This is a genomic window from Psychrobacter sp. CX14 (assembly GCF_057396205.2).
The window spans coordinates 1384115-1441785 of record NZ_CM183187.1 but is presented as its reverse complement, the minus strand read 5'-3'; the positions used below and the strand labels follow the sequence as shown (position 1 = coordinate 1441785).

General features: G+C 43.0%; 48 protein-coding genes and 1 pseudogene (2 of these 49 running past the window's edge). 17 read left to right on the top strand and 32 right to left on the bottom strand.

Annotation, left to right across the window (positions count from 1 at the left end):
- Positions 1-483: the final stretch of an efflux RND transporter permease subunit gene (locus AC2SLO_RS05965; protein ID WP_486540795.1), read on the top strand. Its footprint begins 2742 nt before the window's first position; only the last 483 of its 3225 coding nucleotides appear in the window; its start codon lies beyond the left edge, outside the window; the stop codon is at positions 481-483.
- Between the two features lie 56 nt (positions 484-539).
- A complete protein-coding gene (locus tag AC2SLO_RS05960; protein ID WP_486540797.1) occupies positions 540-2279 on the top strand; it encodes an efflux transporter outer membrane subunit in 1740 nt (579 codons plus the stop codon).
- A gap of 161 nt (positions 2280-2440) precedes the next feature.
- On the opposite strand, the gene AC2SLO_RS05955 is transcribed toward AC2SLO_RS05960, so the two are convergent.
- Together AC2SLO_RS05955 and AC2SLO_RS05950 are read right to left on the bottom strand one after the other, a co-directional pair.
- Positions 2441-2746: a hypothetical protein gene (locus AC2SLO_RS05955; protein WP_486540799.1), complete on the bottom strand. Its 306-nt coding sequence runs from the start codon at positions 2744-2746 to the stop codon at positions 2441-2443.
- Between the two features lie 52 nt (positions 2747-2798).
- On the bottom strand, positions 2799-3368 hold the full coding sequence (locus AC2SLO_RS05950; protein WP_486540801.1) for a hypothetical protein: 570 nt from the start codon (positions 3366-3368) through the stop codon (positions 2799-2801).
- A gap of 175 nt (positions 3369-3543) precedes the next feature.
- Here AC2SLO_RS05950 and dnaQ point away from each other — a divergent pair.
- The 7 genes and pseudogenes from dnaQ to AC2SLO_RS05915 all read left to right on the top strand — a co-directional run bounded on the left by dnaQ (position 3544) and on the right by AC2SLO_RS05915 (position 11152).
- A pseudogene (gene dnaQ, locus AC2SLO_RS05945) lies at positions 3544-5198 on the top strand (DNA polymerase III subunit epsilon).
- Positions 5199-5366: 168 nt separating this feature from the next.
- Positions 5367-7094, top strand: coding sequence for a hypothetical protein (locus AC2SLO_RS05940; RefSeq protein WP_486540803.1), 1728 nt, complete (start codon positions 5367-5369; stop codon positions 7092-7094).
- Between the two features lie 198 nt (positions 7095-7292).
- Entirely contained in the window at positions 7293-8120 is an 828-nt protein-coding gene (locus tag AC2SLO_RS05935; RefSeq protein WP_486540805.1) for an RnfABCDGE type electron transport complex subunit B, read from the top strand.
- A 47-nt stretch (positions 8121-8167) separates the two neighbouring features.
- Entirely contained in the window at positions 8168-8863 is a 696-nt protein-coding gene (gene nth, locus AC2SLO_RS05930; protein ID WP_486540807.1) for an endonuclease III, read from the top strand.
- Positions 8864-9088: 225 nt separating this feature from the next.
- Positions 9089-10255, top strand: a complete 1167-nt coding sequence (gene metK / locus AC2SLO_RS05925) for a methionine adenosyltransferase (protein WP_486540809.1) — start codon at positions 9089-9091, stop codon at positions 10253-10255.
- Between the two features lie 98 nt (positions 10256-10353).
- Positions 10354-10689, top strand: a complete 336-nt coding sequence (locus tag AC2SLO_RS05920) for a DUF3144 domain-containing protein (RefSeq protein WP_486540811.1) — start codon at positions 10354-10356, stop codon at positions 10687-10689.
- 97 nt (positions 10690-10786) lie between these two features.
- Positions 10787-11152, top strand: coding sequence for a hypothetical protein (locus AC2SLO_RS05915; RefSeq protein ID WP_486540813.1), 366 nt, complete (start codon positions 10787-10789; stop codon positions 11150-11152).
- 114 nt (positions 11153-11266) lie between these two features.
- On the opposite strand, the gene AC2SLO_RS05910 is transcribed toward AC2SLO_RS05915, so the two are convergent.
- The 4 genes from AC2SLO_RS05910 to gyrA form a co-directional block, all read right to left on the bottom strand.
- Complete coding sequence (locus AC2SLO_RS05910) at positions 11267-12895, bottom strand: BCCT family transporter (protein WP_486540815.1); 1629 nt, start codon at positions 12893-12895, stop codon at positions 11267-11269.
- Between the two features lie 247 nt (positions 12896-13142).
- Positions 13143-15728: an ATP-dependent chaperone ClpB gene (gene clpB / locus AC2SLO_RS05905; RefSeq protein ID WP_486540817.1), complete on the bottom strand. Its 2586-nt coding sequence runs from the start codon at positions 15726-15728 to the stop codon at positions 13143-13145.
- An 834-nt stretch (positions 15729-16562) separates the two neighbouring features.
- Positions 16563-17267, bottom strand: coding sequence for a glutathione S-transferase (locus AC2SLO_RS05900; protein WP_486540819.1), 705 nt, complete (start codon positions 17265-17267; stop codon positions 16563-16565).
- 104 nt (positions 17268-17371) lie between these two features.
- Positions 17372-20149, bottom strand: coding sequence for a DNA gyrase subunit A (gene gyrA / locus AC2SLO_RS05895; RefSeq protein WP_486540821.1), 2778 nt, complete (start codon positions 20147-20149; stop codon positions 17372-17374).
- Positions 20150-20499: 350 nt separating this feature from the next.
- Here gyrA and AC2SLO_RS05890 point away from each other — a divergent pair, with 350 nt between their 5' ends.
- Complete coding sequence (locus AC2SLO_RS05890; RefSeq protein ID WP_486540823.1) at positions 20500-21330, top strand: methyltransferase domain-containing protein; 831 nt, start codon at positions 20500-20502, stop codon at positions 21328-21330.
- Between the two features lie 16 nt (positions 21331-21346).
- Here the strand turns inward: AC2SLO_RS05890 and AC2SLO_RS05885 are convergent, their stop codons facing one another.
- From AC2SLO_RS05885 to ppnP, 10 genes are all read right to left on the bottom strand, one after another.
- On the bottom strand, positions 21347-22576 hold the full coding sequence (locus AC2SLO_RS05885) for an ABC transporter ATP-binding protein (protein ID WP_486540825.1): 1230 nt from the start codon (positions 22574-22576) through the stop codon (positions 21347-21349).
- Positions 22577-22677: 101 nt separating this feature from the next.
- The gene (locus AC2SLO_RS05880) at positions 22678-24276 is read right to left on the bottom strand and encodes an ABC transporter permease (RefSeq protein WP_486540827.1); all 1599 of its coding nucleotides are present in this window, start codon (positions 24274-24276) and stop codon (positions 22678-22680) included.
- Between the two features lie 109 nt (positions 24277-24385).
- A complete protein-coding gene (locus tag AC2SLO_RS05875) occupies positions 24386-25498 on the bottom strand; it encodes an extracellular solute-binding protein (RefSeq protein WP_486540829.1) in 1113 nt (370 codons plus the stop codon).
- A 267-nt stretch (positions 25499-25765) separates the two neighbouring features.
- Positions 25766-26911 (bottom strand): substrate-binding domain-containing protein, encoded by a 1146-nt coding sequence (locus tag AC2SLO_RS05870; RefSeq protein ID WP_486540831.1) that lies wholly within the window; start codon positions 26909-26911, stop codon positions 25766-25768.
- Between the two features lie 109 nt (positions 26912-27020).
- Positions 27021-27749 (bottom strand): 16S rRNA (uracil(1498)-N(3))-methyltransferase, encoded by a 729-nt coding sequence (locus tag AC2SLO_RS05865; protein WP_486540833.1) that lies wholly within the window; start codon positions 27747-27749, stop codon positions 27021-27023.
- Between the two features lie 42 nt (positions 27750-27791).
- Entirely contained in the window at positions 27792-29372 is a 1581-nt protein-coding gene (locus AC2SLO_RS05860; protein ID WP_486540835.1) for a 3-deoxy-D-manno-octulosonic acid transferase, read from the bottom strand.
- 157 nt (positions 29373-29529) lie between these two features.
- Positions 29530-31281: a phospholipase D-like domain-containing protein gene (locus AC2SLO_RS05855; protein ID WP_486540947.1), complete on the bottom strand. Its 1752-nt coding sequence runs from the start codon at positions 31279-31281 to the stop codon at positions 29530-29532.
- Between the two features lie 95 nt (positions 31282-31376).
- Positions 31377-32480, bottom strand: coding sequence for a DNA topoisomerase IB (locus tag AC2SLO_RS05850; protein ID WP_486540837.1), 1104 nt, complete (start codon positions 32478-32480; stop codon positions 31377-31379).
- Positions 32481-32739: 259 nt separating this feature from the next.
- A complete protein-coding gene (locus AC2SLO_RS05845) occupies positions 32740-33516 on the bottom strand; it encodes an SDR family NAD(P)-dependent oxidoreductase (protein ID WP_486540839.1) in 777 nt (258 codons plus the stop codon).
- A 186-nt stretch (positions 33517-33702) separates the two neighbouring features.
- Positions 33703-33987, bottom strand: a complete 285-nt coding sequence (gene ppnP, locus AC2SLO_RS05840) for a pyrimidine/purine nucleoside phosphorylase (RefSeq protein WP_486540841.1) — start codon at positions 33985-33987, stop codon at positions 33703-33705.
- 121 nt (positions 33988-34108) lie between these two features.
- On the opposite strand from ppnP, the gene AC2SLO_RS05835 reads away from it, so the two are divergent.
- Positions 34109-34603 carry an arsenate reductase ArsC gene (locus AC2SLO_RS05835; protein WP_486540843.1) on the top strand — a complete coding sequence of 165 codons (495 nt, stop codon included), beginning with the start codon at positions 34109-34111 and terminating at the stop codon, positions 34601-34603.
- Positions 34604-34625: 22 nt separating this feature from the next.
- On the opposite strand, the gene AC2SLO_RS05830 is transcribed toward AC2SLO_RS05835, so the two are convergent.
- The 8 genes from AC2SLO_RS05830 to AC2SLO_RS05795 all read right to left on the bottom strand — a co-directional run bounded on the left by AC2SLO_RS05830 (position 34626) and on the right by AC2SLO_RS05795 (position 42206).
- Complete coding sequence (locus tag AC2SLO_RS05830; RefSeq protein WP_486540845.1) at positions 34626-36491, bottom strand: ABC transporter ATP-binding protein; 1866 nt, start codon at positions 36489-36491, stop codon at positions 34626-34628.
- A 177-nt stretch (positions 36492-36668) separates the two neighbouring features.
- Positions 36669-36839: a hypothetical protein gene (locus tag AC2SLO_RS05825; protein ID WP_486540847.1), complete on the bottom strand. Its 171-nt coding sequence runs from the start codon at positions 36837-36839 to the stop codon at positions 36669-36671.
- Complete coding sequence (locus AC2SLO_RS05820; RefSeq protein WP_486540849.1) at positions 36811-38070, bottom strand: YARHG domain-containing protein; 1260 nt, start codon at positions 38068-38070, stop codon at positions 36811-36813. The genes AC2SLO_RS05825 and AC2SLO_RS05820 overlap by 29 nt, the downstream gene beginning before the upstream one ends.
- A 197-nt stretch (positions 38071-38267) precedes the next feature.
- Positions 38268-38522 (bottom strand): hypothetical protein, encoded by a 255-nt coding sequence (locus tag AC2SLO_RS05815; RefSeq protein ID WP_486540851.1) that lies wholly within the window; start codon positions 38520-38522, stop codon positions 38268-38270.
- Between the two features lie 208 nt (positions 38523-38730).
- Positions 38731-39945: an RtcB family protein gene (locus AC2SLO_RS05810; RefSeq protein WP_486540853.1), complete on the bottom strand. Its 1215-nt coding sequence runs from the start codon at positions 39943-39945 to the stop codon at positions 38731-38733.
- 617 nt (positions 39946-40562) lie between these two features.
- Complete coding sequence (locus tag AC2SLO_RS05805; protein WP_486540855.1) at positions 40563-40706, bottom strand: DUF6691 family protein; 144 nt, start codon at positions 40704-40706, stop codon at positions 40563-40565.
- Between the two features lie 99 nt (positions 40707-40805).
- Positions 40806-41132 (bottom strand): metalloregulator ArsR/SmtB family transcription factor, encoded by a 327-nt coding sequence (locus AC2SLO_RS05800; RefSeq protein ID WP_486540857.1) that lies wholly within the window; start codon positions 41130-41132, stop codon positions 40806-40808.
- 255 nt (positions 41133-41387) lie between these two features.
- Positions 41388-42206 (bottom strand): UTRA domain-containing protein, encoded by an 819-nt coding sequence (locus AC2SLO_RS05795; RefSeq protein WP_486540859.1) that lies wholly within the window; start codon positions 42204-42206, stop codon positions 41388-41390.
- Between the two features lie 451 nt (positions 42207-42657).
- Between AC2SLO_RS05795 and hutU the strand changes: the two genes are divergently transcribed.
- The 5 genes from hutU to AC2SLO_RS05770 all read left to right on the top strand — a co-directional run bounded on the left by hutU (position 42658) and on the right by AC2SLO_RS05770 (position 50873).
- Complete coding sequence (gene hutU, locus AC2SLO_RS05790; RefSeq protein ID WP_486540861.1) at positions 42658-44379, top strand: urocanate hydratase; 1722 nt, start codon at positions 42658-42660, stop codon at positions 44377-44379.
- Between the two features lie 114 nt (positions 44380-44493).
- Positions 44494-46053, top strand: coding sequence for a histidine ammonia-lyase (hutH, locus tag AC2SLO_RS05785; protein WP_486540863.1), 1560 nt, complete (start codon positions 44494-44496; stop codon positions 46051-46053).
- Positions 46054-46109: 56 nt separating this feature from the next.
- Positions 46110-47234 (top strand): formimidoylglutamase, encoded by a 1125-nt coding sequence (hutG, locus tag AC2SLO_RS05780; protein WP_486540865.1) that lies wholly within the window; start codon positions 46110-46112, stop codon positions 47232-47234.
- Between the two features lie 83 nt (positions 47235-47317).
- On the top strand, positions 47318-48658 hold the full coding sequence (gene hutI, locus AC2SLO_RS05775) for an imidazolonepropionase (RefSeq protein ID WP_486540867.1): 1341 nt from the start codon (positions 47318-47320) through the stop codon (positions 48656-48658).
- A 583-nt stretch (positions 48659-49241) separates the two neighbouring features.
- Entirely contained in the window at positions 49242-50873 is a 1632-nt protein-coding gene (locus AC2SLO_RS05770; RefSeq protein WP_486540869.1) for a YfaP family protein, read from the top strand.
- 283 nt (positions 50874-51156) lie between these two features.
- Here the strand turns inward: AC2SLO_RS05770 and AC2SLO_RS05765 are convergent, their stop codons facing one another.
- From AC2SLO_RS05765 to AC2SLO_RS05740, 6 genes are all read right to left on the bottom strand, one after another.
- Positions 51157-51747 (bottom strand): YhgN family NAAT transporter, encoded by a 591-nt coding sequence (locus AC2SLO_RS05765; RefSeq protein ID WP_486540871.1) that lies wholly within the window; start codon positions 51745-51747, stop codon positions 51157-51159.
- Between the two features lie 90 nt (positions 51748-51837).
- Positions 51838-52383: a histidine phosphatase family protein gene (locus AC2SLO_RS05760; RefSeq protein WP_486540873.1), complete on the bottom strand. Its 546-nt coding sequence runs from the start codon at positions 52381-52383 to the stop codon at positions 51838-51840.
- Positions 52384-52405: 22 nt separating this feature from the next.
- The gene (cobS, locus tag AC2SLO_RS05755) at positions 52406-53230 is read right to left on the bottom strand and encodes an adenosylcobinamide-GDP ribazoletransferase (RefSeq protein WP_486540875.1); all 825 of its coding nucleotides are present in this window, start codon (positions 53228-53230) and stop codon (positions 52406-52408) included.
- On the bottom strand, positions 53230-54306 hold the full coding sequence (cobT, locus tag AC2SLO_RS05750; RefSeq protein WP_486540877.1) for a nicotinate-nucleotide--dimethylbenzimidazole phosphoribosyltransferase: 1077 nt from the start codon (positions 54304-54306) through the stop codon (positions 53230-53232). The genes cobS and cobT overlap by 1 nt, the downstream gene beginning before the upstream one ends.
- Positions 54307-54723: 417 nt before the next feature.
- Positions 54724-55005: a hypothetical protein gene (locus AC2SLO_RS05745; RefSeq protein ID WP_486540879.1), complete on the bottom strand. Its 282-nt coding sequence runs from the start codon at positions 55003-55005 to the stop codon at positions 54724-54726.
- 230 nt (positions 55006-55235) lie between these two features.
- On the bottom strand, positions 55236-55664 hold the full coding sequence (locus tag AC2SLO_RS05740; RefSeq protein WP_486540881.1) for a tetratricopeptide repeat protein: 429 nt from the start codon (positions 55662-55664) through the stop codon (positions 55236-55238).
- Between the two features lie 268 nt (positions 55665-55932).
- Here AC2SLO_RS05740 and AC2SLO_RS05735 point away from each other — a divergent pair, with 268 nt between their 5' ends.
- Positions 55933-56733: a Cof-type HAD-IIB family hydrolase gene (locus AC2SLO_RS05735; RefSeq protein WP_486540883.1), complete on the top strand. Its 801-nt coding sequence runs from the start codon at positions 55933-55935 to the stop codon at positions 56731-56733.
- 72 nt (positions 56734-56805) lie between these two features.
- Here AC2SLO_RS05735 and AC2SLO_RS05730 read toward each other — a convergent pair whose 3' ends face one another.
- Both AC2SLO_RS05730 and AC2SLO_RS05725 read right to left on the bottom strand, forming a co-directional pair.
- Positions 56806-57447 carry an FMN-binding negative transcriptional regulator gene (locus AC2SLO_RS05730; protein WP_486540885.1) on the bottom strand — a complete coding sequence of 214 codons (642 nt, stop codon included), beginning with the start codon at positions 57445-57447 and terminating at the stop codon, positions 56806-56808.
- A gap of 93 nt (positions 57448-57540) precedes the next feature.
- Positions 57541-57671: the 3' end of a DoxX family protein gene (locus AC2SLO_RS05725; protein ID WP_486540887.1), read on the bottom strand. It continues 304 nt past the right edge of the window; the window shows 131 of its 435 coding nt (coding positions 305-435); the start codon falls outside the window, past its right edge; the stop codon is at positions 57541-57543.

The window sequence follows — 57671 nt, the reverse complement described above, 5'->3', positions numbered from 1 at the left end:
TTTACTTGGTTTAGAGACTTTGCCAATGATATTTACCTGCAAGTTGGTCTTCTCACCGTCGTTGGTTTGTCTGCTAAAAACGCGATTTTGATTATCGAGTTCGCTAAAGAACACCAAGAGGAAGGAAACTCGCTACGAGATGCGGTTATGCTTGCGGCGCGTCAACGTCTGCGTCCAATTATCATGACCTCATTGGCATTTGGTCTGGGTGTGGTTCCTTTATATCTTGCTAACGGTCCTGGCGCAGGAAGTCAGAACGCCATTGGTACCAGTGTATTAGGCGGTGTTGTTACAGCGACCTTCTTAGGTATCTTCTTTATCCCTATGTTCTATGTATGGGTTCGTAGTATCTTTAAAGGCAAAAATAACAACGGTTCAGGCACCGGTTCAACAGGTTCATCATCACATTCAGATGCGGCCACCTCACCGAATGCTGGCGCGGCACCGGTTACCCCAGCTAATTTTGGAGACAACACTCAATGACGACATCTGTAACATTAACGAGTACTAAAACAAGTCGAAGCGTGAGTGCAATTGCTATGAATACCAATAAAAAATGGTCACGTTTGTTTGGGTTATCTGCTTTGGCAGTGGCATTAAGTGCCTGTCAAAGCATCCCCTCTGCTGAGACCAATCCACCCGTTGCGCGCCCAAATATCCCACTGGGTGCTAATTCGGGCTATGATTATGTTGATCCAAACCAAGCGCCTTCAAGCTTAGCGGCGCTTCGTTGGCAGAGCTTTTATACCGACCCCAAGCTAAAATCGTTGATTCAAATGGGTCTTGAAAACAACAAAGACGTGAAACAAGCGGTTCTTGCCATTCAGCGTGCAGAAGCGCAGTATCGCATTAGTGATAAACAAGACTTGCCTCGTGTTAATGCTAATAGTGAGTACTCTCGGAGCAGTCGTGGTGGCTATGACAATGGCGACGATAATTTTGAAGTCGGTCTAGGCATGGCAAGCTATGAGCTTGACTTTTGGGGTAGAATCTCAAGCTTAAAAGAACAAGCGTTGCAAGACTATCTAGCCACTACTGCGGCTAAAGACACAGCACAAGTCAGCCTGATTGCAAACATTGCTCGCAGCTATGTGGATTTAAGCTATCAGTTAAAGCAGTTAGAATTGGCATTGAGCACTTTACAGACGCGTGAAGAATCGCTAAGAATTACCCGTGCTCGTCTTGAAGCAGGTATTGACTCTAAAGCACCATCGCTTCAAGCGGCGGCGGCAGTAGAGCAAGCCCGTATTGCAGCGTTAGAAGCTCAAAGCAATGTGTTGACTGCTAGAAACGCATTGAAATTCTTAATTGGTACGCCGATTACCGATGATATGCTACCTGAACCTGCAGTTAGCTCAATTGTGACAGAAGATGTGTTGAATGCAGGTCTGCCAAGTGACCTACTTCGCTATCGTCCCGATGTGCTGCAAGCAGAGTATAGACTTAAAGCAGCTGGTGCGAATATCGAAGTCGCACGTACTGCTTATTATCCGACCATTAGCTTAACGGGTAACTTGGGCTATTCTAGTACCGATTTATCAGACCTGTTCAAGAGTAGTTCGGCAGGATGGTCATTTGGCCCATCGGTTAGCTTGCCTATCTTTGATGCTGGTCGACGTGATGCCGACTATGAAGTGGCACAAATAGAGCGCGAGCAAGCTTTGGCCAGCTACGAGAATGCGATCGAATCTGCATTTAGAGAAGTTAACGACGTATTAGCGACTCGTGCGACTCTAGATGAAAGACGTGCCGCTGAATACCGCCTGCAAGAGAACTATCAGGGTATTTATGAAGTGTCTGATGCCCGTTATAAAGCGCAGGTTGATGATTATCTAGCAGTATTGGATGCGCAGCGTTCATTATTCTCAACACAGCAATCTATTCTACGACTTGAGCAAGAACGTCTGAACAATCAGATTGAGCTGTATCAAGCCTTAGGCGGCGGTGCAAACCTAGTTGAGCCAAAATCAATTCCAACGCCTCAGTATCGTAACTTGAGTAACATTCTTCAAGTATCGACCAATGAGCAAAAAGCGGAAGATGCGATTAAAGCGGCCAGTGCGCCTACAATTGCGACAGCCAGACAAGCGGCTGCTATCGAGGCCGGTGAGCCATTACGAGTCACGGAGCAAACCGTTACGGATACGGTTGATTTTAATAATGACAGCAATCCTGATGCGTATATCTCACAAATTGAGACCACAACACATCCGGCTGGTTCAACCATTAATAAAACCGAAAAGGGTTATGAAGTGGTTGCTCCTGACAACGGTCAATAGCTTGGCTTAGAATTTGGGTCATTACTCTAGGTAATAGACAAATCACACAGCTTAAAAAAGAGGCGTTATCAATAGATAGCGCCTCTTTTATGTTTAATACTCTTTATTATAAACTCTGTACTCTTTATTATAAACTCTGTTCACTAACCCTATATTAAAACCTAATCAGGTAAATCGTGTCTCACATGATCTGGGCTTAGACCAAACGAGAATACAAAGGTCGCAACCACACTATTGACGATAATAAAAGGGATGTCCAGACCTTGATGACCCAAAGCAAACCGTCCCAATAAAGCAGATATTACCAGCATAATCACAAAGAACAATCCCAGAAAGTTAATCACTTTAGGATGTTTTAAACCATAAGGCTGCTCAGGCTTTGGCCCCTGCTCCAACACATAAAGACGTACCGCCCAGCCTGCCCCGTAAGCCAGCGTACCCATCAATAAATAACTTAGAAATCCCATCGCTACCCCTTCCTATACATAATGGACCATTACTATTGTTTATTATGACCGGTTACTGAATCTGCACTTGACCCGCTGGTTTAACAGAGATATTACTCATATCTTCTGGCAGCTCTTCACTGTGCACCTCATCACATTCAACTTTAAAAATAGTATTCGCCCCTTGCACGATATAACCCAAATACTGACTGTCTAATAGCGGATCAATATTGGCATAAGCTTGTTTGACATGCGCCACAACAAACATCTTATCAGGACGGCCAATCAACGCATCGGTGTTCTTTTTATCAATTGAGAAATAATTAGGTATCTCATCAAGTGATAGCACATTTAATGGCTCCGGATCATCCCAGACTCTATTGGCCGATGCCGGCTCTTTCATTTGCATCACTAGCCCTTGCTGCTGCAGACTGACTTTAATCTGTGCCGGCTCGTCATGACTGACTGTATAACAGCCTGCAAATATATCAGCGTGCTGCTGCAATTTACTCTTGGTATCGATTGGTTCTACCGCTTGAGTGTTTGCTTGTTTGTCTTTGCTATTATCACAAGCGGTCAGGCCTAGTGCGGTGCTAGCAACAAAAAAGGCCAATGTCAGTTTTGGTAAATGTAAGAGCGTCAAAATAGTATTCCAGTCTGGTCAATGTAAAGAGTCCTATTTTACCAAACTTGCCCTAATAAGGGGGAAGCTTATGACATATTAGCGACTTGAACCTCAATAGGTAGGCTATTTTTTGTTATACTACCCCTATTGTTTATCTGCTCGTTTTATCTTATTTGTTTACATGTGAGTCTTTATGTCTGTACTAAATCCAAAACCCAATACCACCATTGCCTTTACTGATGGTGCTTGTAAAGGCAACCCTGGTCCTGGCGGTTGGGGTGCTTTTTTGGTCTTAAGTGATGGTCAGCAGCTTGAATATTATGGCGGAGACACGCACACCACTAATAATAAGATGGAGCTGATGGGCGCAATTATGGCACTTGAGAAAAGCCCGCACGACCAGACTTTAGAGATTTGGACGGACTCAAGCTATGTCAAAAATGGCATTACCTCTTGGATTCAAGGCTGGAAGAAAAAGGGCTGGAAAACATCGGGCAATAAACCAGTTAAAAACCAAGAGTTATGGCAACGCTTAGATGAATTACAAAGTCAACGTGATGTTAGTTGGCACTGGGTAAAAGGCCATGCAGGGCATGAAGGTAATGAGAAGGCGGATGAGCTTGCCAACAAAGGTATTTTATCTTCATCAGAACAAGATGCCGCCTTAGCTAACACTGGCATCGATACAGCAACTGACGTAAAAAAAAACTGAGTAATTCGCCCATGTCTACCCCAGCTCCCGACAAGGACCAACAACCTGAAAACGATTGGTTGCTAGACGACCCTCTTGGCTTTGATGAGCCGATGCTTGAAGACGATGCTCCCACCAATTTCTATACTGAAAACGATAACGATATGACTCAGCAGCAAGACAGCACATTTGAAGACCCTACGCTCGCTTATAGTAATGATGGCTTAGACAATACTCAGCCAACTTCTGAACCTGAGATTGAGTTCGACGGTGATACCAGCCGTGCTAATCCTCATTTCAAGCCATTACTACCTGAGCCAATTAACCGCGGGCTGCCCGGTCGTCAGCTTATTATGGATACCGAGACCACCGGTCTTGATGCGCTAAAAGGTGACCGTATTGTTGAGGTCGGTATTATTGAGCTGGTTGATCGTAAATTTACTGGCGAGAAACTGCATGTTTATATCAATCCTGAGCGCAGTATGGATGACGAGGTTATCCGCGTTCACGGTATCACCGAAGCCTTTTTAGCAGATAAACCGACCTTTGATAAAGTAGCCAAGCCATTATATGAATTTATGCTTGGCGCTGAAGTCATCGCTCATAATGCCTCGTTTGATATCAGTTTCTTATCGATGGAGTTCGATAAAGTTGGTTTAACCGATTTTGCCGACCAAATCAAAGTAACTGACTCTTTAGCGATGGCCAAGCAGCAGTATCCAGGTCAAAAGAATACTTTGGATGCGCTCGTTCGCCGTTTAAACGTCGGTAAAATGGACCGTACCTTCCACGGCGCCTTACTTGACTCGGAGATTTTAGCCGAAGTCTATCTGGCGATGACCGGTGGTCAGGTTGCCTTAGCCATTGATGAAGATACTCAAACTGAAGGGGAAAACACCCACGCTGACTTTAGCGAATTGGCAGCGCAAATCCTTAGCGCTAACAGCTACTTTAGCGATCATGTTAGTTGGGTTGCTAAGCAAGCCAAAAAGCATCCGAACCTATTACAAACTCAAGGGGTGACTGCTTTTCATCAGATTAATAGCGACGATGAGAAAAAGCCTGCGTTGGCATATGGTTCACTAACTCAATCTTCGGCCTATTCTTCAAATCAGCAGTCTTTAAAATTGTCAGACACCTTATTTGTCGCCTCGTAATATAGAGTATCCAAAGACATTCTCTGATTGATTGCCACTGCTAGTTGTATTAAAGTGAAACACAACGAGCAAGGATTGCTGCAAGCGGTCTTTGTTTCACCTTATTTTAGTGTGATTAATTAACATCAATTAATCGCCGCTTAATTCTGCTTTTAACTGGGTAATAACATGATGACGTCAGCTGTTGCATCTTCCGCCTCAAATCCGGCCATTAGTGTCACCAACTTTGATTTATCGTCGTTATATCTACTAAGACCTGAGATATCGGTGACCCTAAAAAATGCGGAACGTCATCTAAGTGAATTTAATGACGACGAAGAACAGGCGCCGCTATTACTTGATTCGGTAGTGATGCTAAAGCAGTTGGCGGCGGTATTAAAGCTAATCTCTTTAACTGGCAGTAGCGATTTAGCCAAAGCATTGTCAGATGGTATGCAGCGTCTATATGACAGCGGTGATAATAATGATGAATCACTGATTTTAGGTCTCTCACAAGGTATCATGACCTTAAGTCGTTATATTGAGTTTGTGCTATTGCAAGAGACGCTTGAGCCCTCTTTATTATTGCCGGTTATCAATCAATTGCATCAACTGCTTGGACATCAGACACTTGATGACAAGGCACTGCAGAATGAGGATTACACGCATATTACTCTTGCTAATCCTACGAAGAATTTTAAATCTTTAACCAGTCTCGGGCTTAATGCCGCTTTGTTATCTACCGCTTATCGAGCTGGTCTACAGGTGCTACTAGCAAACACCGATGGTACGCTTAACGAGTCAGAACAGCAAAAGCTAGAAGCCATGCACCAAGCCTGCGCCGTGCCTGCTGATAAATCAAATGTCCTATTTTGGCAAGCGGCAGCAGCAGCGACCAAAGATATCGCTAAGCGATTGCCTCTAGATGCACAGCCGAAAAGACTGTTTATATTCCTAGACCAGCAATTTCATAGCTACTTATCTGCCGATGACAGTCGATTTGCAGAATTGGTGAGCTTTGCCTGCCTGCGTGAGCATAGGCTTGCTTTGGTGTTAAGGCAGCAGCTTAAAGATAACCAGTTAGAAGTAGAGCAATTATCTCAGCTACGCCAGTTTATGTTCGGCCCGGACCAAGAAATTACCAGTATTGTTAATACTCTTATGCAGCAAGACATCGATGACATAAAAACTCAAGTCAGTCATGCGGTTTATGATGCCAGTCATGACAGCAGCGTAATACTTAGCCAAGAGGATATCTCGCTTATCACTGATAAGCTAAATGCCCTAGCCTCAACCATGCATATGCTTAAATTAGAGCAAGCCTCAGCAACATTACGTCAATGTGTGGTAATGATTCAAAAATGGCGCACCCCAACTGCTGAGAACTTAGATGCGCTGCTTAATAACTTAATGATTGCTGAAAATGCTGCTATTACTTTGGCGAAGTCTCACACACCGGGCGCTCAGACACAAACGGTCAGTAATACGATGATTTCTATTCATCAGCTTGATACCGCTTATGGCGTGTTAGTGAGTGAAAGCCGTCAGCTGATTTCTCAGGTTGAGCAAGCACTAAGTTATTATCTTGATGATATAAATAAGGTTGATAAGGATATCGAGACCATTAAGGATGTGCCTAACCAATTAAAACAAGTGGCCGGTGCTTTACGCTTTTTAGAGCTGACCGATGCAGCCAATATGATCAATCAGCTGTCGCATTACCTAGCAGACACCTTGTACATTGATGAAAATATTATCGAAGGTAATAATCATGCGACCTATAACAAATATGCCAAGGTAGCCGATGTGTTATTGGCTGTTGATCATCAATTAAGCGCATTACAAAAGACGCATCCTATTGGCAAACATGCCATGAGTATTGCCAATAGCAGCCTATCTAAATTATTGGCCGCTTAGATTACAACACCCTAGATATGGTAAAATACAGCGCCATAAATACAAAAGCTCCCTATTGGGTGCTTTTGCGTATTTATAAGCTAAACTTATTACCCTACAGACCTTTTCAATAGTTTAATAGGCAGTCCGTAGTATATTTATCACCAAACAGATTGGTTATAAAGTACATTGACGACAACCCAAAAGCATAAGGTGATTATGAGTACTAATCGATTAGACAGCTTACCTATTTTATTTAATCGCTTAGGTCTTGAAAGCCTTACTGATTCTCAGCGTCAACAGGTAGCAGATATTGATACCACACTACCGCAAACTCAGTGCGGCCTGTGTGACCATGCCGATGGCTGTCTGCCTTATGCCACTGCTATTGTGGTCGACAATGAGCCGCACAATAAATGCGTGCCCGGTGGTCAGCCAGTTAGTGACCGTATCTCTGAGATTTTGGGTCGTCCACATCTTGAGGCTCGCGAATCACAGTGGGCGGTTGATACCAATACAGGTCGACCTACCGAAGTTCGCGCTATTATCCGTGAAGACGATTGCATCGGCTGCACTAAATGTATTCCTGCTTGCCCTGTCGACGCCATTGTCGGTACCGGCAAGCATATGCATACTATCTTCACCGATCTATGCACCGGCTGTGAGCTGTGTTTGGCGCCCTGCCCCGTCGACTGTATTGACTTAGTAGAAGTACCACGTGCGCCACAATGTGAAACACCCGAGCATCGCGAGCAAGAGCAAGCCCATTTACGTCAGCGTTATCACACTCATTTAAACCGTGTTGCTGCTCAGATGGCGGACCGCTCACATGCTAAGCCGGTGACCAGTATGGTTGAAACAAAGCTTGGCAATGCGGCGCATCAAAGTCTAGATATTGACGAAGCCAAGGCCAAAAACACCATTGCTGCTGCCAAATTACGTACCAAAATTAAGAAGCTCGAAAAACAGCTTAGTGTTCGTGCTAATGATAAAAAACAGGCAGAGCTTGATGCGCTAAAACTGCAATTGGCTCAATTAGCGGTTTAATCCCACTTATTTTATATTTATAACTGCACTGCAAGGCATTATCTGATATGAGTAAAACAGTTAAACATAAAACGGCACAAACACCGCCCTCTCGCCGCTTGCCCAATCGCAATGTGCGTCCGTTTTTTGAGAAGCTTGCTGCCGCTATTGATGAGCCAGTGACTGAGCTTGAATATGACAGTAATTTTGAGCTGCTTATCGCAGTAATATTGTCCGCCCAAGCCACCGATGTCAGCGTCAATATTGCCACTCGTAAGCTGTTTGCTGTTGCCAATACGCCTGAGGCTATTTATGCATTGGGTGAAGATGGCTTAAAAGAATATATCAAAACCATTGGCCTGTTTAACTCAAAAGCCAAAAACGTTATTAAAGCGTGTAAAGACTTAATCGAAAAGCACAATAGTATTGTGCCTGATAATCGCAAAGATTTAGAGGCGCTTGCCGGTGTGGGCCGTAAAACAGCGAACGTGGTGTTAAATACCGCATTTGGTCAGCCGACAATGGCAGTAGACACCCATATTTTTCGAGTCAGTAATCGCACTGGACTTGCCACAGGCAAAACCGTGCTTGCCGTTGAACAAAAGCTAATCGAGCGTGTTCCTGATGACTTTATTCTTGATGCGCATCATTATTTGATTTTACATGGACGTTATACTTGCCAAGCGCGTACGCCAAAATGTGGGGCCTGCCCTGTCTATGAAGAGTGTATGTTCAAAGACAAACAGGCCTTTGCAGAGCTCTAAACACACAGCGCCTTATTCCAAAAGCAACTATCTTATTTTTGTCTGGCTAATCTTACCCCTATCACTAGAGTTTTCACCGACTTAAGGGTAAAATAGCCTATTTTACATTCTATGTTTGTCTTGTCAGATTTTATCTATAATGGCATAGGCCCTTTTTAAAGTGCTGTGGTATTAAAATCGCAAGTTTTTGAATACAAGCTCCTGACTATAAGTGACTCTCTCATTATGCATGACTATCAACTTTTTACCTCAGAATCTGTAAGTGAAGGCCATCCTGATAAAATGGCAGATCAAATATCAGATGCGTTGCTTGATGCTATTATGCGTGAAGATTTGCACGCCCGTGTGGCCTGTGAAACCTTAGTTAAAACAGGGGCAGTCGTTTTAGCAGGCGAAATCTCGACCACAGCCAATATTGACATCGAACGCATTGTACGTGATACCGTAAACAGCATCGGTTATAACCATTCTGATTTAGGCTTTGACGGCGAAACTTGTGCCGTTATCAACATGATTGGCAAACAGTCTCCTGAAATCGCTCAGGGCGTTGACCGCATGAACCCAGAAGACCAAGGCGCAGGCGACCAAGGCTTAATGTTTGGTTATGCCAGTAACGAAACCGATGTATTAATGCCTGCTCCTATTGAGTTTGCACATCGTTTGATGGAGCGTCAATCAGAGCTACGCCGTTCAGGTGAGCTTAAATGGTTACGCCCTGATGCCAAAGCTCAAGTGACTTTACAATATGCGAACGGCATCCCTTCTGCGATTGACGCGGTTGTTTTATCTACTCAGCATGACCCTGACATCTCGCAAGCTGACTTACAAGAAGCGGTGATGGAAAGCATCATTAAACAAGTTATTCCAGCCAACCTACTTCACAAAGATACCCGTTATCATATCAATCCAACCGGTAAATTTGTGATTGGTGGTCCTGTTGGTGATGCAGGCCTAACCGGTCGTAAAATCATTGTAGATACTTACGGCGGTATGGCACGTCACGGCGGCGGTGCATTCAGTGGTAAAGACCCCTCGAAAGTAGACCGTAGTGCCGCTTATGCCGGTCGTTATGTGGCCAAAAACATTGTAGCTGCTGGCCTTGCTGAGCGTTGTGAAGTTCAAATCAGTTATGCCATTGGTGTGGCGGAGCCGACCTCTATTGCGGTGAATACATTTGGTACAGCCAAAGTGAGCCGTGAAGTGATTATTGAGCTGATTCGTAGTCACTTTGACTTACGTCCTTATGGTATTACCCATATGCTAAACCTATTACAGCCTATGTATCAGCAGACAGCCACCTACGGTCATTTCGGTCGTCCTGGTTCTGAAACCGCCTTTACATGGGAAAAAACAGACAAAGCAGAACTACTGCGTGCTGATGCCAATATCTAACTTCTCTTATAATTTACGAAAGATAACCATCATTAGCAGTAGATAAATTCCAGTATTCTAAAAATTAATAAGCTAACCGATTTAAAGAGTGAAACACTATGGCAGATAATAATGCAACCAACGAAAGCCCTGAGCTATCTAAAGACATCGAAGCATTTTACAAACGCGCTGATGCCATTATTGAACTTGCAAATAGCCAACTAGGTCCAGAGGCTCATTCTGGTCAAGTTGGTGCATCCCTACTGTATGCTGCAGCACGTTATAGCTCGTCTGTAGCGTCAATTGGCTTTGTTAAAGGTAGCGACTTGGCTAAAGAGAAAGAAGAGATTATCGAGTTCTATGCTAAGCAATATCGTCAAATGTTGAGTGACAACCTAGACGATTATGCTGAAAACTTTGATAAATACGTACAAATTAACAAAGACGGTAAATAATATAAAAACCTAATGTTTTTAAGCCGGCTTTGGTCTGTTATCAAAAGGGCTTATACTGACATGCAGTATAAGCCCTTTTATCGTTTAGGATAACGACATGACTGCATTTGATTCAACAAAGCTACTATCACAAAAATCACTGAAGGCTTTGGTTGTCACAAGTCTGCTGCTGTCTAGCTGTTACTCGCTATCAGGCACCTCGGCCACTGAGCCTAATCGTACAGACAACACTCAAGTAGACAAAACTACTAATAACGGCCAGCAAAAACAAACGGACACTTCCTCAACACAATGTGGCTATTTTAATCCTGATGAAATGAAGATTTGCACCATGCAATTCGACCCTGTTTGCGTCAAAGAACGTGCTAAAGATGGCAGCATCAGTTATCGAACTGCCGGTAATGCGTGCTCCGCGTGTAGTACTACTGAGTCTGTTAGCTATACGCTTGGTGAATGTCACTAAGCTTTTGATTTAAAGGCTCTCTTCAATTATATAATATAAGCACTCACCCTAAATACAAAAAAGCCAACTCTCTCAGAGTTGGCTTTTTTAATAACAGTGATTTTATATGCTTAATTAGTCACCAGACACAACTCTCGGTGGGCCTTTTAGCAAGTCTTCATCAACAAATTCGTCTGCGGTATTATGATCCGCTGATTCTTCTGTAATAAACCACTGCTGCGCACGGTAGAGAATAAGTCTATCGCGGCTGAGACCTCTAAATAATGAATAAATCATCACTAAAATCACAATAGCAAATGGGAAGCCAGCAACAATCGCTGCTGCTTGCAATGCCCCTAAACCACCAGCCGCTAGTAAGATAGCAGCAACCAGACCTTGTACAATTGCCCAAAATAGACGCTGAATCTTAGGTGGGTTAGCATCACCGCCTGATGTCAACATATCAATCACGAAACTTGCAGAATCTGATGAAGTCACAAACCACAGTATAATCATAATGACAATAAGTAAGGTAGTCGCACTAGCAAATGGATAGAACTCCATTAATTTGAAGATGGCATTACCATAATCATTTTGCACCACTTCGATAAAGCCTGGATTACCCATTAATTCCATATTAACGGCAACGCCACCAAAGGTTGTGAACCAGAAGAACAAAATAGCCATTGGTACGAATAATACGCCTAATAGGAACTCGCGAATGGTACGGCCACGGCTAATACGGGCAATAAATACACCCACAAATGGTGACCAGCTTACCCACCATGCCCAGTAGAAAATCGTCCACGCAGACTGCCAATCGGTCTTACTATAAGCTTCGTTCCAGAAAGCAAGTTCAACGATATTTTGAACATAGTTACCGATGTTTTCCACAAAGCTGTCCATAATATACTGAGTTGGGCCCAATATAAAAGCGAAGGCCAGTAATAGAAAGGTTAGGAAAATATTCAAATCACTAAGTCGCTTAATACCTTTATCTAGACCCATCATCAATGAACCACAGGCTAATAAAGTAATAAAGCCGATTAGAATAATCTGAACCGTAATGTTATTTGGTAGGCCAAATAAACCTTCTAAACCTGAGTTAATCTGGAGTACACCCAGACCTAACGTGGTGACCACACCGAACATGGTACCAAACACAGCCAATGTATCGACCGTATGACCCCAACCGCCGTAAATGCGCTTACCTAAAATAGGATATAACGCTGAACGAATGGCTAAAGGTAGGCCGCGGCGGAAGTGGAAGTATGCCAGTGATAGCGCTACAAATGCATAGATGGCCCAAGCATGAATCCCGTAATGTAGGAACGAGATGTTCATCGCTTGCTTAGCTGCTTCAACAGTCTCAGCATCGCCTAATGGTGGCGCCATAAAGTGGTATACTGGCTCTGCAGTACCCCAATACATGATACCAATACCAATACCTGCTGAAAACAGCATACCAATCCAAGACGGTAAGCTATACTGCGGTGCTTCTGTTTGGTGACCTAAACGTATATCTCCGTATCTGCTCAATATCAAATACAGACAAACAAAAACGGCGGCATTCATTAGAATAATGAATAACCAGCCAAATCTTAAAGTAATGAAATTTTGTGCTTCAGTGAATACTGTATTTGCTAACTCTTGAAATAATGCACCGAATATAATAAATCCGACAATCAAAACAACTGAGGCTATAAATACGGGCTTATTAACCCTTGGAAAGGGTCCTAAACGCCCAATTTTCAAATCACTCATTTGTCTACCCTATTAAAAAAAGAATCACCTTAACAAGCCGTTAAAGTTTTAGCAATTCTATATAACAGGTTTATTATAATAATTTAACAAATTCACATTGTAATATTAATAATATTATGGCATTAAAATCTTAATAATAAAAAAGCCTAGCTAATAATAGCTAGGCTTTTTAAGTTTTCAAACTTTAACGACTATCTAAAGTTATGCTTTAATAAAGTAGATTTCTATGTCATTTACTTAGTGCAAATTACTTAGTAAATACTAGATTATCCTCTTCATCAACATCGACTTTAATAGTATCACCGGCAACAAACTCACCAGATAATAATTTCAGTGATAATGGGTTCTCAATTTGCTGCTGGATAGCACGTTTTAGAGGACGCGCACCGTAAACAGGATCATAACCCACAGCAACGAGCATGTTCATCGCATCTGGCGATAATTTGATATCCATTTCACGCTCTTTTAAGCGATCACGTAAGCGGTCAAGTTGGATATCTGCAATACCGGCCATTTGCGCCATACCAAGTGGATGGAATACCACAATTTCATCAATACGGTTCACAAACTCTGGACGGAAATGTTGACCAACCGACTCCATAACTGAGGCTTTTATTTCTTCGTAATCATCACCGGCCATCTCTTGGATTTTGTGTGAACCCAAGTTACTGGTCATGATGATAACCGTATTTTTGAAATCCACTACTCGGCCCTGAGAGTCCGTCAAGCGTCCATCATCCAATACCTGAAGTAGAATATTAAACACATCTGGATGCGCTTTTTCTACCTCATCAAATAAGATGACGCTATATGGCTTACGGCGTACGGCTTCGGTTAACACACCGCCTTCTTCATAACCGACATAACCTGGAGGTGCGCCTACTAAGCGGCTGACGCTGTGTTTCTCCATGAATTCACTCATGTCGATACGTACCATGGCATCCTCAGAGTCAAACAGGAAGTTAGCCAATGATTTGGTCAACTCTGTTTTACCGACACCCGTTGGACCTAAGAATAGGAACGAACCAGATGGACGGTTTGGATCTGACAGACCAGCACGGCTACGACGTACAGCGTTAGCAACCGAAAGCACCGCTTCATCTTGACCAATGACACGCTCATGTAGCTTCTCTTCCATGGCGATCATTTTTTCACGTTCACCTTGTAGCATTTTGCTCACAGGGATGCCTGTTGCAGCCGCCACTACTTCTGCGATTTCATTATCTGTTACTTTGTTACGTAGCAGCTTAATACCATCACCCTCACCTGTTTGCTCTTTTTGTTCAGCAAGGTCAGACTCAGTAATGCGTTTTTCTAACTGCGGAATGGTCTCATACTGCAGTTTACTCATGGTCTCATAATCGCCTTCACGGCTGGCTTTGTCATAAGCGATGCGTGCTTTATCAAGCTCGTCTTTAAGCTGCTGACTGCCTTTTACTAAGGCTTTCTCAGCTTGCCAGATTTCGTTTAAATCAGCATATTCTTTTTCAAGCTCTTCAATTTGCTCATCAAGCACTTTACGCTCAGCCTGCGCACCTGCGTCTTCTTCATTCTTCAACACTTCACGCTGCATTTTTAGCTGAATCAAACGGCTATCTAATTTGCCCAATGCTTCAGGCTTGCTGTCCATTTCCATACGTAAACGGCTGGCCGCTTCATCAACCAAGTCAATGGCTTTATCTGGCAGCTTACGGTCAGTAATATAACGATGACTCATACGGGCTGCGGCGATAATCGCACTGTCTTGAATATCGACACCGTGGTGGAGCTCATAACGCTCTTTTAAGCCGCGCAAGATAGCAATGGTATCTTCAACGCTTGGCTCATCAACCAATACTTTTTGGAAACGACGCTCAAGTGCCGCATCTTTTTCGATATATTGGCGATATTCATCAAGCGTGGTCGCACCCACACAGTGTAACTCACCGCGTGCTAGAGCAGGCTTTAGCATGTTACCGGCATCCATCGCACCGTCGCTTTTACCAGCACCAACCATAGTGTGCAGCTCATCAATAAATAAGATGACATTACCTTCTTGCTTGGCAAGATCATTGAGCACGCCTTTTAGACGCTCCTCAAACTCACCGCGGTACTTAGCACCAGCGATTAATGAACCTAAGTCTAATGATAGCACTTCTTTACGGCGTAGGCCCTCTGGTACATCGCCGTTAACGATTTTTTGTGCCAGACCTTCAACAATGGCTGTTTTACCCACACCTGGTTCACCGATTAATACTGGGTTATTCTTAGTGCGGCGTGACAATACCTGAATGGTGCGGCGAATCTCTTCGTCACGGCCAATGACTGGATCAAGCTTACCTGACTCCGCTCGCTCCGTTAAGTTGATGGTATATTTGTTTAACGCATCACGTTGGTCTTCTGCATTTTGACTGTCCACAGTTTGCTCCCCGCGAAGGTGCTCGATCACTGCTTTTAATTTAGCAGCGGTTACACCCGCTTGTTCAAATATCTTTTTGGTATCACCCTGCTCGGCTAAAATCTGCAATACCCACTCAGTGGCAATATAATCATCACCAGCTTTCTGTGCTTGGCGATCAGCAAGGTTTAGCACTTTAACCGCATCTGGATTTAAATTAACCTCGCCAGTGGGTGTCGAAATCGTCGCTTGATTATCCAGTGCTTTTGCAACACCATTTTTTAGCGAAGGAATACTGGCACCTGCTTGCTGACAGACCGAGATATTAGACTCGTCTTCTAGCAAAGCGGCCATAATATGCACTGGGCTAATGCTAGTATGGTCTCGACCGAGTGCTAAGCTTTGCGCTTGTTGCAAAGCGGCCTGTAGTTTTTGGGTAAATTTATCAAATCTCATGGAGTATCCTTTTAATTGTTAATATTGTTTTTATATGCGTACTAAAGCAATGTTCAAGCAGTTATTTTAAATAGCCATCTAGCAAATCAATGAGTAAATAGGCCAGTAACTGACTAAATACTATACACCGCTTATTACTTGGCTTTGCTTTATTCTGTTATATATATGCAGCCTATCGACTCTTTTTTCAAGTTAGTTTCAAGAATTTATTGTAATGTCAAGTTTTTATGTGACTATCGCGTAATTATATAGGCACCGCTGATTACTATTTCAAGAAAATTTAGAGCACCCTTCTGATTTGCCATAAAAAAGCCCGCATTTCTATTAAAAGAAACACGGGCTTAATTTAAATTTTATAAGGGTCTGTTGAATATTCAAATGTGGAACTGGCGGAGGCTGTTTTTTAGGCAATATGCAGGGAAATTTTTGACGCTTAGTCATTCTAAGTTAAAAAATTTCGCAATATATTGACAAAAAACAGCCCTGCCCCGCAGGGCTGTTGCTAAAATTGCCCCAAACGTTGTTATAAACCTAGCTAAGGTCTAGACATTATCGTCGGTTTACACCTAGTTTGGAACAATTTTAGCTATCAGCAGTCCTAATATTTGAATGTTCAACAGACCCTAATTGCAAAGCTAAGGCAATTGACAAAACATCGTATCATTTTGCCTCACGACTTGAGCGCCTGCCAGACGGCATTCTTTTACCAAATGCGATCGACTCGCTTGGCATCCAGCGAAAAAGCTTACTATGCAAAGGAGCAAAACAAACATCTTAATCTTCCAAGACTTTAAAATCTCAGGCTTTTGAATATCCTTTTGATCTATATTGTTCTTAGAACTCAAGCTTGCCTCCTTTGGCAACGGCAGTTTGATAAGCTTCACGCGCCTTACAACGTTTTAACCAATTTAAAGTATTGGTATAACGTACGCTATCTAAGCTATGACCGGCATTAGCCGCTTCAATGAAGAACGCCATTTGAATATCAGCTGCGCTAAACTCTTCACCAGCAAACCACTGACCAGAAGACAACTCGCTTTCAACCAAATCCAAGGTTTTGCTGATATTTCTGCTAATCATAGACGCTTCGACTTGCTTACGAATACCTTTAGCGATTGGACGAATTAGCTTAGGTGAACGCTCTACCACCTTTGTGAATACCAGACGCATCACTAGCGGCGGCATTGCAGACGCTTCAGCATAGTGCATCCAAAAATCATAATCGCGCCATGCAGAATCATCAGCATCAACTTTAGGATGCAGTTTATATTCGGTATCGTATTTGGCCATCAAATAATCAATGATATAACCGGACTCAATTAGAGGCTTCGTTTCTTCTGGATTCTGAGGGTCTATACCCTTCACTTCTAAAATAGGCGCTTTACCAGAAGGATGAACTGCCTCTAGACTTTTAGGGGCTAAAAACGACTTTGTACGTTCATACTTAGTGAGCTGATACTCAATACCAAGCTCTTCTAAAAGCCATAAAATTCGAAATGAACGTGAATTCTCTAGATGGTGCAAATGAAGATTTGACATACCACTCCTTATTCGTTTAATAAAAAATGCCGACAACCCATTGTCGGCATTTACCTTCCATTTCCACTAACTTGGGCTAAACAATAACCGATAGTGTAATAAGATTATTCATCATTCTCTGTATTATTCACGTCACCAGATGGCGTATTTATGTTTAGTACTTCATCAACGCTGCCCTCGCCAATACTATCAGCAAGTCCTGCTTCAACATTGCTGTCGACAACATCACCGTCGAAAGTGTCGCTTTGTAGAACGCCATCTTCGATTAATGCTTTTGCAAGCTCGTCTTCCTCGCCAGTGTCTTCAACACGCGCCATGGCGACAAGCGCTTCGTCACTGGCCAATCGAATTAAAGTCACACCTTGAGTATTACGACCTGACGTCGCTACCTGAGCAACCGGTGTACGAACCAAGGTACCTTTGTTTGAGATTAAGATAATGTCATCTTCAGGCTGAACCTTAGTAGCACGTACTAATGCACCGTTACGCTCACTGGTCTTAATGGCTATTACACCACCGCCGCCACGGTTTTGAGCGTTAAACTCTTCAACTGGCGTACGCTTACCATATCCATTTTCACAAGCAATTAAGATCTCTTTAACGTCATCCTCAATCACAACAAGCGATTTAATCAGCTCATCTTTTGCAATACGCATACCGCGAACACCTTTAGCAGTACGACCCATCACACGGGCATCATTTTCATCAAAACGAATCGCTTTACCGCTTGAAGCAAACAGCATCACTTCTTGGCTACCATTAGTAATACGCGTTGACACCAGTTTATCACCCTCTTCTAGACCGATAGCAATCAGACCATTCGAGCGAATATTGGCAAATTGAGATAATTGAACACGTTTAACCGTACCATTTGCCGTAGCAAAGAACACAAAACGGCTATCAATCTCTTCCGAAAGATTTGGAATTGGCAAGATGGTAGTCACAATCTCATCTGGCTCTAGACCAATGATATTCACTAGCGGACGACCACGAGCACCACGGCTGGCAATCGGCACTTCAAAACCACGTAGGCTAAACACACGGCCATTATCAGTAAAACACAGCACAGTGGCGTGCGTTGAGGTCACAACCAGATGATCAATCACGTCGTCCTCTTTCATTGCGGTAGCAGATTTGCCTTTACCACCACGTTTTTGAGCAACATAATCGCCAATCGGCTGAGTCTTTGCATAACCAGTACGCGATACGGTTAATACAACGGTCTGCTCTGGAATCAAATCTTCACGGCTAAAGTCAATACGTGAATCAACGATGTCGGTACGACGCTCATCGCCGAAGTTATCACGGATTTCAATCAGCTCATTTTTGATAACCATCATCAGTTTATCAAAGTCAGCTAAGATAGATTCAAGTTCTGCAATTTGACGCAGTAAATCTTGGTATTCTTCGGTCAGTTTGTCTTGCTCAAGACCAGTTAGACGATGCAGCTGCATCTCTAAGATTGCATTCACTTGCTCAAGAGATAAGCGGTAGTTATTGCCATTATCAATTAGTCCAAACGGATTTTTAAGGTCTTCGCCTTCAATGTATTCAGGACGAACAGAACGCAGGTCACCGGCAGCAAGGGTGCCACGGCCAGCGGCTTGTAGCATAGCCACAACCGTGCCCGAGTCCCAAGTCGTCTCAAGCAGCTTCTCACGCGCTTCACCGCGGTTCGCTGACTCTTTAATAGTTGCAATAATATCGTCAATATTTGCTAGAGCAACGGTTAAGCCCTCTAATAAATGACCACGCGCTTTGGCTTTATTTAATTCAAAAATCGTACGGCGAGTCACCACTTCTTGACGGTGACGCACGAACGCGGCGATTAATTGACGTAGGGTCATCAATTTTGGCTGACCATTATCTAGGGCAACCATGTTAATGCTAAAGCTTGATTCTAGTGGCGTTTGCAAGAACAGGTTATTAACAATAACCTCTGCCACTTCACCGCGGCGCAGGTCAATCGCGATACGCATACCGTCTTTATCAGACTCATCACGAATCTCAGAAATACCTTCAATTTTCTTATCACGTACTAATTCTGCAATACGCTCAATCAGCTTGGCTTTGTTAGACTGATAAGGAATCTCAGTGAAAACAATACGTTCACGGTCACGGTTAACACCCGTATCACTCATTGGCTCAATATGATAACGACCACGGATATGCAAGCGACCTTTACCAGTGCGATAAGCATCAACAATACCTGAGCGGCCATAGATAATACCGCCGGTTGGGAAATCAGGACCTGAGATATAATTGGTTAGCTCTTCGCTTGAGATATTCGAGTTATCGGCATAAGCCAGACACGCATCCAACACTTCGGTCAGGTTATGCGGCGCCATATTGGTCGCCATACCTACCGCAATGCCGGTGGCACCGTTAACCAGTAGATTAGGAATACGCGCAGGCAGTACGCTTGGCATACGCTCTGAGCCATCGTAGTTGTCTTCCCAATCGACCGTGTCCTTATCAAGGTCAGCCAGCATTTGATGCGTAAGTTTAGTCATACGTACTTCGGTATAACGCATTGCAGCTGCTGGGTCATCATCGATAGAACCAAAATTACCCTGACCATCGACCATTGGATAACGAAGACTAAAGTCCTGCGCCATACGAACGATGGCATCATAAACCGCGGTATCACCATGTGGGTGATATTTACCGATCACATCACCGACCACACGAGCAGACTTTTTATATGGCTTATTGTAATCATTTGACAACTGATGCATGGCATACATGATACGACGATGCACAGGTTTCAGCCCGTCACGCACATCCGGTAGCGCTCGAGATACAATAACGCTCATCGCATAATCAAGGTAGGACTGCTTCATCTCATCGACGATAGCAATAGGACTGACCGAATCACTCATACATACATCTCCATGTTGGCAGTTGCCCCTTGATTGACTTTATTATAAATAAGCGATCAAACTAGGAATTCTGCAAACTATTTTTAAAATTTTATGCTAAAAAACAACTGCCATATTTTAGCATAAATTACGCTCAAACGGGTGCTTTTACTGCTATTGACCGCAAAATGTACCGGAATATTAGCCGGCGACAACCAAATTAAAATCAAATCAAAAATTACCGCTTCAAATCAGATGAACTGGGTTGCAATCTACCGCTTTGCGCTTACAATAAGTCGCATTCTCTACCATGATGCAGTCTATTATTTATCCTCTCGTTTGCCTTAACTTTATTCGGACACCTAACGCTTATGACAACTTCAGAAGACCGTAACTTTGACCCCATTGCCGAGCATTTTGTCAAAAAGGTATATGGCGGATTAAAAGGAGAGATTCGCTTGGCGGTACTAAAGCGAGATTTGTCTGAGGTGGTCGCTAAGCTATCGGCGCAATTACAGCGTCCGTTACGTATCTTGGATGTGGGCGCAGGCTTAGCACAGCTTTCCATTGAGCTGGCTTGCGAAGGTCATCAGGTGACGATTAACGACATCTCACACAATATGCTGGTTGAAGCCAAAAAAAGCTCTGAGCAGCAAGGTGTGGCCGATGATATCTATTGGTTGGTATGTCCTTATCAGCAATTTGAAGAAGTGCTTGGTGATACCTTAAATATTGGTGAAAAAGCAGCAGATGGTTATGATTTGATTTTGTGTCATGCTCTACTTGAGTGGTTGGGTCAGCCCAGTGAAATCATGCCATTTTTTGATAAATGGCTTGCCCCTCATGGTGTGTTATCGCTGTGCTTTTATAATCCAGCAAGCTTTGTTTATCGTAACCTGATTATGGGAAATTTTAATCTGCTTAATAACCCAGACTTTAAATCAGACAATAAGAAAAGCCTAACCCCTAATAATCCGGTCAGTTTTGAAGAGGTAGAAGGTTGGCTTAGCAAGCAAGGGTTTGAAATAGCGTCGGTTAGTGGCTTACGCGTGTTTCATGATTACAGTCCGCTCAAGCGTGGCGGCCATACCAATCCAGAAGCGGTGGTTGAAATGGAAGTGCGCTATTCAAATCAAGCGCCTTATAAGTGGCTGGGCCGCTACTTGCACGTGCTGGCAGGTCGCGACCCATCAATTGATTAAACTTAGGAATGGGAAGCTAGATACGGTGCCATGTGGTGACATCAACGCCTTCTCCTTGGAACAGCACCACATGCCCCATCACAGCACGAAAGCCGATAGAAGAACCGATTGGGTGGTCGTGATGGCTTGATATTAACGATAATACTTCCTCGCCGTTTGACAGACGCAGACGATATAAAAAGTTAGCACCTCGAAATACCCGCCCAACCACAATGGCCTGCTGCGCACTGCCATCATCATGAACGATGTCATCTGGACGAATCAAGACTTTAATCTTGGTGCCATTGGGAAAGTCGTAATCACAGGCCTCACCTTGAGTAAACGCTTGTTGCGGTGCTGCAACCTGTGCACCCACATCTTCTGCATGAATCGGCTGTGCCTCTCGCTTAATATCACCCAATGCTGTTTTGATAATACCGTGTTCAATTATTCCATCTATCATCGCACCTTCACCGACAAACTCCGCAATAAACGGGCTATTCGGCTCATGATACAGCTCATCCGGTGTCGCCCACTGCGCAAGCTTGCCTTTGTGCATCACTCCAATTTTGTCAGCTATGGCAAAGGCTTCGTGCTGATCATGAGTCACCAAAATCGCAGTGGTATTGGTTTGCTTTAGAATGTCACGCACTTTGCTGGCTAATGACTCACGCAGCATCATATCTAAGTTAGAGAACGGCTCATCAAGCAATAGTAACTCAGGCTTTGGTGCTAATGCTCTTGCCAAAGCTATACGCTGCTGCTGTCCGCCTGACAACTCATTAATCCGCTTATCGGCATGTTCGGTTAACTCAACTAACGCCAATACTTCTTTGATACGCGCTGCCCTATCCGCTTTATTCCAGCGATGCAGACCAAAGCCGATATTTTCACTGACAGTTAAATGAGTAAAAAGCGCATAGTCCTGAAATACCATACCCATGTCCCGTTTGGCCGGCACAACTTGCACATTAACCTTACGTTTTTCGATATTGGTTAAGGTCTTTCCATTTAGCTTAACGATGCCTTGATGCGGCTGCTCTAAACCAGCAATAGCTCGCAGCGCTGTAGTTTTGCCACAACCACTAAAGCCTAATAAACAGCCAATCTCGCCTTGAGCCAAGCGCATTGATAACGACCGAACCACATCCGTATTGCCAAAGCTGACGCTGATATTATCCAGTACTAAGTAATCATCGGCAGCAACCGGGTTAGCGCTTGGGTTGTCTATAGAAGAATTTAGGTTATCTGAGGGGCGGGTTTGCATGAAATATCACCGTTTTGCTTAGGCTATTTAACTGTTAATAGAAATTCAATAAAGAAGTTATGGTTCAGCGTATTTTGATAAGACCAAAATCTGAGCCTTATTTAGGCTTTATCAGACTGGCGTATCAATAAAATAACCGGAATTAAGCCGACCAATACAATGGTCAAACTGGGCAATGCCGCACGCTCATACATACCTTCAGAAGTCATTTCAAACACGCGAACTGCCAACGTATCCCAGCCCTGACGGCGTGTCATTAGCGTAATCGGCATCTCTTTGGTCACTTCCACAAATACCATAATTAGCGCAGTAAATACCCCAGGGCTAATCACTGGTAAGTACACTTTACGCCAACGCTGCCAACGACTGGTGGTCAATAGGTTTGCTGCCTGATCTTGGCTCGGAGTTAAACGATTTAACTGCCGATCAATTGGTTGAAACCCCACCGTGGTAAAGCGGGTGGTTAACGCCAGTAGCATGACTACCACGCTACCACTTAATACCTGCGCAGTAATCATATTACTTGCAATTAACGCATTATCAATCCACGCAATTGGGATAAACACCCCAACAGCAAGCACTGTACCTGGCACCGCGTAACCCAAGTTTGCTAGCGACACGAGCAGCTGATTGCTGCGACTGGGAAATTGACGTAATAGCCAAGCCATCATCAGTGCAATAAAGGCGATAAACACTGCCGTCGAGCTGGCGATCAAGACAGTGTTAGTGACAAAGTCCCAATAGCGTCGGTCCAAATCGATATGATAGTTCTTAGCTACCCAAACGATTAGCTGAGCCACTGGCAAACCAAAAGCTAAAATAAAGATAACTGAGCAGAATAAAAATGCCCAAATATTAGCCAGTCCGGTTAGTGCCTTACGTTGTCTTTGACCATTGCTGGGTAGATAGCTGCGCTTTTTTTGCCAATAACGCTCTAGCATTAGAATAATAAAGACAGTGATAATCAGCAGCGCGGCTAATTGTGCGGCTGTGGTCAAGCTAAAGAAACCAAACCAAGCTTTGTAAATGGCAGTGGTAAAAGTATCTAAGTTGAATACAGAAACCGCACCAAAATCGGCTAAGGTTTCCATCCAAGTTAATAATAAACCACCAATAATCCAAGGCATGGCTTGCGGTAAAGCCACTTTAAAGAACGCACGACGTTTGGATAAGCCGAGCATTTGACCGGCCTCTAAGGCACGTTGACCTTGTGATAAAAAGGCTTGACGCGCCAACAAATAAACGTAAGGATAGAAGACCAAAGATAAAATAACTCCTGCCCCCCACACGCTACGAATCTGAGTAAAAGACCAGCTTATTCCAAGCTCGCGTAATTGAGTTTGCACGATACCGCTATAATCAAATAGTCCCATGCTGACAAAGGCAAGGACATAAGCGGGTATGGCAAAAGGTAGCATTAATGCCCAGACAAAAAACTTCTGTCCGGTAAAGCGGTACATGCTAGTCAGCCACGCCAAATAAGTGCCCAGTGAGCCTGCAATAACCGTCACCAAGAGCAGGATTAACGCCGTATTTTTTAACACACCTGGTAATACATAATCTAAAAAATGTGACCAAATATCTGCCATAGGCTCAAACCAAGAGCGCATCACAATAATAATTGGCACTAACATAAATAGCGAAATCAGTCCAAGGACTGATTTCGCTATAAGGGAACTTTTAGATTGATTTGCTCTCATAAAACCCTTTTCTGAGCTAAGAGCGGCGATAAATACATTAACCTAGCACCGCTCTTATTACTCATAATATGGTCTTGTATATGGTACAGGACATATGGAAGGTACGCGCTTATTCGTAACCAACACGGTCCATTAACTGTACCGCTTCACCTTGACGCTGACCGAAGATACTAACATTGATATTGTCTTGAGTGAATGGACCCCATGAACGTAGCATCTCTGACTCGTCAATACCCTCTTTTACAGGGAACTCTTTATCACCACTGGCATATTCGCCTTGCGCTTTGTCTGATGACAACCATTCGATAAGCTTACGAGCGCCGTCAACGTTGTCTGCATTTTTAACGATACCTGCGCCAGATACGTTAACATGTGTGCCAGTCGCATCCGCGCCGTCACCTTGGTTAGCCCAGAATAATTTTACTGGGAATTCAGGGTTTTTATCCAAAATACGGCCATAGTAATAGCTGTTAGCGATACCCACTTCACACTGACCAGAAGCGATGGCTTCAAGTAATTTAGTATCATTACTAAATACTGGCGCCGCAAGGTTATCAACCCAACCTTTTACAATCTCTTCTGTTTTGGCTTCACCATAATGCTCAATCATACTGGCAACCAGCGACTGATTGTATACCTTCTTCGAGGTACGTAAACAAAGCTTACCTTTCCATTTCGGATCAGCAAGGTCAGCATAGGTTGATAAGTCGCTTGGCTGTACTTTTGACGGATCATAGAAAATAGTGCGTGCACGAAGTGATAAACCTGTCCATAAATCGTCCGCAGAGCGATATTTTTCAGGAACGTTGGTGTTAACCACCTCAGAATTTAGCGGCTGTAATAAACCCTGCTCGCCTGCCTGCCATAGGTTACCGGCATCTACAGTTAACAGGATATCAGCAGGTGTATTAGTGCTTTCTGCCTCTAAACGCGCCATTAATGGGCCAGTTTTATCAGTAACCAATTCAACAGGAATACCTGTCTCAGCGGTAAAATCCTCTAATAATGGCTGGATAAGCTGCTCGTTACGTGATGAATAAACCGTTACGGCATCGCCTGAAGCCGCTTGTGCTTCTGTAGTATCTGTCTTTTCAACATTCGTTGTTTCTGTTTCTGCTGCATTATTACAGCCCGCCAATGCCAAAGCACTGATAACAGCTGCACCAATAAGCGAACTTTTGCTGGTTACTGACTTGGTTGTTTCTTGTTTTGCGATACCCATAAGGCCCTCATTACGCTATAAATGATCTAATTTATACAATTAGCTTATTATTAGCGTCGTTATTAAATAGATTGTCATAAATATGACCGTTAAAGTGGCTGTTGAATCAATGCCATCATCGCAGATAACGATGTTTTTATCTTTATTGTTAATCGAACAATAACCGGCATCTTAATACAAATAATAACAATTATCAATAGCAAATAGTATTGCCTCAATCAATCAGTATATAAACACTCTTTATTACTTAATAAGGCTAGCAAATAACTACTCTTCTACACGCTCAACCGTACCTTCTTCTTTGGTAGTCTCGACAATAGGCTTAGGCTCTAATGGCTCAACTCTACGTCTATTTGCAATAATATCAGATAGCAGCGTTGCATCTGGCTCAAACTCAGTCCACTCAGGGCGCAGCACCTGCACATTAATATTAGGGTCTTTAATATCAATCACAGGGAAAGTATGCGTATTAAACGCCAGTGTCGCCTGCCCTTTATCACTGACTAGCCATTCCATAAATCGTAGCGCCTGCCCAACCTGTTCGCCTTCATCGGTCAGACCGGCACTAATGACATTGGTCATCGCACCGCGGTTGATTTGATTGGCCCACATCAGTCGAATCGAGGTTTGTGGATTATTGATAGCATAATCCCAAAACATATCGCTATCGACAATACCTACGTCGCAATGACCTTGCTCAATACGTGACAGTACTTCTAAATTACTACCTGAAGGACTACCCATATTGCGCTGCCAGTTGCCCAATATCTCGGGCGTAAGCTTGGTACCGCGATAACGCCACATCATCTTGGCAATGGCTTGGTTCTCAGGGGTAAAGATATCCGTCATGCACAGTCGACCTAGCCACTTTTGACCACCGACACTAGCATAATTAATCAGCTCAGGCTCATTCACCTTATTCTTGTTAAATACCAAAGTTCGTGCATATTTACCAAGGCCATACCAATAGCCTTGCGGATCTTGATATTGATCGGGGACCGCATTAATCAACACCTCAGACCCAACTGGCTGCAGCTTATGCGCATGACTGGCATTGGCCAAGGTATACGCGCTGTGCATCAATAACATGTCAATCTCAGGCGATAAATCAATATCCTGACTCAATTGCAGCGCATCGGCATCTTCAATCTTGAACACATCAGCACTCATCGGCACCCATTCAATCTCCGCCCCTTCCTCTTCATAGTAGGCGGCACTAATACGTTTTAACTGCTCTATATCCAAATCCGTACCCACTTGTACCTTCTCTTGTATAGATACAGATTCGGCAGTTTGATTGTCTCTATTCTCACCCTCTGATTTAGCTGTATTATCACTACAGCCTACCAGTAGCACACTGGCAATCAGTACCGGTGATAAGGCTTTTTTGAGTTGGGTAAAGCGATACGACATGATTTGAACCTGTTGGCTAATGCGGCAAGGTGATTAACCGATAACGGATTAAGCACTAAAACAAAGGAAATGAAAAAAATGAGTGATAAATTAAAACAACGGCTGATAATTAAAAATAGCGACCACATAAAGCATTGACGGCCGCTTCGGTACGCAAAATACGGCTACCCAAGCTGACACTGTGACAGCCATTGACTTTCAATAGCTCGACCTCGTAATCAATCCAGCCACCCTCAGCACCAATACATAATATTTGTGGCCGGCCTACCTTTTGCTCAAAGTCTTTTAGCGGCATGTCAGCATAGGGGTGCGCGGCAGCGGCAAGTTGTTGCTGCGTTAATACTGCAAGCTCATCTTCAACAAAAGGCTTAAAACGTTTTTTAAGCTCAATAATTGGCGGCACTGTATCCACCCCTTGCTGTAGCCCCTCTTGTACAAATTCATCCAGACGCTTTAGCATGGGGCTTTGCCAGTAGCTTTTGTCAGTACGATAGCTATTTAGCAGAATAATATGGCGCACACCGATGGCAGTCATATCCATGATTAAGCGGCGCAATACTTTGGGTCTCGGCAAGGCCAAAACAACCGTTAAGTCAAGCTTAGCAGGCGGCGGTGTTTCACAGCGTATTTCTTCAAGGATAATAGACGCATCGCTTGTATCAGGCGTACTGATATCCTTGATAACTGCCGTGCCTATATTACCTGATAGCAGCCCCACCTTTAGGCTATCGCCCACTGTCAATCCCAAAACTTGCTGAATATGCGCCACTTGTGCCGGACTATCAATCTTAAAGGTCGGGCTTTGTGCGGCCGATTTAGGCAATAGTAAAATATTCATACTCGCCTAGTCTCTCTTTATGGCTTTAATCGTTTTATGGCTTTAGATATCCGTACGAGCACGCACCTTAAAGTGCTCCAAATCAATCTGCTCAATCTCTAATGAGGCATCCACTTTTGGCTCTTTATGCTCAGTCAATAGTGCCTCAATCATATCTAGCTGATGAGTCATGGCATCGCTTTTTTGAGTGACTAGCTCCTTTGCCTTTTGACCAGCCTGCTTTGCTTGATCGCTATGTGTTAGCCAATACTGCAGAGTATGCAGCAAGCTAGCGGTAGACTTATCATCCGCTGTCTTACGTTTTTTATTGGTCTCACTCGCCTCTACCACTTCAAGTGCGCCTTGTTGATGTAGCACTTCAACCAACTCATGGCAAGACTGTGTATAAGGTCCCATGATAATCGGCTTGGCCAGACTGGCCGCTTCAATTGGGTTATGACCCCCAATATTCACCAGTGATCCGCCGACAAAAGCCACATCTGCAATGGCATAACAGGCATTTAGCTCACCCATGGTGTCTGCAAGATATACCTGCGTATCAGCGTCAATTTTCTCATTATTGCTACGTCTATAAAAATTAAGCCCTATTGCTTCAATCGCTTCTGCAACTTCATCAAAGCGTTCCGGATGGCGCGGCACTAAGATAAGTAGCGCATTGGCCATACCTGCCTGCTTTAATAACTGCTGATGCGCCTGCAATACTTGCGCCTCCTCCCCTTCATGGGTACTGCCTGCAACCCAAATCGGGCGTTCAAGCGCTTGTGCTGAATGAGCGAAACGGTCGACTAAGACAGATCGTTCAGACGCTGTTTGCGTCTGGGTGTTGGCGTTACCTGTTGACCACTTTAACGAGTCAGCACGGCGTATCTTAGGCACTGGTGTGCTAAGGCGGCGAAAGCGCTTCGCAGAATCAGCATCTTGCGCAATAATCATGGTGATATTTTGCATCATGCTGGTGCTAACACGCTCGTATTTTGCATAACTTTCAAATGATTTCTGCGACAGACGTGCGTTTACCAATACCGATGGAATGCCCGAGCGACACAGCTCAGCCAAAATATTTGCCCAAAGCTCCGTCTCAACAAACATCGCCAAATCAGGATTAACATGGTCAATAAACTTCTTTACCACCGCTTTGTCATCAACGGGCACAAAGGTATGTACCATTTGGCGTGATTCTAATGCCTCTTTGAACAGCACTTCGGTACGCGCAAAACCCGTCTGCGTGGTATTGGTAATCCAAATCTTTGTCCCCTGTTCAAGCATCACCTTCAACATCGGCGCAATGGTATTGGTCTCACCCAATGAAACTGCATGGCACCAGATAGTGGCATTGTTCATGATATCGCAGCGATTACCCGAAATTTTATCACTCGCTAATATTGGCACATCAGGATACTGATGGCCAAAGCGTGCCGCTATCTCTTCTTTATAATCCGCGGTCTCTATGCCTGATTTTTTGGCCTTTTTATGACGACGCCACAAGGTGATTCGATATAGCGGCTTTAGTAATTTGATTAAAAACTGATAATACCAAGGCGGCGTCAGGGCATTAGAGGTCTTGGTGACATTAGACAGTAAGGCGTAGGTGGATTCGGATTCGTTGATGGCTTGATCTGGCATGGGTAGGGATAACCTAATGTCACGTTAATAAGATGAAACTCAAAAGAGCTCATATTTTACCCCATTCTAGAGGCTTAAAATAGTTTCTCTACCGGTTTATAGCATAATTAGCAACGTATTCGAGCAGATATGAGATTTGAATGATGATAATTGTCAGTTAAAGCAACGGACTAAATAGGCGAATACCCGAATCAAATAAGGATTTATAGCTGGGGCGCTGACGCCATTTTTCTAAATCCAATCGCTCACACTGAGTGAGATAAGCCTGCTGACATGCCAGCACTTGCGCCACGATTTCTGGGGTATACAGCGCTAGACTAATCTCCATATTGAGATAAAAACTGCGCATATCCATATTAACCGTGCCAAACAGACAATAGTCGTCATCAATAACCACCGTTTTGGCATGCAGCAGACCGCTTTTGAACAAAGCGATATTCACCCCTGCTTCCATCAAAATAGCATAAGACGCCTGTGAGGCATGCTGTACAAAAAAGGAGTCCACTTTTTTGGGTAGAATAATGGTCACCTCAACCCCGCGTTTGGCCGCGGTGGTTAATGCCGCTAATAATGCCTCATCTGGCACAAAATACGGTGTGGTAATCTGAATACGGTGATTGGCACGATGAAACACGGTCAGCAACGTATTATAAATCACGTGTTCGGTAATACGCGGTGCTGAAGGAATAAGCTGCGCCATCACGTTATCGACGACCGGCAAATCCATAATCGGATGCATATAGTCCGCTTCATCGTGATCATAACTGGCAAAAGGCGTATCAATCGGCTCAACCCTATGCCCGTACTCATCATTCATATTAAACGAGGATATTTGCCGCGCTAGATAACTACTGGCTTTGTCATTGACATCATTAATCGCAGGCTTAGGGCGGTACAGCTTACGAGTATACATATTGATGTTGTCTTCAATACGCTGGCCAAGCTCTTTAAGATTGCGCGGGTTTTCTGCACCTATATCCGTCACATTCACCGCAGCAAGTGCCGTTACCACACTGACCATTTTCTCGCTTTGGATACGCATGATAAGGTCAATCCATTCACCTACCGCCTTGTCTTGCTTAAAGAACTGTGGATCAACCAAATTAAAACTGCCGGTATAACCAATATCATCATCAATCACCACAATTTTACGGTGATTACGCAAATCAGTGCGTTTAAACAAGGTTTTGAACAAACCCACTGGCAGCGACTGATGAATCGTCACGCCTGCCTGCGTTAAGCGCTCATGCCAATCGTCCGTAAAGAAGCTAAAGCTGCCCACACTATCGGCTAATATCTGACACTCTACCCCTCTGTCCGCAGCATCGATAAGCGCTTGAAACACTTCTTGTACACGACCCTTAGGATAGATGATATAAAACTCCATCAAAATGATAGTCGACGCATTATTAATATCGTCGATAAGCGTATCAAAGGTGCTATCAGCGGAGGTTAACAGCCGCATCGTATGCTTATCATATACCCCAAAGCCGGTATCAAAGGTACCAATACGGCTGACACCGCGATACGGTTCAGGCAGCATATCATCCACTTTTGCCAACTGGATATCTTCTCGCTTGGCTAAATCGTTTAGCATAGACTGGGCTTGTAAGTTGCGTGATTTGTAGCTTTTTCCCAAATACGGCTCACCCACCAACAGATAGGCAATAATACTGATAAAAGGGATGGCAAATAATAGAACTAGCCAAGCAATAGCAATACCTGTATTCCGCTGCGTGGATAAGATACGTACAATCATAAACAGGGTTAACAGCAGGTGAATGACCACCCCAACCCATGCCCAATCTATAGCCGACACAGATTGCAGCCACGCACTCAGCTGCGCCATGCGCATATTAAAAGCATCGCTAGTATTGGATGCAGCGGCTACAAAGACTAAGGGGGCCATGGTCATTAACATCCAGCTCAGTGACTGATGAAATTGTACATAAAGACTAACAAATTAAGCATCAAAAATAAGACAAATTATCTCTGATGAGTAGCTTACTTGCTTGCGCTTAAAAATGCCAACACTGCTTTTTCATCTAGCGACTGGTGCTGTTTGCTACGGCCACGTCGCCCCTGTTTATATTGCTCTATAAAATTGCCCTTTAAAAATTGCTCAATAATTCTGGGATGAATATAAGACGCACGTGACACACTGGGCGTATTGCCTAAATGTTCTGCCACATCCTTCACCATCTCCACCACCAATTGCTGTCGCAGCTTACTGTCCGGTTCACTTGCCAACACTGCCTCATCAGCATGCTCATATAAGTAAGCGGCAGCGAGTACGGAGGCCATCCAAGTTCTAAAGTCTTTGGCACTGTACTCGTGGCCCGTGTGGGTGCGCAAATATTCATTGATATCTTGGCTTTCCACCACTTGTTTATCGCCGGCTTGATCCATGTATTTAAAAATACGATAACCGGGTAGGTCAGAACAGGCTTGAACAATCTCAATCAGGCGCTCATCTTGCAGTTCAATATGATGCTCTTTAGCGCTTTTACCAACAAAATCAAAGGCCAAGCCTTCTTCTGTTTCACTAATATGACGGCTGCGCAGCGTGCTTAAGCCATAGCTTTTGTTTTGCTTAGCATAACGGTCATTACCAATACGAATCAGCGTTGTCTCTAATAATTTGACCACCGCCGCAAGCACATTGGCACGGCTTAACTCTGGTTCATCAAGGTCATGCTCAATTTGAGCACGCAATTTAGGTAATACCTCACCAAATCCAATCACCGCATCAAACTTTGCCTCATCACGCACTTTATTCCACTGCTCATGATACAAATACTGCTTACGCCCTTTTTCATCACGGCCGGTACACTGTAAATGTCCATCGTCGTACTCACATATCCAAACCTCAGACCACATTGGCGGAATCGCCAACGCATCAAAGCGGCTACGTAACGCCTTATCTTTGACCGTATTACCCAACGAGTCTTTGTAGGTAAAGCCCTTACCCCAACGCCTGCGGGTATAGCCAGGCTGTTCGTCGCTCACATAACGTAAAGATGCCTGCTTTGCTAAGGCCTCATAATCATGACGCAAATCATGTTGCTTAGACTGGGTTAAGCGGCTTGAGGTTTGGGTGGTTGGCATGCGTCGCTCCTAGCGTTGTTATTATTGCTGTTGTTATTTTAATAAGAATCGGTGGTTTAGATTTAATATGTAGATGGCTTCATTCTAAATAGCTTCGGCTTGTTTAAACAGTAGCCGGCATCAGTGAATCTGTTACTCAGTGTAAATAGATGAGTGCCTTTAAAATTTTAAAGCACTTAAACCAAAAAAAGCGACATCCGATTAAGGACACCGCTTTGTCTTTATTGCTTTATCTATAGGCTAATGTTTTACGCGCCTATTAGGTCATACGAATTGCACCATCCAAACGAATGACGTCAGCATTTAAATAGGCATTCTCAATGATATGCGCGGCCAGATTTGCAAATTCTGCAGGCTGCCCCAAACGTTTTGGATAAGGGACGCTAGCTTTGAGCTGCTCCTGCGCTTTTTCAGGTAAACCGGCCATCATAGGTGTCTCAAAGATACCCGGAGCAATGGTCATGACACGAATACCATGACGTGTCAGCTCGCGTGCAAGCGGCAGCATTAGACCAACCACACCCGCTTTTGATGAACCATAACTGCCCTGCCCAACTTGACCATCAAAAGCAGCAATAGAGGCAGTATTGATAATAATGCCTTGATCTTTATTATCCGGACCACCATCAGCAGAGACACGTTTAGCGATACTTGCAGCAACCAAGCGAGCTACATTAAAGCTGCCGACTAAATTTACCTCAATGCCTTTGCTAAATTTATCCAAGTCCGCCGGATTGTTATCACGGTCCAGTAATTTTTGCACAATAGCAATACCGGCACAGTTGATGCTACCTGATAATCCGCCAAACTCCTTTTCTGCTGTATCAACAGCAGCTTGAACTTGCTCACCACTGGTCACGTCACAGCGTACAAAGCGAACGTTATCACCCAATTCACTTGCCAGTGCTTGGCCGGCCTCTTCATTCAAATCAGCGATAACGATATTGGCGCCGCGCTTAAATAACTCGCGCGTGGTTGCCTCGCCCAAACCTGAAGCGCCACCGGTTACGATAAATGTTTGTGATTCTATTTGCATACTATTTCCTTATAAATGAGTGTTAGATAAGCCTTGCTATTAATAGCGTATTTTAAATACAGTTGCAACACAGCCGATAAGCTGATCTGTTTTTATGTCATTGAATAACTTAATAAAAAAGAGATTAGGATTAATTATCTCAATCGCGTCCCAGTAGCCATTAGCCATCGTTATGACGGTTAATTGCTATTTGCCATAAGTACACAGATAAGCGGTTTCAACATCCACTTTTACCTGAAACTTCTGATCCGCTTCAATGGTAAAGCTTTGGCCGGCATCATAGGTAACAAACTCATCTGAGTCTGGCAGCTTAACAGTTAATGCACCGCTAACCACAGTCATGGTTTCAAATTCGCTGGTGGCAAATTCATATTCACCAATTTCCATCACACCGACTGTGGCAGGCTTGGTCGCCGTTTGAAAAGCAATTGAGGTGACTTTATTATCGAAATACTGATTAATGCTTGGCATGCGCCCTCCTTAAATAATGAATGGGTATAAGAGGTTATAGCAGGATTGTAATATGATTGGCAATAGGAATCTATTATACTAGCGCTTATATTTGAATGTTAGATCAATAATGGAGTTGCTTGTGCCTAACACCACCCCTTATACCGTCCTCTTCTTATGCAAAGAAAATGTAGGCCGCAGTCTTATGGCAGAAGCCATGTTAAAGAAATTAGGTCATGGCCGCTTTGAAGTTTATAGTGCCGGTATTAAGCCTTTAGATGAAGCCAACCCTGTTGCCATGCAAATACTTAAAGACAATGGATTTAATACCGAGGGTTTATACCCCAAGCACTATAGCGTCTTTTTAGAAGAAGATGCCCCGCATTTAGACTTTGTCTTTACCTTATGCGCAGACAGTGCTGAAGAAGCCAAACTCAACATCTGGGATGATTTAGCACGTGACACCATCACTGCGCACTGGCACTTCCCTGATCCATCTTTAGAAGCTGCAAACAGCGAATCTGAGCATGAGGAATATACGCGCGTTGAGATGCAACTGGCTCAGCGAATTAAGACCTTTATGATGCTGCCGGATGACAAGTTAAATCAGATTGCCAATCCCGATAACACGCTTTAAAGTGAATAGCGATTTAATTAACCTATTCATCCGTTAAAAAACCACCAGTCTGACGCTCCCACAGGCCAGCATAGACACCCTTTTTCGCAAGCAACTCTTGGTGTGTACCTTGCTCAATAATACGACCTTGATCCATGACTACCAGTCTATCCATCGACGCAATGGTTGAAAGTCTATGCGCAATGGCAATCACTGTTTTATCTTGCATTAAGCTACCCAAACTTTCTTGAATGGCTGCTTCGACTTCACTATCAAGTGCTGAAGTTGCCTCATCTAAGATTAAAATCGGTGCATCTTTTAATAGCACACGCGCAATGGCAATACGCTGACGTTGACCGCCTGATAATTTGACCCCACGCTCACCGACTTGTGCATCAAGCCCTTTGTTACCTTTTAAATCAACCAATGAATCAATAAACTCATCGGCATTGGCTTGTTTAATCGCACGCTGTAGCTCTTCTTCTGTGGCATCAGGCTTACCATATATGATGTTTTCGCGCACGGTGCGGTGCAATAATGACGTATCTTGGGTGACCATAGCAATGTGCTCACGCAAGCTTTCTTGCTCTACTTTGCTGATATCCTGCCCATCGATACATATGCTACCGCCTTGCACATCATAAAATCTGAGTAGCAAATTAACCAAGGTTGATTTGCCTGCACCCGAACGGCCGACTAAGCCAATACGCTCACCCGGTTTGATATGTAAGTTTAAATCATTAAAGATACTTAACGCTTTGTCATCCTCACTATTGCCATCATTAATACCGGCTCTGTGATAGCTAAATCTCACGTTATTGAAGTCAACCTGTGCACCTTGAACCGCTATCGGCTGAGCGCCTTCTTTATCAGTTAGCGTCAATGGTTTAGTCAACAAGCTCATACCATCACGAACCGTACCTAAGCTTTCAAATAAATCGGTTAGCTCAAACATCACCCAACGTGACATGCCGAGTAGTCTTAATGCCATCGATACCGCAACCGCAATCGCGCCAAGACCAACCAAGTCATTAAGCCACAAATAGATACTCAGTGCACTGGTCGCAAAGATAAGAACATAGTTCAAAATGGTCATGGTTATCATCAAGGTTGATAACGTGCCCATTTGCTTATAAACCGTCTGTAAATATGTATCCATACTGTCGCGCGCATATTCCGCCTCGCTTTCGGTATGCGCAAATAGCTTGACTGTATTGATGTTGGTATAGGCATCGACAATACGGCCAGTCATAGTCGAGCGCGCATCAGATTGGGCCTGCGAATACTGACGCACTTTCGGATTAAAGTAGAATTGCAGCGCAGTATAAAGACAAAGCCAAACCAACATCGGCACTAAAAACCAAGTGTTTAAATTGGTCAATACATAGAGCATACTGCCGAAATAAACCAGTACGTATACCATCACCGAGACCGTGATTAAGGTCACTTCACGTACAGCCATACTGCTTTGCATCACCTTGGTCGCTGCTCGCCCTGCAAACTCATCTTGGAAAAATGACATGCCTTGATTGAGTAAATAACGGTGTGAACGCCAACGCACACTCATCGGTAGGTTACCATTCAAGGTACGACTTCTAAGTGATGTACGTAGATAGTTAATTAACGGCATCGCAATCAGAAGCAACGCTGAATAACCCAATAAGGTTGGCATCTCACTTTGCAAAAAGGTCGCTTTGTCATGTTCGCTGAGTAAATCAACCAACTGCCCCATAAAAGCATAAATAGCGATTTCACTCACTGCCGATAGCGCCTCTAAGATGCCCAATGCGAGAAATACCCAACCATAACCTTGGTTATGATAACGAATAAAGCCCCACAAGGTATTTGGCGGGGTTTGGTTATCAATTTTGGGAAATGGATTGACGAGTTTTTCGAAAAATAGACTCATGAGGCTCCTTAGTGACAATACCAAAGTGGGGATACTACCTGAGGAAAGAACTGATTACATAACTTTTTAAATAATAGCCGAATAATACTAATTGCTAATGGGACTAAATCACACTTTTTAAACCGTTAGCTACATTCAAATAACATTTGCAGGGATACGTATCATAAGGGATAGAGCTTATAAAAGCGAACCAACTTCAGTTAAGGGCTCATTAGCATTAAACTCATCCGCACACAAATGCTCAGCAGGAATATCATCTAAATTGCGAATACTTTGTTTATCAGTGTTGGTTAATATTGATAAATATTGGTTTAAGAAGTTATTTTGAGATTGAATCAGTATGTTCATTATTTTCCAATACGATTTTATTTTTATAACTATCTAACTCTTGTATATATTCTCGCTCAAACTTATCTAATTTAGTAAAATCTGCTTTGTAATTTAGGTCTTCAATATACCAAGGTTGACGGTCATAGTATGCTTGCAACTTTGGATTACTAAATACATACCCACGACGGGCAAAAGGATAGTTACGCAATACTTTTAAAGAAAAATCGTCTAGCTTATCTTCTTCTCTAACATGATTTATTGCTAAGTAATTCAATGATAAATCATGAGTATTCGCATTAAAGGGTGGTTGATAGCTTCCTATTTGTGGTGAATACAGATACAACTCACCTTGTGGTTTAAAGTTTTCTTTCTTAAAGACAACGTTACCCTCTCGCATCGCAAACGTGGTGCTAGGTTTGCTTTCGTCAGCATAATAAGAGTTATGAGTAAGACTGGTAGTCGGATACTTGCTCCCTATGCCGTTAATCTGCCAATCATTGCTACTATCAAAGAAACTATTTGGTATGTTAAATTCAATTAAATCACCCATATCAATGGTTAATTCAAACTCGTCAATAACACTATCACCCCAACGATTAATAGCGGTTAATACATAGTCAAAGGCATACCTATTATCCACACTACCCGATGCTTCAAAACGATAACTGTGGTCAATGGTATTTTTTCCCGATTTAAAATTAGCCGAAAAGTGATAAACGTATAACTCATTAATCCATGTTTGCTCAGCATAACGCGCTTCTTGCGTAGATTCTTTTTCTTGTTTAATACGCCCATTTTGGAAATAAAAAGGTGATTTGGCTTTGTTTAAATTTAATGTACGATAGCCCTCTGCATCCATTTCCCAATGTTCATCAGTGTCTACAAGAGCAATATCATACTGTACCGACTGCCCATTTACTTTGGCAGTAAAGCCTTTCATATAGGGGTGCCCACCATTGACTGGCATTGTGTTTGCATCACCAACAGGAGGTAAGGCCTCAAAGCCAACCAGCAACGAGACAGGTTTGCCTTTATTCACCATCTCATAATGTACATCAACCACAATATCCTCACCCTCACGGCGGATATTTAAGATTTCTTTTTTGACATCAATTTGGGTAGTATGCATCGGTACAAGCTGATTACCAGACATATAGTAAGCACCGTCATTAGCTAAGCTGGTAGGTGAACTAATTATTGTAATAACCATACTAATGGCTAATATAGTCTTAAGGACTAGTTTTTGCATTTAATAACCTAACGTCTAAAAAATTAGTTGAATGATGCTAACTTATATTTATCCTTGAGAAGAATGTTATAGAAAATAAATATACACTAGTTTTCGTAACCACATTTTAAAATCATATTTAGCATCATAAAAAGCCCATCCTATTGTCATAGAATGGGCTTTTTATTTGCTTGAATAAATAAACTACATCAAACCATTTAAATTTCAGACAACCAATCCTTTTGACGCAAACTTTGCTTGGTCTCACGCCGTTTTTTCTTATGCACCACTTTAATATTGTCTTTTTCATGAACGCCGCCTTTCTTTAACAGTGGATTAAAAGCAACATGATTACGTGGTTTGGTTGCGTCTTTTAGGACGCCGAGATTCGCTGTATTATTAAGGCTAGCATCACCCTTTTTGGTTTGATTCTCTAACTGCTTAGCCAGTTTTAGAGTTTGTTTTAAGCTCATAGTTTTGTCCTAAATTTCTTAGTTTTATATTTGATTTAATGTTTGGTTTTTTAATTAATAATATTTTTATTCTCCTTAAATTAGTAATTCATTCTTAAATACTTAAGCGTATTTCGATTTAATTCTGCTATGAGTAAATCAAGTGTCGATCTACGTCTAGTACTTCAAGTGAGATTGATAGTACAGCAGAATTAAATGGCGTATAAAACTAACCCTTCACGCAAAGCACCTGTTTTAAGGTATGCACCACTTTAACCAAATCTTTTTGATTGTCCATTACCTCATCGATGTCTTTGTACGCACCAGGGATTTCATCAAGTACGCTTTTGTCTTTTTTACACTCAACGCCTGCGGTTTGTGCTTTGAGCTCATCAACGGTAAAGGTTTTAGATGCTTTGGTTCGACTCATCTTGCGCCCTGCCCCATGTGAGCATGAGCAAAAGGACTCTTCATTACCAAGACCACGCACGATAAAGGATTTAGCACCCATCGAACCTGGAATAATACCCAGTTCGCCCTCATAAGCACTGATAGCACCTTTTCGGGTTACGTAAACGTTTTCGCCAAAGTGTGTTTCTTCTTCCACATAGTTGTGGTGACAGTTAATGGCCTCTTTGGTCAGAGTAAAATGTGGTAATCCTGCCTGCTTAGATTGCATTGCATTTAATACCAAACGCATCATCTCTTTCCGGTTTTGCACTGCATAATCCTGCGCCCACTGCACCGCTTCCACATAGTCATCAAAGCTACTTGAACCTTCAGCAAAATACGACAAGTCTTTATCGGGCACATGACCAAAGCGCGATTGATGTTCTTTTTTGGCCAAATTAATAAAATAGCGGCCGATACAATTACCAATACCTCGGCTACCCGAGTGCAGCATCACCCACACATCGTTATTTTCATCAATACAAATCTCGATGAAGTGGTTACCACCGCCAAGCGTTCCAAGCTGTTTGGCCCAGGTACGCTCAAAACCTTTGAGCATCTTTAAAAGGCCTGGATGCTTATCGGTAATTGGCTTTAAGCGTTTACCCAGTGGATCAAGGGTTGAGGCTTTGGCCGTGATTTGGTTGTGCATATTAAAGCCAACCGGCACTTGCTTTTCGATTGCTGAGCGCACCGCGCTTAGACTGTCTGGCAAGTCGCTGGCCGTTAGCGATGTACGCACTGCGTTCATACCACAGCCGATATCGACACCGACTGCCGCAGGAATAATGGCGGACTTGGTCGGAATCACACTGCCCACTGTCGCGCCTTTACCCACATGCACATCTGGCATCACCGCAATATGCGAGTGCACAAACTCTAACTGCGCCATATTACGTAATTGCTGTATCGCCTCTTGCTCGATATCTTGGGTATACACCTTAACCGGTACGCCCTTTTTACTGTTTTCATTCAAAATTAGCTGTATGCCCATTTTGTTATTACCTTCATCTGTTTAGTCGAATGTGCTCGTTAATAAAAATTGATTTAAAAGAGCACGACTCGCTTTGTATTTATTTTTGTTGATTTATAGGTTGTCGTGAGTTGAAACTGTATAGTCAAAGAAGTCTAAAATGGTTACAAGGCAACCGAGCGTAAGGACTACAAATGTTGGCTTAGCGAGGTTAACACCGTAACCGTTTAGTAGTTCGCTGACTATGTTAAATGACAGACGCAAAAAGCCCATTAACCAAAGGTCAATGAGTTAAGACAATGCAAATTAAATTATGGCCAGTAGCTAGCCTAAAGAAATGATCGAGGTAGAATAAGCTTAGTTAAAGCCTAAATGAACCGTACCGAGGTCATCGCTCATTGTGTTTTGCGTCATCTGTAACACAGTCTTTTGAAACAAATACATGCTGATTCCTCCGTAGGTTGTGGCCAAATACACAGATGTGTCGTGGCGTGGGTTGATAAAGTGAGTCGTATTATACGAGATAATCAGGTTAACAGCAAATTGATGATTAGCTGAGATTAAAGGTTATATTAAAGTTCTGTTTTATGTACACTTCAAACCAAACCTGCCTACCCCGTATGATTTGAGATTAACGTCTAGTTTTTGATTAATTTGGCATGTAACCAAAATCCTGCCAGCATCGCCACCACAAATATCATCGACTCGGTGTAGCCTGCAAATGTAGTAACTAACACAGGCGCTAGACAAAACCCAAGAATGCCCCAGCCAATACCAAACATAAGGCTCTCAATCGTCGCCACTTATTTGAGGTTGACGCAGGTATTTATTCTCATTTATTGAACCGGTTCAAAAACTTAAGTCACCTCTTTAAGATAACTCTATTTTGTACAAAAGCGCTGATACAAAACTTGCATCACGGCCAGCGCATCATCACTGGCAATACTATAAAAAATCTGGCGACCTTCACGGCGAGTATTCACCAAACCATTCTCACGTAGCACGCCCAACTGCTGCGACAGGCTTGGCTGCCTAATACCCGTTGCCTGCTGTAAATCACGCACACAAGATTCAGACTCTACCAACTGGCACAATAGCAGTAGACGATCTGAGTGCGACAATGACTTCAGTAGCGCAGACGCTTTAGAAGCTGATTCTTTTAATGCTCCCACATCAATATTGGTTGTGTCTTTTATTTTATTTGGCATATTTATATCTCTTATATCCGTTGTATAACACCCTATTATATACAACCGCCAAGTCTATACATATAAATATTATATAATTTTGTATAATATTATGGCATAAGTTTATTCTGATATGACATAGTCTATTTATGTCATAAATTCTTAAGCGTCAGATGCATTAAAAGGGCTTAATCATGAATAATTACTATTCATAATTAAGTCTGATATTAATAGCTTTCATCTAATCCGATCACGCTTTGATGATGCAGGTTAAGACTACAAAATACCAGAGAATTGGTAACGACTGCCAGCATGCCACATATTCACGAAGGTAACCACACGGCCGGCTGAATAGGTCTGACGACTTAATAACAATGCCGGTTCCCCTGCTTCCATCTGTAGTGCAGTAGCGACTTTTTTGGGTGCAGCGACTGCCCGAATGGTATAATTGCCCCCTTGTAGCGGCGCTTGTTCAATAAGATACTCGCTGGTATTTATCACACTAAAATTCTGCTCAATAAAGTTAGGCACCAATGATGCATCTACCCAGCGCTCTTCAAATTGCACCGGTTTGCCATCTGCAATATGTACAATCTCTACTTCATCGATAGGATCGTCATTATTACGCTGTAATAGCTTGTTGTTCGGTAGATTGCTTGGCTCGGCATCTTCATCCCACGTGGTGTTATCGCCTTTCTCATCAAGCATTGGCGCGGTAAACATTGATATAATACGCGGGCTGATATCGCTGACTCTCAGACGCTGCTGATTGACGACTTTGGCTTCATATTGCTTACCGGCGGCTCGAATATCTGCGGCAATATTACGCACCTCCACAACAGTATGATTGTATTGCTGCTGCGCCACAAAAGTGCCGGACCCTTGTCTGCGCTCCAAAACCCGCTCTTCACTCAGCTCCTTTAGGGCGCGATTAACCGTCATGCGTGATACAGAAAATCTATCCGCCAGTGCATACTCAGTAGGAATCGCCTCACCTGCCTGCCACTTACCAGAATGAATATTTTTTAAGATACTTTCTTTGATACGTTGATACGCAGGTTTTGGGCGCTTGGCTTGTTGTGGCTTTTTTGACATGAGATAAGGCTCATTATTTAAGTTAACAAATATAAAAATATGTACATATTACAATGGCACTTAATACTTTGTAAGCATTAACTAAAACCCATGCAGACAGCTTGCAGTGCCGGCTAAGACAATATTATCTTGCTACTTACCTGATTATCTTGCTACTTACCTGATTATCTTGCTACTTACCTGATTATCTAGCTACTTATCTGATTATATTGATACTTACCTGCTGCTTAAAGCATGATGGGCCTGTTAGTATAGCAGTAATTTATAATCTGTCATCTGGCTGTCATATTAATTTAGAAAGTCTAAACCAATAATACCAAACAAATATACATTGAAGCCTAGCTTTGCTAAAAAAGTCTTGCATCCTTATTTTTTTCTTGATAATTTGTCTATACAAATATCCATAATAACCCCTGTTTTCTTTTCTTAAATTTATATAAAGGACTATTTTATGACTGATTCCAAATTTATTCGCCGAGACGAGAGCCGCGAAATAGCGTCACCTACTGGCACAACATTAACTTGTAAAAGCTGGTTAACCGAAGCACCTTTTCGCATGTTGCAAAACAACCTACATCCTGATGTGGCTGAAAACCCAAAAAGCTTAGTTGTGTATGGTGGTATTGGCCGTGCAGCGCGTAACTGGGAAAGCTACGATCAAATCTTAGAGTCTTTAAAAGAATTAGAAGACACAGAAACCTTATTGGTTCAATCAGGTAAGCCTGTCGGCGTATTCAAAACGCACGAAGATGCGCCTCGCGTATTAATCGCTAACTCAAACCTTGTGCCAAAATGGGCAACGTGGGAGCACTTCAACGAGCTTGATCGTAAAGATTTAATGATGTACGGACAAATGACCGCAGGCAGCTGGATTTATATCGGTACCCAAGGCATTGTCCAAGGTACGTATGAAACCTTTGCCGAAGCCGGTCGTCAACATTATGGTAAAGGGGATGCTACTGCTAGCACGGACAACTGGAAAGGTCGCTGGATTTTAACTGCAGGTCTAGGTGGTATGGGCGGCGCGCAGCCATTAGCAGCAACATTTGCAGGTGCTGTATCATTAAACATCGAATGTCAGCAAAGCAGCATCGATTTCCGTCTACGTACCGGTTACGTTGACAAACAAGCCAAGGACTTAGACGAAGCTTATGATCTGATTAAAAAGCACACTGAAGCTGGTGAAGCAGTATCCATTGCTCTATTAGGCAATGCTGCCGAAATCCTACCAGAGATGGTAAAACGTGCCAAAGCGGGCGAGATTAAGCCAGACTTAGTAACGGACCAAACGTCTGCTCATGACTTGGTCAATGGCTATCTGCCTATTGGCTGGACTGTAGAAGAATGGAGAGCGGCGCAAGAAGATCCTAGCAAATTTGAAAAAGTAGCTAAAGACGCGGCTCGTTCATGTGCCATTCATGTTGAAGCCATGCTTGAATTCCAAAAAATGGGCGTACCAGCGACAGACTACGGTAACAACATCCGTCAGGTCGCTTATGACGAAGGTATCAAAAATGCCTTTGATTTCCCAGGCTTCGTTCCTGCGTATATCCGTCCACTATTCTGCGAAGGTAAAGGGCCATTCCGCTGGGTAGCGCTATCAGGTGATCCAGAGGACATCTACAAAACAGATCAGAAGATTAAAGAACTATTCCCAGAAAACAAACACGTGCATCGCTGGTTAGATATGGCCAATGAGCGTATTAAATTCCAAGGCTTGCCTGCACGTATTTGCTGGCTTGGCTTAGGTGAACGTGATAAAGCAGGTCTTGCCTTTAACGAAATGGTCAAAAATGGCGAGCTTAAAGGACCAATCGTTATTGGTCGTGACCATTTAGACACCGGCTCTGTTGCCAGTCCGAACCGTGAAACCGAGAGCATGAAAGACGGCTCAGATGCGGTATCAGATTGGGCATTATTAAATGGCATGCTAAACGTAGCAGGCGGTGCAACTTGGGTATCACTACATCATGGTGGCGGTGTTGGCATGGGCTATTCACAACATTCAGGCATGGTTATCGTTGCTGATGGTAGCGATGCGGCAGCCAAACGTCTGTCTCGCGTATTAGTCAATGACTGTGGTACTGGCGTCATGCGTCATGCCGATGCAGGCTATGAGTTGGCTATAAAAACAGCCAAGGAATATGGGCTAAAACTACCTATGATTAAGTAAGGTCTGTTAAATAGCGCACCATTATATTCGTCAACTGTTGTATCACTATTAGGCTCGCCTTGTAGCGGTTTTACCGTTTACCAGCTAATCTTACATTTTATAGGAATAATAATAATGACCCAGCCTTTATCACTAACCCTCACCCCACGTAAGCTTACTTTCGAACAACTGCGCCAAGTCTATGATGCGCCAGTACACGTTAATCTTGTCGATAGCGCTTATCAAGACATCGATGCATCACATGACTGTGTCAAAGAAATTATTGCACGTGACAAAAGCGCTTATGGCATCAATACCGGCTTTGGTCTTTTAGCCAAAACCCGTATCAGTGATGATCAGCTAGGCTTATTGCAATATAATCTCATCGTATCCCATTCCGTTGGTACCGGTGAGCGCTTAGAGGACGGCGTGGTACGCCTAATCATGGTTATGAAAGTTGCTAGCCTAGCTCAAGGATTTTCTGGCGTACGCCGTGACGTGATAGACGGTTTAATCGGTTTGATTAATAACAACATTATTCCGCATATTCCGGCCAAAGGCTCAGTCGGTGCATCAGGTGATTTAGCGCCATTATCACACATGACGTTAACCCTTCTCGGCCAAGGCAGCTGCTATGTCAATGGCCAAGAAGTTGAGGCCAAAGAGGCGTTAGCACAAGCCGGACTTGAGCCGGTAACGCTCGCGGCTAAAGAAGGTTTGGCGCTGATTAACGGCACTCAAGTGTCAACTGCGCTTACGCTGCGTGGTTATTTTTTAGCCCGAGATTTAGTTGCAACAGCGACAGTAGTTGGTGCGCTTTCAGTAGACGCTGCTCGTGGTTCAGACTCGCCTTTTGATGCGCGTATTCATGAGGTGCGTGGCCATCATGGTCAGATTCAAATTGCCAAAGCGCACCGTAGCTTAATTGCTGGCAGTGAAATTCGTGCCTCGCACACCGAGAACGATGACCGCGTACAAGACCCTTATTGCCTCCGTTGTCAGCCTCAAGTGATCGGTGCTTGTCTCGATATCATTAATCAAGCAGGCAATACGCTACTCATCGAAGCCAATGCCGTCACTGATAATCCACTAATCTTTAGAAATGAAGACGAACCGGTTGCTATCTCTGGTGGTAATTTCCATGCAGAGCCCGTTGCCTTTGCTGCCGATACGTTGGCATTAGCTATCGCCGAAATTGGCTCTATGTCTGAGCGCCGTGTGGCACTGCTTATCGATGCTACTTTAAATGGTGGTCTACCGCCTTTCTTAGTCGAAAATCCAGGGGTGAACTCTGGCTTTATGATTGCGCATGTCACCGCCGCTGCCCTAGCCTCAGAGAACAAATCACTGGCACATCCTGCCAGCGTTGACAGCATCCCGACGTCTGCCAACCAAGAAGACCATGTGTCTATGGCCACCTTTGCCGGTCGCCGTTTATATGATATGGCGCAAAACACTGCCACCATTGTTGGTATCGAGTTATTGGCAGCAGGACAAGGGATTGATTTCCATAAAGGGCTAAAAACCTCGAAGCTGTTAAGCCAAGCGCACAGCCTGTTACGTGAAAAGGTGACCTTTTATGACAAAGACCGCTATCTTGCGCCAGATATTGAAGCGGCCAAGCAGTTGGTATTGTCTACTGCACTCAATCAGCATTGGTCTGAGCTGCGAGCTGATTGGTTTTTGCAACGTTAACGCTCAGTAATCTCATAACCTTTTATATAACTTTATAATCTTTGAGAGTGTTCATTATGTCAACCCCATCATCTTCAAGCGATAACACAAGCATTGGGGCTCAGCATATTCCTTTTGACTCCAGTCTTTGGACGGGCCGTGCTGAGCCTGATGAATCAGAACGCGCATTGTATTGGTATCAGCTGATTCAGCCGTGTGATGCTTTTAACTCAGAAGAGACTGACCCATCAGATGCTCAGCATAATAAACCCTCTTCAAAGGTAACCTTAGTTGGTTTTGCCTGTGATCAAGGCGTGCGTCGTAATTTAGGACGTGTTGGTGCTAGATATGCGCCGCCTGCTATTCGTCAAACCTTTGCTAAGCTGCCTATCACGCCGGCGCTGCAAGATAAATTTGATAAAGCAGAATATGACACGTTTTTAAGTGACATCGGTGATATTGCCTGTTATGACAACGACAGCTTAATGCCTGACGTGTTAGAGCAGACGCAAGCAAAATACAGCGAGCAAGTCACTGGTATTATCAATCGAGGCAGCCTAGCCATCGGTATCGGCGGCGGTCATGCCATTGCCTATGCCAGTTATATGGGACTTTGGAATGCGTTAAATAGTCCCGAGAATACTGCCCAAAATGACTCGAATACTCAAGCGCCTAAGATTGGCATTATTAATTTTGACGCGCATTTAGACATCCGTAACGCTCAAAAAGGCACTTCTGGCACCCCGTTTCGTCAAATCGCTGAGCACAATCAAGCACATGATCAACCGTTTCACTACTGTGCTATTGGCATCAGTCAGTTTTCTAACACCACCGCTCTGTTTGACAGAGCCGATAAGCTTGGCGTGACGATTATTAGTGATGACTCATGCGCTCGCAGTAGTTGGGATTCTGTCGCAAAACAGTTAGAGCAATTTATTGCGCAAGTAGACGTGCTATATATTACGATGGATATGGACGCCTTCCCTGCCAGTATTGTCCCTGGCGTGAGTGCGCCTGCAGCTAAAGGCATCTCCATTGACTTTGCTGAACGTTGTCTTGAGGTAATTTTTGCCAGTGGTAAGGTAAAAATGGCTGATGTTGCTGAAATTAACCCCACCTATGATATAGATGAGCGCAGTTGCAAAGTTACTGCCCGCTTTTTAGCGTTAATGATTCAGCATCATTTACTACAACAGCATTAAATAAACAATCAGCTGATAAGTTAACCACGACTCATTTAATAATTCATGACTTAAGAAACTCATTTATAGAATCGGAGTCTACTATGACATCCAAAACCAATAATAACTTTCCTGAACATTTTGATACTCTTATTTTGCATGCCAATATCGCTACTTTCTCCGAAGTATACGGCTTTGATAGAGCGTTAGCCGTTGCAAACTCTGACCCTTCAAAGTCATCAAAGCCGCACAGCCCTTATGGTCAAATCATAGACGGCGCTCTTACCATCAATGATGGCAAAATTAGCTGGATTGGTGATAGCCAAAGTGCTTTAAATAGCCAAGCTTATCATCATGCTATCACTCAAGAGGATGCTGATGACAAAATCATTTATGCCAATCGTCAGTGGTTATTACCTGGTTTAATTGATTGCCACACTCACCTCGTATACGGCGGCAACCGCAGTAATGAATTTGAAGCGCGTTTGCAGGGTGTCAGCTACAAAGAGATTGCTGAAAATGGCGGCGGTATCATCTCCACAGTAACAGCAACACGTGAGGCCAGCTTTGAAGAGTTATACGCACAAACTGAACGCCGCCTGCAAGCGCTACTTGCTGAAGGTCTGACCACCATCGAGATTAAATCAGGCTACGGTCTTGATTTAGAGACTGAGCGCAAAATGCTACAGGTGGCTCGCCAACTGGGCGAAGATTATAACCTTACAGTTAAGACCACCTATCTTGCTGCCCATGCCCTACCGACTGAGTATAAAGACAAAGAAAACGGCTCAGATGCGTACATCGATGCAGTATGCGAGTGGATGCCAATTTTGCATAATAAAGGTTTAATTGACGCGGTTGACGGCTTTTGTGAAAACATTGGCTTTAGCAAAGCACAAATGGCCAAAGTATTTAATACCGCAAAACAGCTTGGTCTACCTGTTAAGCTTCATGCTGAGCAGTTAAGTGATATGGATGGCAGTGGCTTGGTCGCTGATTATAACGGCCTATCCTCTGACCATCTAGAATATTTATCAGAGAAAAATGTAGAGAAAATGGCGGAGCATGATGTAGTCGCTGTGTTATTGCCAGGGGCGTTCTATACGTTAAAAGAGACCCAATTGCCGCCAATGGATGCGATGTATAAACACAACGTAGCGATTGCGCTATCGACCGACTGTAATCCTGGTACATCTCCATTAACCTCACTATTAATGACACTAAATATGGGCTGTACTTTATTTAGTATGACTCCTGAGCAGGCGCTCGCAGGTATTACTACTCATGCAGCAAAAGCGCTAGGCTTAGATAATAAAGGACGTATCGAAGTTGGTAATGATGCAGATTTGAGCTTATGGAATATCGAACGTCCTGCTGATCTTGCCTACCAGATGGGCCTTAATCCATTAGCGGATGTGATGAGTAGTGGTGAATGGCGTAGCTAATTAGGGCGTGTGGAACATTCGCAAATTAGCACTGCTGATAGCTAAAATTGTTTCAGACTAGGCGTAAACCGTAGTTAATGTCTAGACCTTGATTAGGTTTGCAACAACGTCTGGGGCGATTTTAGCATCAGCCTCACTCGAGCACAGCTCTCGCCTTGCGAACGGGCAAAGCAGTGCTTTGCTTAATCCGTTCTCAGGGGCGGGACTCTTTTTTGCCAATATATTGCGAAATTGTCAAACTTAGAATGACTAAGCGTCAAAAATTTCCCTGCATATTGACTAAAAAATAGTCGCCGCCAGTGCCATGGTCGAATGTTCCACACGCCCTAAGCATCACTCTTCATACTAGCCGTATTCAAAAAGAGCGCTTCTTAAATTAGGAGCGCTCTTTTTATTGTCTCAAATTATACCAGCTAGACTGTTTTATTACTTATCATCATATTTAATTGATATCACTTATAGATTAGTATTTCTAAACAAAAAATTTCATGTTACTATTTTATAACTTAACTGTATATTTATATAAGTTTTAATATTTTGTATATCTATACCAATTTATCGTACCACTATACAAGGTTGTTTTATGAAACAAATACACGTCAAACCAGTAGCAAAAAATCTCACCTTAGCCATTGCTACTGCTTTGCTATTATCTGCTTGTGGTGGTGATGATTCTAGCAATTCATCCATTATCAACACTGATTCAACTAATCCTTCTGAACAAGCCAATGTAAGCATTCAAGGTACTTTAATAGATAAAGAGACTCTAGAGCCTATTACCAATGCTCTTATTAAGTTCTCTGATCAACAAGTTATGACTTCAGAAGATGGTGTATTTGAGATACCTTTATTAGAAACACAGGACTCTGTTACCTTCACAGTCATTGCAGACAATTATCCAGAGCGTGTGTTTACAACATCACTTGCAGGTAGCTTACCTATGCAGGTTGAATATCAAATTAGTAACGATGCCAGTATCGCAAGTGTGGTTCAGTCCTCAAATGAAGATATTATTGTTGTAGTCGATAGTTACGGCGCTCAAGTAACTATTCCTGCTAACACTTTACAACGCGCAGACGGCCAGCCTATTGTTGGTGATGTACGTGTTACTCTTGATGCAGTAACTCCAAGTATTGACCCCGAAGAGATGCCCGGTGGTTATGTCATTGTTGGTGGCGGCTTTATGGAGAGCTTCGGCGCTTTAATTATTACTGCAACAGATAGTAATGGTAATGCATTAGTCCTTTCTGATGATAATACAGCCTCTGTCATTATTCCTGTTTCTACCCGTAGCCCAGCAAGTAACTTACTGACTCAGATGCCACTTTTTTATTATGCACCTGAAGACTCTGGTTGGGTTCAGAGAGGTACTGCCACTTTAATTACCCTAGAAAATGGTCAACCTGCATATATTGCCGAGGTTGATAACATAGGTGCTTGGAACGTTGACGTTGCTATGCAAACGGTCGGTGTGAATGGCTGCGTTGCTGATACTGATGGTAACCGTATTCCTAATGCTTTAGTCAAAGGTGACGGTATTAGCTATTCTTCTCTAACCACTGCAACAACCAATAACTTGGGTGAATTCTATTTACCTGTTCGCGAAACAGGTGATTTGTATGTCTATGCTCAAAATGGCAATCGCAGCTCTAATGCCATATCTATATCTACCATGGGTAACGACTACACGATAGAGAATGGCTGTTTAATCGTGAGTAATAACAATGATACCTTATCTATTAGACTGACTTGGGGTGAACAACCTTATGATGCTGATGCTCATTTGATTACTCCATCAGGTGATCACATTTATTTTGAAGAGCAAGGTAGTTTAAGCCAAGCGCCTTTTGCGAATCTGGATGTGGATGATATTGACAGCTATGGTCCTGAATTTATTACTGTACGTAATCTAATGGTTGGACGTTATAAATACGGTGTTCATAACTATGAGAATACAAAAAATCCTGGCTTAAAAGACTCACCTATTAGCATTCAGTTTGAAGGTCCAACCGTACGTAAACGCACTCTAGCACCAACATTAAATGATCAAAATAATGACAGCTACTTTTGGCATGCTTTTGACTTCGTTGTTGATGATCAATGTAATATTACATTCGAATCTATCGATCAATGGCTAAATGAGAATGATACAGAGCAGCAGTTTGATATATTGAATCGCTCTGAACCGAAATACTGCATAAGCCCTTCTCAGTAAGTTTCATTTCAGTCTAGTAAAATATTATTGATAGTCAAAAAGAGCGCTTCTAAAATTAGGAGCGCTCTTTTTTTATTGCAGCTTCACCTTATAAATAATTTAATATTCCAATCCCGCTTTTCATCATTTCACTATGTCAGAACACGTATTGAAGAACATATAAAACATCGCATTGAGGCTCATCATAGTGAAGAGCACGAGCAGGCTCAAAACCAGAATTAAACCACAAGCGATAGGTAATACAGGATAAGTTGAACGTTCATACGAGAACATATTTGTCAGCTTATGATAAATAAGACGTAAAACCATTTAATAGCATTTGTACCGAAATTGAGATTAGAATCATACCCATCAAACGCTCAATGGCTTTTAGACCGCGATGACCTAAAATATTGTAAAGCTTGGTGGAGAACAGCAAGATAATAGACGACACCAACCAGGCCAATAGTAAGGCAAGAAGCGCTTTTAAAATACTCTCTGGGTTTTTTTCAGTAATTAGAATTAAGGTCGCCAAAATAGATGGTCCTGCGATTAAAGGAATCGCTAGCGGTACAATAAATGGCTCGCCATCTTCATCATCCTCATCGCTCATCACCCCGCCTCGATTCGGAAAAATCATTCGAATGGCAATAATCATCATTACCAGACCGCCGCCGATAGCAACCGCTTCGGTGGTCAGCCCTAAGGTATGCAAAATACTACCGCCTGCAAATAAAAACAGTACCATCAAGACCAGTGCAATCAACAATTCTCTAACAATAATAAAACGTCTTCTTTCTTCTGGCACTTTATCAAGTACTGATAAAAATATTGGGATATTACCCAGTGGATCCATAATTAAAAACAAAGTGAGTGCGGTTGCAAATATCTCCATAAATACCCTTGGTTTTTGTTGTTATTTTAGTGAAACATTGAGGCTAAAAGCCGTCTTTAATAAAGACCTGAATAACTATCAGCCTTAATCCTAAAACTTTAATATACTCAATTCATCATAGCCTACAGGTTGTGGCCAGTCTTTGGCTTTTTGAGGTACTTCTTGGCCACCACTAATCATTTTAGCAGTGGTAATCCATCCGGCGTGTCCGACTACTAATATATGTTGAGTTGACTGGTATTGAGACATCCAAACACTTACCCGCTCGAAAAGTTGGGTCAAACTCTCTCCACCCTCTGGCGCAAAGCTAGCGAAATTATCGCACCAGACATCAATATCTGACTTGCCAATCTGTGACCAAGGTTTGCCTTCCCATGCGCCAAAATAGCTTTCCGCTAATTGTGGGTCAATATGACACTCAAACCCACGCTGCTGCAATAATTGACCGACCTGTTTTGAACGCTTCAGATGACTGACCCAAATCACCTTGGGCAATCGGTGCTTTTTGACATAGCTATTAATACGATTGGCCAAGCGCTTTAGTTTACGCCTATTAACGTCCACATCGGTTTGCCCAAAACATAGCCCACGTACCCCCGTTGGCTTAGGATGCCGCCAAATATACAGCGTTGTCATAATTCATATCCAAATCTATGTGCTATAAATTAATATTTGCTGCCAGTCCTGCATATACGGCAATCTCCGTTATTTGCTGCGTTGCCCCTAAGCCATCGCCGGTGTAGCCCTGGATACGCCGTTTTAATAACTGGTACATATGAATGACCGCTATCATCACAAATGTCACCACCAAGAGCCACTGCCCCAGTTCAATTTCCCACAACGCCTCTGGGATAAACAGTATCAGGATAGCGGCAACTACAATGAGCCATAAGCTACTTGCTAGCCACTGCCGCTTACTCATTTGCTGTGCCATGGGCTTGGCCTTGGCATGTTCAATCTCACCACCATAGGGCAATACCACAATTAGACTAGTCGACATGAGCCGAGACACACTGTGCGCTATAATAAGTGCCGCGAGTGCCGTTGCTGTTGGCATTATAGCAAGCAGACTCACCTTTAATAATACAGCACACACCAGTCCCAATGTTCCGTAGGTGCCGATACGCGAGTCCTTCATAATGGTTAAGGTACGCTCACGGGTTAAACCGCCACCGATGCCATCACAGGTATCGGCCAGCCCGTCTTCATGAAAAGCACCCGTGAGTTTAATTCCAAAAGCAGTAGTTGCTGCCGCCGCAATCAGCGGATTAAAAAAGTAATTAACGATTGCAAATACCACTGCGCAAATAGCACCCACTAACAAGCCGACACCTGGAAAATGCCGACTACTTTGGTGTAGCCAGTTTGGCTCATACACCTTAAGCTCAACCGGAATACGGGTCAAAAACTGAATGGCGACCAATAACAGTCGCCATTCATGGATAATCGCTTGTTTAATCGAGCGTTTAGAATCTAAAGACATTACTGTGCTTTCTCGCCATTGTCTTGTTCACTCACACCAGCATCGGCAAAGCTTGCCATCTCATTAAGCGTTAAGCAGGCTGATTGCAATAACGGATAAGCAAGTGCTGCACCACTGCCCTCACCCAAACGCATTCTAAAATCAAGTAAAGGCTCTGCATTTAAAACGCTTAATAAATGCGCGTGGCCGGGCTCAACCGAATGATGCGCAAAGATAGCATATTGAGATACCCCAGGCGCTAAACGCTCAGCGACCAATAACGCACTGCTAGTAATAAATCCATCGACCAACAATACCCGTCTGTCATGCGCCGCTTGAATAAATGCTCCTGCCATCATTGCAATTTCAAGCCCGCCCAATGCGGCCAGTGCTAGCATAGGCGTTACTGCTTGCTCATGATACTTTAACACTCGAGTCAACACATCAAGTTTACGCTCCAGTCCCGAGTCATCAAGGCCTGTACCACGGCCAATACAGTCTGCGATCGGAATATCTTCTAATCGTGACAGCAATAAACTGGCAGCAGAAGTATTACCAATCCCCATCTCACCGGCAATAAATACCTCACCGTCTAATTGCTTGGCAATTTGCATACCGGCTTTAATGGCTTGCAGACATTCCTCGTTACTCATTGCAGGCTCAGTTAAGGCATCACGGCTACCCAGACGCACTTTATGTTCGGTAATGAGCTGCGGATCATCTTGCACACCGAAATCAGCAAAGTCAGCGGCAACGCCTGCATCGACTACCTTTAACTCGATGTTATGCTGACGCGCCAATACATTAATTGCAGCCCCGCCCCTTAAGAAGTTAAGCACCATTTGTGCTGTTACTTCACTTGGAAACGCTGACGTACCATGTTTAGCCAAGCCATGATCTGCCGCAAACACACGAATCTGCGACTTCTGAATGTTTGGGCTAGCCATCTGTTGAATAAGACCAATCTTAATCGCTAATGATTCAAGTCTGCCAAGTGAACCCAAAGGCTTTGCCTGACTGTTTAATTTTTGCTGTAATTGAGCGCGCAGTTCAGCATTATCGATATTAGCAATAGGCGGTAGATTTAGGGTATCCAAGAATCCAATCCTTTTATATGTAATGAAAACGTCAGGGCAGCACATAGCCACTTAAAATATGTAAGGCTTTTTAATATAGACCCTACAACATGAGCAGAGCTAAACTTACCATAGCAGAAAGCCCGTATGAAGCCCTATACTCTAACTTAAATCTGCCATTATTTTAGGTGTAGTTTAACGCATAATGTCAATTTTTGTATATCATCAGCCCATGACTTATATCAAAAGCTATATCCAGAAAACCACTCACTAAACAGCTCTAACGTTAATAACGCTAAGACTATCTAAGTAGTACTTTCAATTAGCTGCCTTATGACTTTTTTAAACGTATATAACAAAGCCCACCAATTACTAAGTAAAAGGTGGGCTTTGTTAGCTTTGTTAGCTTTATTCTAAAGACATCTAACGCATTAGACTTTAGTAGCCATTCATTACTGCCTGATTTATAGCATCTTGCTGACCTGAGGCTATTAATGCAAAACCTATAATAATAAATGGTAAAGATATTAATGACTTAAGAAATGGTGATTTACATTTCTGCCAGCGAGTTATGATATAGTAAAGGCTAGCGAAAGGTATAAATAAATACATTAAGCCCCAAGCTGTTGACTCCTGAAATGCAATAACAATCAATTTAATAGTGAATATCAGTGAAATAATACAACCTATAATTAATAAAATAGACCCTAATGCAGTCATTTCCTCTCCCTTTGAATAATAAAGAATCACTTCATAGCATCAGTGAGACTTGTTAAATAAAACTAATTTAACTTTAAACCAGTCATCAAGAAATTATAATACCATCATAGTTTGGGAAAGTGTATCCTGACATTATAAAAATTTTATTAAAATCAATCCTTCTTCCTATAAGGCTTCTAGCTTTATTTAAACTTATAGGTATTAACCGACTATTTTGGTGCGACGTGTTATTAAGAAGAGCCACCTGTTAACGCCTCTAGCATCTCATTAATCTCAACTTTAAACTCTTTGTCTTCGATTTTGTTGGCATGCGTTTTGGCAAACTGTAAGCTTTCAATCGCTGCGTCGGTTTGACCCAGTTGATGCTGCAATTCCGCTTTTGAAAAGGCAATGGATGCCAAATGGTCTTTGGAGTTAATCGCTTGCGCTTTCGCGAGGGCCTTATCATACAGCGCTAACGCTTCATCGAAATCTGCTGTAAAGTCGGCCAACGTCTCCCACTGTGCAGGATGGTCCTTATCTGTACCTTCATGCGCTTGACATAGTTCTTCAAGCTCAGTATATAGCTTATCGAATTCAGCCTGATCGCCTTTGTTATCCGCTTCCAATAGCTGCTCTGCTAATTGATATATCGACTTATATAGTTTGGTGTTAATCATTTTTTGCCTTGTTTATTTAGGAATCTATCTAAAAATCCATTACATCTATCACTTATTATAGAACCTTGTTCCTATTGATGCAGGGCTATTTACACTCTTCTAGCAGATTCGCCTAGGTGACTGGACTTTTTGACAATACAAGACCAATGAGACTTGGATTATGCCGCCTTATTGTCTATATAATGATATGATTAATGCCGGCAGGGACTTTTGAGTCTGCCACTTTAGAACCCAAACTCACCTTGTTTATTATGTATGCAGGATTTTCATGACAGACACAGTAGCGCCTACCTTTATTCCAAAGATTATCTTCTTTGATATTGACGATACCTTAAGTCGAGACGGTATTATCGCCCCGCATAACCAAGCGACCCTAGAACAGCTTGCAGCCACTGATATTAAGCTGGTGATTGCCACTGGCCGCTCAAAGTCCATTATTCCTAAAGATATTTATGATCTGTTGGATGCCGATGTTCTCGATGCCATCGTCTGTACCAATGGTCAATATAGCTTTGATAAAAAAGGCATTATCAGTCACTATCCACTTAGCCGCGATCAAGCCAGCAGAATACATGAGCTGTGCATCCAAAAAAACGTGGTTCATAAGTTTGACTCTGACCGTCATCTGGCGTGGGCAAATGATAATGCAGCGATACGTGCATTTATTGCGAATAATCCCAACGCCATCATAGATCCAGACTATTACCAGTCCAATAATGTCTATCAATGTTCTGTGTTTTTTAATAGTGAAACTCAAAGGCTAGAAGAGGTTAACTTTGCTAAGCGGGGATTAAAGCTTGTCTATTGGCATCATGTTGGCGGCGATATATTGCCTATAGAAGCATCTAAAGCGCGCGGTATTATTGATGTTTGTGAGTATTTAAATATTGATATCAAAGATGCCATGGCGATTGGCGATGGCTATAATGATTTAGAGATGTTTGATGCCGTTGGCTATGCTGTCGCCATGGGTGACGCCCAGCCCACTCTCAAACTTAAGGCAGATTTGATCACCGGTACTATTGAAGAGTATGGACTGCAAACTGCGGTACAGCATTTGCTTGGTTGATTCTATCCCATTGGCTTTGATAATTTGACAGCTAACTAAATAATGAAGATATCTTATTTAGTTAAATTGGGCTTAGTTTAAGTCAATTAGGGATGCCATTTTTTTAGCATCCGCTGTACCTACCGCATTTAATCCTGCAACTACACCCGCTCTGTCTGAGTCAGACTTATTTTGACTAAGTTTAAACTGCGCCTTTACTTTATCCATTTGTATATCAATACGAATACCCACAATGGCTCGGCACAACCCTTGAACATAGTTGTTAGGAGCATCTTTCAATGACCAAGGCTTGGGCTGATTCGACTCAAAGGTATGGGTAATACGAGTTAGAATATCAATCAGACTGTTTGCGTCATCTAATAGCTGAGCCTTACCACTAATATGTACGCTGCGGTAATTCCAAGTTGGTACCTGCTTATGTGTTTCTGCTTTACTCGGATACCAATTAGGGCTGATATAATGCCCTGCATCCTGAAAAATAACCAACCATTCCGTTAACAACAAATCAGAATTATTCAGTGGATTGACCTTAGCGATATGTCCTAGCAAATAGTCACATTGAGAATCATCCTCACCTTTAATCCACTGCATCGGCACATGACTGGCCTCAAGACCACTTGATGTTATCGCAATAATCGTTGCTAGCGGATGCTGTTCAATAAACGCCTTTAAAACTTCACTGTCATTTTGCTCAAAAGATTTCGGGATAAACAAGCCACACTCCAAAAAAGAAAACCGTTTAACATCATAAGTGTTAAACGGTTTTAATCATAGGTATTTCGCTATCGTTATCGCTATTAAACTTGCTTAACGATGATATAAATGGTTCGGATCGGTTGGCAAATACGTTTCTTTGTCTACAGCCCATGCCCCACTTCCGCGAACCCATAAATATAAGAAGATAAAACAGTACAACACTGCCCCTTCTCCTTCATTAT

Excerpts from the sequence above, each read along its gene's own strand:
- AC2SLO_RS05960 (WP_486540797.1), top strand. The coding sequence starts at position 540 with ATGAATACCAATAAAAAATGGTCACGTTTGTTTGGGTTATCTGCTTTG.
- AC2SLO_RS05955 (WP_486540799.1), bottom strand. The coding sequence starts at position 2,746 with ATGGGATTTCTAAGTTATTTATTGATGGGTACGCTGGCTTACGGGGCA.
- AC2SLO_RS05940 (WP_486540803.1), top strand. The coding sequence starts at position 5,367 with ATGATGACGTCAGCTGTTGCATCTTCCGCCTCAAATCCGGCCATTAGT.
- AC2SLO_RS05935 (WP_486540805.1), top strand. The coding sequence starts at position 7,293 with ATGAGTACTAATCGATTAGACAGCTTACCTATTTTATTTAATCGCTTA.
- nth (WP_486540807.1), top strand. The coding sequence starts at position 8,168 with ATGAGTAAAACAGTTAAACATAAAACGGCACAAACACCGCCCTCTCGC.
- metK (WP_486540809.1), top strand. The coding sequence starts at position 9,089 with ATGCATGACTATCAACTTTTTACCTCAGAATCTGTAAGTGAAGGCCAT.
- AC2SLO_RS05920 (WP_486540811.1), top strand. The coding sequence starts at position 10,354 with ATGGCAGATAATAATGCAACCAACGAAAGCCCTGAGCTATCTAAAGAC.
- AC2SLO_RS05915 (WP_486540813.1), top strand. The coding sequence starts at position 10,787 with ATGACTGCATTTGATTCAACAAAGCTACTATCACAAAAATCACTGAAG.
- AC2SLO_RS05910 (WP_486540815.1), bottom strand. The coding sequence starts at position 12,895 with ATGAGTGATTTGAAAATTGGGCGTTTAGGACCCTTTCCAAGGGTTAAT.
- clpB (WP_486540817.1), bottom strand. The coding sequence starts at position 15,728 with ATGAGATTTGATAAATTTACCCAAAAACTACAGGCCGCTTTGCAACAA.
- AC2SLO_RS05900 (WP_486540819.1), bottom strand. The coding sequence starts at position 17,267 with ATGTCAAATCTTCATTTGCACCATCTAGAGAATTCACGTTCATTTCGA.
- gyrA (WP_486540821.1), bottom strand. The coding sequence starts at position 20,149 with ATGAGTGATTCGGTCAGTCCTATTGCTATCGTCGATGAGATGAAGCAG.
- AC2SLO_RS05890 (WP_486540823.1), top strand. The coding sequence starts at position 20,500 with ATGACAACTTCAGAAGACCGTAACTTTGACCCCATTGCCGAGCATTTT.
- AC2SLO_RS05885 (WP_486540825.1), bottom strand. The coding sequence starts at position 22,576 with ATGCAAACCCGCCCCTCAGATAACCTAAATTCTTCTATAGACAACCCA.
- AC2SLO_RS05880 (WP_486540827.1), bottom strand. The coding sequence starts at position 24,276 with ATGAGAGCAAATCAATCTAAAAGTTCCCTTATAGCGAAATCAGTCCTT.
- AC2SLO_RS05875 (WP_486540829.1), bottom strand. The coding sequence starts at position 25,498 with ATGGGTATCGCAAAACAAGAAACAACCAAGTCAGTAACCAGCAAAAGT.
- AC2SLO_RS05870 (WP_486540831.1), bottom strand. The coding sequence starts at position 26,911 with ATGTCGTATCGCTTTACCCAACTCAAAAAAGCCTTATCACCGGTACTG.
- AC2SLO_RS05865 (WP_486540833.1), bottom strand. The coding sequence starts at position 27,749 with ATGAATATTTTACTATTGCCTAAATCGGCCGCACAAAGCCCGACCTTT.
- AC2SLO_RS05860 (WP_486540835.1), bottom strand. The coding sequence starts at position 29,372 with ATGCCAGATCAAGCCATCAACGAATCCGAATCCACCTACGCCTTACTG.
- AC2SLO_RS05855 (WP_486540947.1), bottom strand. The coding sequence starts at position 31,281 with ATGGCCCCCTTAGTCTTTGTAGCCGCTGCATCCAATACTAGCGATGCT.
- AC2SLO_RS05850 (WP_486540837.1), bottom strand. The coding sequence starts at position 32,480 with ATGCCAACCACCCAAACCTCAAGCCGCTTAACCCAGTCTAAGCAACAT.
- AC2SLO_RS05845 (WP_486540839.1), bottom strand. The coding sequence starts at position 33,516 with ATGCAAATAGAATCACAAACATTTATCGTAACCGGTGGCGCTTCAGGT.
- ppnP (WP_486540841.1), bottom strand. The coding sequence starts at position 33,987 with ATGCCAAGCATTAATCAGTATTTCGATAATAAAGTCACCTCAATTGCT.
- AC2SLO_RS05830 (WP_486540845.1), bottom strand. The coding sequence starts at position 36,491 with ATGAGTCTATTTTTCGAAAAACTCGTCAATCCATTTCCCAAAATTGAT.
- AC2SLO_RS05825 (WP_486540847.1), bottom strand. The coding sequence starts at position 36,839 with ATGAACATACTGATTCAATCTCAAAATAACTTCTTAAACCAATATTTA.
- AC2SLO_RS05820 (WP_486540849.1), bottom strand. The coding sequence starts at position 38,070 with ATGCAAAAACTAGTCCTTAAGACTATATTAGCCATTAGTATGGTTATT.
- AC2SLO_RS05815 (WP_486540851.1), bottom strand. The coding sequence starts at position 38,522 with ATGAGCTTAAAACAAACTCTAAAACTGGCTAAGCAGTTAGAGAATCAA.
- AC2SLO_RS05810 (WP_486540853.1), bottom strand. The coding sequence starts at position 39,945 with ATGGGCATACAGCTAATTTTGAATGAAAACAGTAAAAAGGGCGTACCG.
- AC2SLO_RS05805 (WP_486540855.1), bottom strand. The coding sequence starts at position 40,706 with ATGTTTGGTATTGGCTGGGGCATTCTTGGGTTTTGTCTAGCGCCTGTG.
- AC2SLO_RS05800 (WP_486540857.1), bottom strand. The coding sequence starts at position 41,132 with ATGCCAAATAAAATAAAAGACACAACCAATATTGATGTGGGAGCATTA.
- AC2SLO_RS05795 (WP_486540859.1), bottom strand. The coding sequence starts at position 42,206 with ATGTCAAAAAAGCCACAACAAGCCAAGCGCCCAAAACCTGCGTATCAA.
- hutU (WP_486540861.1), top strand. The coding sequence starts at position 42,658 with ATGACTGATTCCAAATTTATTCGCCGAGACGAGAGCCGCGAAATAGCG.
- hutH (WP_486540863.1), top strand. The coding sequence starts at position 44,494 with ATGACCCAGCCTTTATCACTAACCCTCACCCCACGTAAGCTTACTTTC.
- hutG (WP_486540865.1), top strand. The coding sequence starts at position 46,110 with ATGTCAACCCCATCATCTTCAAGCGATAACACAAGCATTGGGGCTCAG.
- hutI (WP_486540867.1), top strand. The coding sequence starts at position 47,318 with ATGACATCCAAAACCAATAATAACTTTCCTGAACATTTTGATACTCTT.
- AC2SLO_RS05770 (WP_486540869.1), top strand. The coding sequence starts at position 49,242 with ATGAAACAAATACACGTCAAACCAGTAGCAAAAAATCTCACCTTAGCC.
- AC2SLO_RS05765 (WP_486540871.1), bottom strand. The coding sequence starts at position 51,747 with ATGGAGATATTTGCAACCGCACTCACTTTGTTTTTAATTATGGATCCA.
- AC2SLO_RS05760 (WP_486540873.1), bottom strand. The coding sequence starts at position 52,383 with ATGACAACGCTGTATATTTGGCGGCATCCTAAGCCAACGGGGGTACGT.
- cobS (WP_486540875.1), bottom strand. The coding sequence starts at position 53,230 with ATGTCTTTAGATTCTAAACGCTCGATTAAACAAGCGATTATCCATGAA.
- AC2SLO_RS05745 (WP_486540879.1), bottom strand. The coding sequence starts at position 55,005 with ATGACTGCATTAGGGTCTATTTTATTAATTATAGGTTGTATTATTTCA.
- AC2SLO_RS05740 (WP_486540881.1), bottom strand. The coding sequence starts at position 55,664 with ATGATTAACACCAAACTATATAAGTCGATATATCAATTAGCAGAGCAG.
- AC2SLO_RS05735 (WP_486540883.1), top strand. The coding sequence starts at position 55,933 with ATGACAGACACAGTAGCGCCTACCTTTATTCCAAAGATTATCTTCTTT.